Annotated in this window: 59 protein-coding genes (2 of these 59 cut by a window edge); 27 read left to right on the plus strand and 32 right to left on the minus strand. The window is 65.9% G+C overall.

What is annotated here, in order from left to right; translation table 11 throughout:
• Nucleotides 1-611, plus strand: partial view of a D-glycerate dehydrogenase gene (locus tag L8G49_RS02375; RefSeq protein WP_242182230.1) — the 3' portion only. It extends 388 nt beyond the left edge of the window; 611 of the gene's 999 nt are visible here — the last part of the coding sequence; its start codon lies off the left edge, out of view; it ends in the stop codon at nt 609-611.
• A gap of 19 nt (nt 612-630) precedes the next feature.
• Here the strand turns inward: L8G49_RS02375 and L8G49_RS02380 are convergent, their stop codons facing one another.
• The 3 genes from L8G49_RS02380 to uvrC form a co-directional block, all read right to left on the minus strand.
• Nucleotides 631-1,590, minus strand: a complete 960-nt coding sequence (locus L8G49_RS02380; protein WP_242182232.1) for a hypothetical protein — start codon at nt 1,588-1,590, stop codon at nt 631-633.
• Nucleotides 1,591-1,759: 169 nt separating this feature from the next.
• Complete coding sequence (locus L8G49_RS02385; protein WP_242182233.1) at nt 1,760-3,475, minus strand: hypothetical protein; 1,716 nt, start codon at nt 3,473-3,475, stop codon at nt 1,760-1,762.
• Between the two features lie 63 nt (nt 3,476-3,538).
• Nucleotides 3,539-5,461, minus strand: coding sequence for an excinuclease ABC subunit UvrC (gene uvrC, locus L8G49_RS02390; protein WP_242182235.1), 1,923 nt, complete (start codon nt 5,459-5,461; stop codon nt 3,539-3,541).
• Nucleotides 5,462-5,592: 131 nt separating this feature from the next.
• Between uvrC and L8G49_RS02395 the strand changes: the two genes are divergently transcribed.
• Nucleotides 5,593-5,922, plus strand: coding sequence for a hypothetical protein (locus tag L8G49_RS02395; RefSeq protein ID WP_242182237.1), 330 nt, complete (start codon nt 5,593-5,595; stop codon nt 5,920-5,922).
• Between the two features lie 240 nt (nt 5,923-6,162).
• Here the strand turns inward: L8G49_RS02395 and L8G49_RS02400 are convergent, their stop codons facing one another.
• From L8G49_RS02400 to L8G49_RS02425, 6 genes are all read right to left on the minus strand, one after another.
• Nucleotides 6,163-6,486: a hypothetical protein gene (locus L8G49_RS02400; RefSeq protein ID WP_242137445.1), complete on the minus strand. Its 324-nt coding sequence runs from the start codon at nt 6,484-6,486 to the stop codon at nt 6,163-6,165.
• Nucleotides 6,487-6,599: 113 nt separating this feature from the next.
• Entirely contained in the window at nt 6,600-7,154 is a 555-nt protein-coding gene (locus tag L8G49_RS02405; RefSeq protein ID WP_242182239.1) for a hypothetical protein, read from the minus strand.
• Nucleotides 7,147-7,641 carry an ATPase gene (locus L8G49_RS02410; RefSeq protein ID WP_242137447.1) on the minus strand — a complete coding sequence of 165 codons (495 nt, stop codon included), beginning with the start codon at nt 7,639-7,641 and terminating at the stop codon, nt 7,147-7,149. Before L8G49_RS02410 ends, L8G49_RS02405 begins: the two co-directional genes overlap by 8 nt.
• Before the next feature lie 19 nt (nt 7,642-7,660).
• Nucleotides 7,661-7,873 (minus strand): F0F1 ATP synthase subunit C, encoded by a 213-nt coding sequence (locus tag L8G49_RS02415; protein ID WP_010164404.1) that lies wholly within the window; start codon nt 7,871-7,873, stop codon nt 7,661-7,663.
• Nucleotides 7,874-7,932: 59 nt separating this feature from the next.
• On the minus strand, nt 7,933-8,691 hold the full coding sequence (locus L8G49_RS02420; RefSeq protein WP_051116738.1) for a F0F1 ATP synthase subunit A: 759 nt from the start codon (nt 8,689-8,691) through the stop codon (nt 7,933-7,935).
• Nucleotides 8,692-8,711: 20 nt separating this feature from the next.
• Nucleotides 8,712-9,005 (minus strand): AtpZ/AtpI family protein, encoded by a 294-nt coding sequence (locus L8G49_RS02425; protein WP_242137885.1) that lies wholly within the window; start codon nt 9,003-9,005, stop codon nt 8,712-8,714.
• A gap of 223 nt (nt 9,006-9,228) precedes the next feature.
• Between L8G49_RS02425 and radC the strand changes: the two genes are divergently transcribed.
• Complete coding sequence (gene radC / locus L8G49_RS02430) at nt 9,229-9,897, plus strand: DNA repair protein RadC (RefSeq protein ID WP_242182241.1); 669 nt, start codon at nt 9,229-9,231, stop codon at nt 9,895-9,897.
• A gap of 88 nt (nt 9,898-9,985) precedes the next feature.
• Here radC and L8G49_RS02435 read toward each other — a convergent pair whose 3' ends face one another.
• Complete coding sequence (locus L8G49_RS02435) at nt 9,986-11,296, minus strand: glycosyltransferase (protein ID WP_242182243.1); 1,311 nt, start codon at nt 11,294-11,296, stop codon at nt 9,986-9,988.
• A 31-nt stretch (nt 11,297-11,327) separates the two neighbouring features.
• Between L8G49_RS02435 and L8G49_RS02440 the strand changes: the two genes are divergently transcribed.
• From L8G49_RS02440 to L8G49_RS02450, 3 genes are all read left to right on the plus strand, one after another.
• Nucleotides 11,328-12,554 (plus strand): threonine synthase, encoded by a 1,227-nt coding sequence (locus L8G49_RS02440; protein ID WP_242182245.1) that lies wholly within the window; start codon nt 11,328-11,330, stop codon nt 12,552-12,554.
• A gap of 96 nt (nt 12,555-12,650) precedes the next feature.
• The gene (locus L8G49_RS02445) at nt 12,651-12,986 is read left to right on the plus strand and encodes a metalloregulator ArsR/SmtB family transcription factor (protein ID WP_242182247.1); all 336 of its coding nucleotides are present in this window, start codon (nt 12,651-12,653) and stop codon (nt 12,984-12,986) included.
• Between the two features lie 263 nt (nt 12,987-13,249).
• A complete protein-coding gene (locus L8G49_RS02450; protein ID WP_242182249.1) occupies nt 13,250-13,915 on the plus strand; it encodes a hypothetical protein in 666 nt (221 codons plus the stop codon).
• A gap of 106 nt (nt 13,916-14,021) precedes the next feature.
• Here the strand turns inward: L8G49_RS02450 and L8G49_RS02455 are convergent, their stop codons facing one another.
• The gene (locus tag L8G49_RS02455) at nt 14,022-14,468 is read right to left on the minus strand and encodes an EF-hand domain-containing protein (protein WP_242182251.1); all 447 of its coding nucleotides are present in this window, start codon (nt 14,466-14,468) and stop codon (nt 14,022-14,024) included.
• A gap of 246 nt (nt 14,469-14,714) precedes the next feature.
• On the opposite strand from L8G49_RS02455, the gene purB reads away from it, so the two are divergent.
• Nucleotides 14,715-16,034 carry an adenylosuccinate lyase gene (gene purB, locus L8G49_RS02460; RefSeq protein WP_242137453.1) on the plus strand — a complete coding sequence of 440 codons (1,320 nt, stop codon included), beginning with the start codon at nt 14,715-14,717 and terminating at the stop codon, nt 16,032-16,034.
• A gap of 478 nt (nt 16,035-16,512) precedes the next feature.
• Here the strand turns inward: purB and dnaJ are convergent, their stop codons facing one another.
• Nucleotides 16,513-17,646 carry a molecular chaperone DnaJ gene (gene dnaJ, locus L8G49_RS02465; RefSeq protein WP_242182253.1) on the minus strand — a complete coding sequence of 378 codons (1,134 nt, stop codon included), beginning with the start codon at nt 17,644-17,646 and terminating at the stop codon, nt 16,513-16,515.
• A 123-nt stretch (nt 17,647-17,769) separates the two neighbouring features.
• Nucleotides 17,770-19,671: a molecular chaperone DnaK gene (dnaK, locus tag L8G49_RS02470; RefSeq protein WP_242182255.1), complete on the minus strand. Its 1,902-nt coding sequence runs from the start codon at nt 19,669-19,671 to the stop codon at nt 17,770-17,772.
• 168 nt (nt 19,672-19,839) lie between these two features.
• Between dnaK and L8G49_RS02475 the strand changes: the two genes are divergently transcribed.
• Entirely contained in the window at nt 19,840-20,280 is a 441-nt protein-coding gene (locus L8G49_RS02475; RefSeq protein ID WP_242182825.1) for a copper chaperone PCu(A)C, read from the plus strand.
• Nucleotides 20,281-20,289: 9 nt separating this feature from the next.
• Nucleotides 20,290-20,757 carry a vgr related protein gene (locus L8G49_RS02480; protein ID WP_242137457.1) on the plus strand — a complete coding sequence of 156 codons (468 nt, stop codon included), beginning with the start codon at nt 20,290-20,292 and terminating at the stop codon, nt 20,755-20,757.
• 10 nt (nt 20,758-20,767) lie between these two features.
• Here L8G49_RS02480 and L8G49_RS02485 read toward each other — a convergent pair whose 3' ends face one another.
• From L8G49_RS02485 to glmU, 7 genes are all read right to left on the minus strand, one after another.
• Nucleotides 20,768-22,573, minus strand: coding sequence for an ATP-binding protein (locus L8G49_RS02485; RefSeq protein ID WP_242182256.1), 1,806 nt, complete (start codon nt 22,571-22,573; stop codon nt 20,768-20,770).
• The gene (locus tag L8G49_RS02490) at nt 22,570-24,489 is read right to left on the minus strand and encodes a GGDEF and EAL domain-containing protein (protein ID WP_242182258.1); all 1,920 of its coding nucleotides are present in this window, start codon (nt 24,487-24,489) and stop codon (nt 22,570-22,572) included. The genes L8G49_RS02485 and L8G49_RS02490 overlap by 4 nt, the downstream gene beginning before the upstream one ends.
• Before the next feature lie 62 nt (nt 24,490-24,551).
• On the minus strand, nt 24,552-25,460 hold the full coding sequence (locus L8G49_RS02495; protein WP_242137460.1) for an ROK family protein: 909 nt from the start codon (nt 25,458-25,460) through the stop codon (nt 24,552-24,554).
• Nucleotides 25,457-27,280, minus strand: coding sequence for a glutamine--fructose-6-phosphate transaminase (isomerizing) (glmS, locus tag L8G49_RS02500; RefSeq protein WP_242182260.1), 1,824 nt, complete (start codon nt 27,278-27,280; stop codon nt 25,457-25,459). The genes L8G49_RS02495 and glmS overlap by 4 nt, the downstream gene beginning before the upstream one ends.
• Before the next feature lie 14 nt (nt 27,281-27,294).
• Nucleotides 27,295-27,651, minus strand: coding sequence for a type II toxin-antitoxin system VapC family toxin (locus L8G49_RS02505; RefSeq protein ID WP_277923016.1), 357 nt, complete (start codon nt 27,649-27,651; stop codon nt 27,295-27,297).
• 5 nt (nt 27,652-27,656) lie between these two features.
• Complete coding sequence (locus tag L8G49_RS02510; RefSeq protein WP_242137463.1) at nt 27,657-28,040, minus strand: ribbon-helix-helix domain-containing protein; 384 nt, start codon at nt 28,038-28,040, stop codon at nt 27,657-27,659.
• A 22-nt stretch (nt 28,041-28,062) separates the two neighbouring features.
• Nucleotides 28,063-29,412 (minus strand): bifunctional UDP-N-acetylglucosamine diphosphorylase/glucosamine-1-phosphate N-acetyltransferase GlmU, encoded by a 1,350-nt coding sequence (glmU, locus tag L8G49_RS02515; RefSeq protein WP_242182265.1) that lies wholly within the window; start codon nt 29,410-29,412, stop codon nt 28,063-28,065.
• A gap of 61 nt (nt 29,413-29,473) precedes the next feature.
• Here glmU and L8G49_RS02520 point away from each other — a divergent pair, with 61 nt between their 5' ends.
• Nucleotides 29,474-30,148: an HAD-IA family hydrolase gene (locus tag L8G49_RS02520; RefSeq protein ID WP_242182267.1), complete on the plus strand. Its 675-nt coding sequence runs from the start codon at nt 29,474-29,476 to the stop codon at nt 30,146-30,148.
• On the opposite strand, the gene L8G49_RS02525 is transcribed toward L8G49_RS02520, so the two are convergent.
• From L8G49_RS02525 to L8G49_RS02540, 4 genes are read right to left on the minus strand one after another with little or no spacing between them, the layout of a single operon-like run.
• Entirely contained in the window at nt 30,140-31,150 is a 1,011-nt protein-coding gene (locus L8G49_RS02525) for a nucleotidyltransferase family protein (RefSeq protein WP_242182269.1), read from the minus strand. The genes L8G49_RS02520 and L8G49_RS02525 overlap by 9 nt on opposite strands.
• Entirely contained in the window at nt 31,135-31,995 is an 861-nt protein-coding gene (locus L8G49_RS02530; protein ID WP_242182271.1) for an HprK-related kinase A, read from the minus strand. The genes L8G49_RS02525 and L8G49_RS02530 overlap by 16 nt, the downstream gene beginning before the upstream one ends.
• A gap of 2 nt (nt 31,996-31,997) precedes the next feature.
• Nucleotides 31,998-32,294, minus strand: coding sequence for an HPr-rel-A system PqqD family peptide chaperone (locus tag L8G49_RS02535; protein ID WP_242182273.1), 297 nt, complete (start codon nt 32,292-32,294; stop codon nt 31,998-32,000).
• A 5-nt stretch (nt 32,295-32,299) separates the two neighbouring features.
• Nucleotides 32,300-32,692, minus strand: coding sequence for a hypothetical protein (locus L8G49_RS02540; RefSeq protein WP_242137468.1), 393 nt, complete (start codon nt 32,690-32,692; stop codon nt 32,300-32,302).
• 125 nt (nt 32,693-32,817) lie between these two features.
• Here L8G49_RS02540 and L8G49_RS02545 point away from each other — a divergent pair, with 125 nt between their 5' ends.
• The 9 genes from L8G49_RS02545 to L8G49_RS02585 all read left to right on the plus strand — a co-directional run bounded on the left by L8G49_RS02545 (nt 32,818) and on the right by L8G49_RS02585 (nt 41,681).
• Nucleotides 32,818-34,086 carry an ATP-binding protein gene (locus L8G49_RS02545; RefSeq protein ID WP_242182275.1) on the plus strand — a complete coding sequence of 423 codons (1,269 nt, stop codon included), beginning with the start codon at nt 32,818-32,820 and terminating at the stop codon, nt 34,084-34,086.
• 93 nt (nt 34,087-34,179) lie between these two features.
• A complete protein-coding gene (locus L8G49_RS02550; protein WP_242182277.1) occupies nt 34,180-35,256 on the plus strand; it encodes a substrate-binding domain-containing protein in 1,077 nt (358 codons plus the stop codon).
• 34 nt (nt 35,257-35,290) lie between these two features.
• The gene (gene pstC / locus L8G49_RS02555) at nt 35,291-36,667 is read left to right on the plus strand and encodes a phosphate ABC transporter permease subunit PstC (protein WP_242182279.1); all 1,377 of its coding nucleotides are present in this window, start codon (nt 35,291-35,293) and stop codon (nt 36,665-36,667) included.
• Nucleotides 36,660-37,958: a phosphate ABC transporter permease PstA gene (gene pstA / locus L8G49_RS02560; RefSeq protein WP_242137472.1), complete on the plus strand. Its 1,299-nt coding sequence runs from the start codon at nt 36,660-36,662 to the stop codon at nt 37,956-37,958. The genes pstC and pstA overlap by 8 nt, the downstream gene beginning before the upstream one ends.
• A complete protein-coding gene (pstB, locus tag L8G49_RS02565; RefSeq protein ID WP_242137473.1) occupies nt 37,955-38,725 on the plus strand; it encodes a phosphate ABC transporter ATP-binding protein PstB in 771 nt (256 codons plus the stop codon). The genes pstA and pstB overlap by 4 nt, the downstream gene beginning before the upstream one ends.
• Nucleotides 38,726-38,736: 11 nt before the next feature.
• Nucleotides 38,737-39,441 (plus strand): phosphate signaling complex protein PhoU, encoded by a 705-nt coding sequence (phoU, locus tag L8G49_RS02570; protein ID WP_242137474.1) that lies wholly within the window; start codon nt 38,737-38,739, stop codon nt 39,439-39,441.
• A gap of 13 nt (nt 39,442-39,454) precedes the next feature.
• Complete coding sequence (gene phoB, locus L8G49_RS02575; protein ID WP_010164457.1) at nt 39,455-40,147, plus strand: phosphate regulon transcriptional regulator PhoB; 693 nt, start codon at nt 39,455-39,457, stop codon at nt 40,145-40,147.
• An 81-nt stretch (nt 40,148-40,228) separates the two neighbouring features.
• A complete protein-coding gene (locus L8G49_RS02580) occupies nt 40,229-40,594 on the plus strand; it encodes a hypothetical protein (RefSeq protein WP_242137475.1) in 366 nt (121 codons plus the stop codon).
• A 187-nt stretch (nt 40,595-40,781) separates the two neighbouring features.
• Complete coding sequence (locus L8G49_RS02585; RefSeq protein ID WP_242137476.1) at nt 40,782-41,681, plus strand: SDR family NAD(P)-dependent oxidoreductase; 900 nt, start codon at nt 40,782-40,784, stop codon at nt 41,679-41,681.
• 129 nt (nt 41,682-41,810) lie between these two features.
• On the opposite strand, the gene L8G49_RS02590 is transcribed toward L8G49_RS02585, so the two are convergent.
• Both L8G49_RS02590 and epsC read right to left on the minus strand, forming a co-directional pair.
• The gene (locus L8G49_RS02590; protein WP_242137477.1) at nt 41,811-42,155 is read right to left on the minus strand and encodes a DUF2794 domain-containing protein; all 345 of its coding nucleotides are present in this window, start codon (nt 42,153-42,155) and stop codon (nt 41,811-41,813) included.
• The gene (epsC, locus tag L8G49_RS02595; RefSeq protein WP_242137478.1) at nt 42,155-42,832 is read right to left on the minus strand and encodes a serine O-acetyltransferase EpsC; all 678 of its coding nucleotides are present in this window, start codon (nt 42,830-42,832) and stop codon (nt 42,155-42,157) included. Before epsC ends, L8G49_RS02590 begins: the two co-directional genes overlap by 1 nt.
• 158 nt (nt 42,833-42,990) lie before the next feature.
• Here epsC and L8G49_RS02600 point away from each other — a divergent pair, with 158 nt between their 5' ends.
• On the plus strand, nt 42,991-43,770 hold the full coding sequence (locus tag L8G49_RS02600; protein WP_242137479.1) for a sulfite exporter TauE/SafE family protein: 780 nt from the start codon (nt 42,991-42,993) through the stop codon (nt 43,768-43,770).
• A 208-nt stretch (nt 43,771-43,978) separates the two neighbouring features.
• Here the strand turns inward: L8G49_RS02600 and L8G49_RS02605 are convergent, their stop codons facing one another.
• Both L8G49_RS02605 and L8G49_RS02610 read right to left on the minus strand, forming a co-directional pair.
• On the minus strand, nt 43,979-44,500 hold the full coding sequence (locus tag L8G49_RS02605) for a carboxymuconolactone decarboxylase family protein (RefSeq protein WP_242182281.1): 522 nt from the start codon (nt 44,498-44,500) through the stop codon (nt 43,979-43,981).
• Nucleotides 44,501-44,653: 153 nt separating this feature from the next.
• Nucleotides 44,654-45,196, minus strand: a complete 543-nt coding sequence (locus L8G49_RS02610) for a peroxiredoxin (RefSeq protein ID WP_242137481.1) — start codon at nt 45,194-45,196, stop codon at nt 44,654-44,656.
• 151 nt (nt 45,197-45,347) lie between these two features.
• Here L8G49_RS02610 and L8G49_RS02615 point away from each other — a divergent pair, with 151 nt between their 5' ends.
• Together L8G49_RS02615 and L8G49_RS02620 are read left to right on the plus strand one after the other, a co-directional pair.
• Nucleotides 45,348-46,247, plus strand: coding sequence for a hydrogen peroxide-inducible genes activator (locus L8G49_RS02615; RefSeq protein WP_242137482.1), 900 nt, complete (start codon nt 45,348-45,350; stop codon nt 46,245-46,247).
• A 76-nt stretch (nt 46,248-46,323) separates the two neighbouring features.
• Nucleotides 46,324-46,950 (plus strand): fasciclin domain-containing protein, encoded by a 627-nt coding sequence (locus L8G49_RS02620; protein WP_242137483.1) that lies wholly within the window; start codon nt 46,324-46,326, stop codon nt 46,948-46,950.
• Here the strand turns inward: L8G49_RS02620 and L8G49_RS02625 are convergent.
• The 3 genes from L8G49_RS02625 to pgsA are packed head-to-tail and all read right to left on the minus strand — an operon-like array spanning nt 46,947 to nt 48,211.
• Nucleotides 46,947-47,387, minus strand: a complete 441-nt coding sequence (locus tag L8G49_RS02625) for a molybdenum cofactor biosynthesis protein MoaE (protein ID WP_242182283.1) — start codon at nt 47,385-47,387, stop codon at nt 46,947-46,949. The two genes, L8G49_RS02620 and L8G49_RS02625, sit on opposite strands and share 4 nt — an antisense overlap.
• Nucleotides 47,384-47,641 (minus strand): molybdopterin converting factor subunit 1, encoded by a 258-nt coding sequence (moaD, locus tag L8G49_RS02630; protein ID WP_242182285.1) that lies wholly within the window; start codon nt 47,639-47,641, stop codon nt 47,384-47,386. Before moaD ends, L8G49_RS02625 begins: the two co-directional genes overlap by 4 nt.
• A gap of 3 nt (nt 47,642-47,644) precedes the next feature.
• Complete coding sequence (pgsA, locus tag L8G49_RS02635; RefSeq protein WP_242137486.1) at nt 47,645-48,211, minus strand: CDP-diacylglycerol--glycerol-3-phosphate 3-phosphatidyltransferase; 567 nt, start codon at nt 48,209-48,211, stop codon at nt 47,645-47,647.
• Between the two features lie 151 nt (nt 48,212-48,362).
• On the opposite strand from pgsA, the gene L8G49_RS02640 reads away from it, so the two are divergent.
• On the plus strand, nt 48,363-49,652 hold the full coding sequence (locus tag L8G49_RS02640) for an MFS transporter (protein ID WP_242182287.1): 1,290 nt from the start codon (nt 48,363-48,365) through the stop codon (nt 49,650-49,652).
• Nucleotides 49,653-49,685: 33 nt separating this feature from the next.
• Here L8G49_RS02640 and L8G49_RS02645 read toward each other — a convergent pair whose 3' ends face one another.
• Complete coding sequence (locus tag L8G49_RS02645; RefSeq protein WP_242137488.1) at nt 49,686-49,853, minus strand: hypothetical protein; 168 nt, start codon at nt 49,851-49,853, stop codon at nt 49,686-49,688.
• Between the two features lie 188 nt (nt 49,854-50,041).
• Between L8G49_RS02645 and L8G49_RS02650 the strand changes: the two genes are divergently transcribed.
• From L8G49_RS02650 to L8G49_RS02665, 4 genes are all read left to right on the plus strand, one after another.
• Nucleotides 50,042-51,832 carry a sensor domain-containing diguanylate cyclase gene (locus L8G49_RS02650; RefSeq protein WP_242182289.1) on the plus strand — a complete coding sequence of 597 codons (1,791 nt, stop codon included), beginning with the start codon at nt 50,042-50,044 and terminating at the stop codon, nt 51,830-51,832.
• Nucleotides 51,833-51,993: 161 nt separating this feature from the next.
• Nucleotides 51,994-53,601 (plus strand): M28 family metallopeptidase, encoded by a 1,608-nt coding sequence (locus L8G49_RS02655; protein WP_242182291.1) that lies wholly within the window; start codon nt 51,994-51,996, stop codon nt 53,599-53,601.
• A 100-nt stretch (nt 53,602-53,701) separates the two neighbouring features.
• A complete protein-coding gene (locus L8G49_RS02660) occupies nt 53,702-54,724 on the plus strand; it encodes an alpha/beta hydrolase (RefSeq protein WP_242182293.1) in 1,023 nt (340 codons plus the stop codon).
• A gap of 201 nt (nt 54,725-54,925) precedes the next feature.
• A protein-coding gene (locus L8G49_RS02665; protein WP_242182295.1) for a zinc-binding alcohol dehydrogenase family protein crosses the window boundary here: on the plus strand, nt 54,926-55,214 show its 5' end (the start). Its footprint extends 722 nt past the window's final position; 289 of the gene's 1,011 nt are visible here — the first part of the coding sequence; its start codon is at nt 54,926-54,928; the stop codon falls past the right edge of the window.

Genomic DNA, 55,214 nt, shown 5'->3' on the forward strand with positions numbered 1-55,214 from the left:
GCGAGAAACTGGTTCGCTCCGGTGCGTGGCAGGGCTGGACCCCGGGTGGCATGCTCGGCCACCGGATCGGCGGCAAGGCGCTCGGCATCCTCGGCATGGGGCGAATCGGCCAGGCGGTCGCGCGGCGCGCGCGGGCTTTCGGCCTGTCGATCCACTACCACAACCGCCACCGCCTGCCCAAGGTGGTCGAGGCGGAACTGCAGGCGCAATGGCATCCCCATCTCGACGAGATGCTGGGGGCGATCGACCTGCTGACGATCCACACCCCGCGCAACGCCGACAGCGAGGGGCTGATCGACGCGGGCCGGATCGCGCTGCTGCGGCCGCACGTCTATGTCATCAACACCTCGCGCGGCGGGATCGTCGACGAGGACGCGCTGGTCGAGGCGCTCGAGAACGGGCGCCTCGCCGGGGCCGGGCTGGACGTGTGGAAGCACGAGCCGGAGATCGACCCGCGCCTGCTCGCACTCCCCAACGTGGTGATGACCCCGCACATGGGCTCCGCGACGTTCGAGGGTCGGCTGGCGACGGGCGAGAAGGTCATCGCCAACATCCGCATGTGGGCGGACGGCCACCGCCCGCCCGACCAGGTGCTCGAGGGCTGGGCCTGACAGGATCGGGCCTGCGGCGTCAGACCGCTGACGGCGGGATGAGCCGCCACGGCAAGGGCAACGTCTGCCGCCACAGGGCCGCGGCGCGCTGTCGCGGGGACAGGTCGTCGGTCATCGACGCGATCTGGCGATAGGACAGGCCCGAGCGATAACAGAAGAACGGCCGCTCCGGAATCCGCGCGAAGTAGCTGAAGAACAGTGCCGCCCGGTCGTTGCCAGTCGCGGGCTTGCCGCGGTGGAAGAACCGCGCCGTATCCGCGAACACGGCGGTACCCGCCGGGCCTTCGCAACTGATCGGACGGGTGCCCAGCACGCATCCGTCCTGCTCGACCTCGTCGGCCTCCCGCAGGTAGAACATGTCGCGTGGTCCCGTCTCGTAGGACGCGGGATCGAGGATCGGCAACAGCTGGAACGGCCCGCCCGCCGCGTCGACGTCGGTCAGGTAGATCGCCAGCTTGACCATGCGCCGGTCCTCGCGATCGCGATGCCATTTGCGGGTCGAGACGGGGCGTCCGTCGGCGACCGTATATTGCAGGGTCACGCCGTCATAGGCGACCGGCAGCCCGATATACGCCTCGACCAGATCGAGCAGCCCGGCGTCCAGCCCGAACCGATAGATCTCCGGGTGCCGGGCGATTTCGTCGGCCGGAACGTACAGGAAGTCGATCCCCTCGCGCCCCCGCGCGCGCAGCCGGTCGGCCCACGCCTGCGCCAGATCGGCCGCGCTCCGGAGCATCGCGCCCGACCCGGGAATGCCGAGCGTGGCGACGTCCCGCTGGCTGACCCCGCGCTGATCGACCTCGGCGAGGATCGCGTCCTGCGCCGGGGTCAGGCGGGGCAATGCCGGGCGATGGAGCGCGACCGAGGCGTCATAGCGTCGCGTCCGGAGCGTGTGGACCATCGGGCGTTGCGCAAGATCGCTGGCGATCCGCCACGGCACCGACTGCGCCCGCCGCTTCAACCCACCGACCAGGTCCATACCCGTGCCTTACGCTGCAGTCCGGCATCACGACGCCCGGCCTGTCACGACGATCCAGCAATACCGCCGGGCCAAGAATACTCCCGAAACGGCCCTTGCACCATCGCAGCGGCCCCATCTTTTAGCAGTACGCAGGTCTTGCGTTGCTGCGGATCGTTCGTGCCGTCCGTCAGGGCAGGACATGCAGCGGTGCATAGCCGCGATCCACCTCGGTCCAGGGTTGCGGCCGCGCCATGTCGAGGCGGCACAGGTGTTCGATCGCATGTCGTGCCGCATAGTTGGCGACGCGGAGATCGTAGTCCGGGTCGCGGGGGTTCGCGAAATCCCAGTCCGGTGGATTGATGCTCGAAAAGCCGTTGATCGTCGGCAGCGTCCACCGCGCCGCCAGGTACATCGCATCGACATTGTGCGGATAGAGCGCGGTGTGCGCCGCATCGCCATACGGTGGATCGCCGCGCCGGGCGCTGACGACGTAGAAGGTGCGGCAGGGCGCAGGAGGGGCGGGCGCGGCCGCCAGCACGGCGCCGTCCCGGGTGCGGCTGAGCTGTACCGGGACATCGCTGCCGAATTCCTCTGCCACGAGCAGAGTCAGGACCGCCGCGAGGATCACCGGTCGTCGTCGCCACGCACGGCGCGCCACCTGCCGAAACACCGCGGTGACGATCAGCAGCAGCGGCAGGACGAGAAACAGCTGATAGCGTGACACGACGCGCAATCCCCGCGCGCCCGGGACGAGATCGGACACCATCGCCCACCCCGAGACCGTCCCCACCCGTATCGTCATCAGCCAGCTGACGGTGACGGCCAGCGCAGCCGCGCGCCACAGCGGGGGTGCGAAGCCCTGTCCGGGACCCGACGGGGCCGCGATCGAACGCCACAGCGCCGCCACCGCCAGCAGGAACAGGAACGGCGCAATACCGGTACTGTGCTCCCCGCCGGGCGAAGCCCCGAACAGCCATCCCCACACATAGTTGGACGGACCCACATTGAGCACATCCCCCGGCAGTACGAGATAGGGAAATGCCGCAGGATATGCCCTGCCCCCGCTTTCCCGCATCTTGGGCAGGTACAGCGCCAGAAACGGAATGAGCGCGACCGCAAAGCTAGCCAAGCCAACGGCCAGGACCCCGTAATATGGCGCGGCCACCCGCCGGAGCGTTGACGGTCGCCAATTTCCGGAAGTCATCATCCAGCACAGGGCGAAAAGAGTCGCGAAGACCAGCGTGAACCACGCCATGTAATAAGCGGTGAGCAGCCACGCCGCCATCAGCAGCGCCAACGCCATCGCCCACAGGCCGCCGCGGATCGGCCGGCGCCCCCGGGCTTCCCGTGCCGCCAGGAACGCCAGGATCATGGCCACCGGCAACAGCGCGACGGTCTGAACCTGCGCATGACCTGCCTGCACCATCAACCCGTTCGCGTTGGTGAACACCATCGCCACCATCAGCCCGGCAAGCCGTTCCCATCCCAGCACGCGGACGACGAGCCGATAGGCTGCGAAAAAGCCGATCGTCTTGAACGTCGCGATAGTGAGCGTGTCGGCCAGCAGCGGGTCGGCGAACAATCGCCAGAAACTATAGACGACACCGTACAGCAAATAGCCGTCGTTATACCCCAACGTATCGGGATATGGCGCGAAATAGCCGGTGACGTTCCAGTTTGCCGCGCCGGCGAACACCGCGCGCCAATGCTCCAAGATGCTGATTTCGATCAGGCCGTCCGCCCGATCGCTGAAGCCGAGATCGAAGCCGCTCAGGATCTGGCCGCGGAAGAACAGCGCCATGGCGATCAGATAGACGATCGCCACGACCAGCCAGCGTCCGCGGCGCGCTAACCGTCGTGCTTCACCGACCGAGACATTCAGGGGGGCACGCACGTCGGTCATGGCGAAGCTGCATGACGCCGGACCGAACCACCGTCAATTCGCCGACCGCGGCACCATCCCCCCTCACCGCGTATGGAAGAAGTCGTACAGTTGCTGCGCCACCGCCGCGCTCACGCCGGGGGCGCGCTGCAGATCATCGAGGCTCGCGTTGCGGACCGCGCGCGCGGTGCCGAAGTGCATCAGCAACGCCTTCTTCCGCGCCGGACCGATCCCCGGCACATCATCGAGCGGCGACGCGCCGATCGCCTTCGCGCGCTTCGCCCGATGCGCGCCGATTGCGAAACGGTGGACCTCGTCGCGCAGCCGCTGGAGGTAGAACAGCACCGGCGCATTGACCGGCAGCTGGAACTCGCGCCCGTCGAGCATGTGGAACACCTCGCGGCCGTCACGCCCGTGATGCGGCCCCTTGGCAATCCCGACCAGGACGACGTCCTCGATCCCGAGTTCCTGGAGCACGCCCTTCACCGCATTGAGCTGCCCGCGCCCGCCGTCGATCAGCACCAGATCGGGCCAGTCGCCCGAATCGCGGTCGGGGTCCTCGTTCTGCGCGCGCGCGAAGCGGCGGCCGAACACTTCGCGCATCATCCCGAAGTCGTCGCCCGGAATGGTGTCGGGGTTCTTGATGTTGAACTTGCGATACTGGCCCTTGCGGAACCCCTCCGGCCCCGCGACGACCATCGCGCCGAGCGCGTTGGTGCCCTGGATATGGCTGTTGTCGTACACCTCGATCCGGTCGGGCGGTTCGGGCAGGTCGAACAGCTCCGCGACCTCGCGCAGCAGCTTCGCCTGCGTGGTGCTTTCGGCGAGGCGGCGGTCGAGCGCTTCCTCGGCGTTGCGCTTGGCCTGTTCGAGCAGTTTGCGGCGCGTGCCCCGCTGCGGCATCGACAGCGCGACCTTGAACCCCGCCTGCGCGCCGAGCGCCTCACCGAGCAATTCGGCTTCGGTCAACTCGCGGTCGAGCAGGATCGTGCGCGGGGGCGGCACTTCCTCATAGAATTGCGCGAGGAAGCCGGTGAAGATCTCGTCCTCGGGCACGTCGGCGGTGTGCGCGGGAAAGAAGCTGCGGTGCCCCCAGTTCTGCCCGCCGCGGATGAAGAACGCCTGGATCCCGATCACGCCGTTCTTGCACGCCATCGCAAAGATGTCGGCATCGCCCAGCCCCTCGGCGTTGATCGCCTGGCTGCCCTGGATGAACGTCAGCGCGCGAAGCCGATCGCGGATGATCGCGGCGAGCTCAAAGTCCATGTTCTCCGCCGCAACCTGCATCTGCGCGCCGAGCTTGGCCTGCACCTCGGTCGACTTGCCCGCGAGGAACGCCTTGGCGTCCGCGACGAGCTCGGCATAGCCATCGGTGTCGATCCGCCCGACGCACGGCGCGGAGCAGCGCTTGATCTGGTACAGCAGGCACGGCCGGTCCCGGTTCTTGAAGAAGCCGTCGGTGCAACTCCGCAGCAGGAACAGCTTCTGCAACGCGTTGAGCGTGTTGTTGACCGACCCCGCACTCGCGAACGGGCCGTAGTAATTGCCCTTGGCGCGCCGTGCGCCGCGGTGCTTCTGGATGCGGGGGAAATCATGGTCGGCACGGAGCAGGATGAACGGGAAGCTTTTGTCGTCGCGCAGCAGCACGTTGTAGGCGGGGCGATAGCGCTTGATCAGCTGCGCCTCGAGCAGCAGCGCCTCGGCCTCGTTGTTGGTCGTGACGATCATCATCGAGCGCGTCTGCGCGACCATCCGCTGGAGCCGCTTGGTCAGCCGGTCGACCTGCGTGTAGTTGGTCACGCGGTTCTTGAGCGCGCGCGCCTTGCCGACGTAGAGCACCTCCCCGCGTGCATCGAGCATGCGATAGACACCCGGCCGTATCGGCAGCGTTGCGAGCACGTTGCGGATCGCCGCGACGCCCGCCTCGATGTCGGGCGCGTCGCTGCCGCGGACGGTGAAGGTGGCCTTGTCTTCGTTGAAGCGGGTCGGGGCATTGGGATCGGACATTGACGACGATCTAGGCATTCGCGCGGGCGGATGCCACGGTTTCGTTGGTTATCGTGCACCCGCTAGCGCAGCACCCCGGTCGCGCGCAGATGACGCTAGGTGCCCCTTCCCGTATCGGTTAGACTTCCCGCATGTATGTCTCGATCACCGGTCTTCGCCTCAAGGGCCCGCTCAGCTTCCCGCGCTTTGCCTGGCACGCGGTGGGGTCGATGCGCCAGGCGCAAACCGCGCCCGGAAACCTGCGCGCCCAGGCACGGCGGATCGACGGGGTGCATCACACGCTGACCGTGTGGACCGACCGCGCCGAGATGCTGGCGTATCTGCGCAGCGGCGCGCATCTGCGAGCGATGAAGGCGTTCAAGGCAATAGCGACCGGGGCTGTGCTTGGGTATGAGGCGGACGCAGCGCCCGATTGGAGCGAGATCCCCACGATCTGGCGGGAGCGTGGTCGCGCGGTTTGACTGGGGGCGCAAGCTTTGCGTCAGCCCGGCGAAGGCCAGGGCCGCCACGCACGTCACCGCTCGCCGCCAATCACGGCCCCCCAGTTTGCTGTTTTCCCGCGAAGGCGGGAATCCAGAGCAAAGCAAAACAACGCCTTACAACTCTCGCGACTCCTGGGCTCCCGCTTTCGCGGGAGAACAAAAACGGTTTCGCCGAGGTGTCGCCTTCGTCGCGGTAATGGGGGCCCGGCTGAACCGCGCCTACTTCAGCGCCGCCAGATCCGCCTTCACCCTGGCCAGCGCCGCATCGCTCAGCGCGCCCTGCGACAACGGCTGGACCTGCGACAGCGACATGCTCTTGAACTGATCGTACATCGGATGCGCGGTGATGTTGTTGAGGTCGGTGTCGAGCACCTTCTTTGCCGAGGGGTCGGACGCGATCGTCTCGATCGGCGTGTCGAGCGTGAACTTGGCAACGGGGGTCGCCGCCGCTGCGGGCGCGGCCGGCGGGACTGGCGCGGTCGACTGCGCAGCCAGCGGCGCCGCGGTCAGGGCAATGATCGCGGCGAGAACGGCAGATTTCATGGCAGGGCCTCATTGCAGGAATACGGCGCGAATCGCCGTCATCCTGACCCTAACCCGATCGCGTGACAATTTGAATGAGGCGTCCGGACGACGCCACGCACGCGGTCAGGGGTTCAGTTGAGGCGACCGAGCCCGGCGATCGTCCGGTCGACAAGCGCCTTGTCGGCGTCGGCACCGTGACGCTCGGCGATGATCGAAGACGCGGCGCGGGCCGCGGCATCCGCCGCATGAGCGCGAACCTCTGCGATCGCACCGCGCTGGGCGGCTGCAATCTGGTCCTGTGCCATCGTCTGGCGACGGGCAACGAGTTCGGTGAGATCGGCTTCGGCCTTGACCAGCATCGCTGCGGCCTCGGCCTCGGCATGCTTGACGATCGCCGCGGCATCGCCGGCACTGGCAGCATCCCGCTGCTTGGCGGCGGTGAGCATCGCTTCCGCCTCGGCGCGCAAGCGCGACGCCTCGTCGAGTTGCGAGCGGATTTTGTCGATCTGCCCGTCGAGCATCTTTGCCACCATGCCCGGCACCTTCTGCCAAAGCATGATGCCGAAGACGACGAGCATCGACAGCGCAACCCAGCCCGCGGCGTTGATGCCAAATGCGGTCGGTTCATGATGGAGCTCGGCGACGCCCGTCGATGCCACCGTGTGTACGGTCGAACCCTCAGCCATGCGCCAATTCCGTCTTCACGCGAGCCTCGATCGTCGAACGATCCACCGCCACGCCCGAGAGCTTGGCGACGATCGCCTCGACCGCATCGGTCGTTGCAGTTTCAATCTCGGCGACGGCCTGCGTCTTGGACGCTTCGACCTGCGCGGTTGCGGCGACCAGCTGGTCGTGCAGCGCCGCGTCGCTTGCCTTGAGCCGGGCCTCAGTGTTCGCGGTCGCCCGCGCCTTGGCCTCGCCCAGCGCCGTTGCGGCCTTCGACCGGGCGCTTTCGAGCCCGGTCTGATAGGCTGCCTCGACGGCATGTGCCTGCGCACGCGCAGCCTCTGCCGCGGCGAGGTCGCCCTCGATCCGGCCGTTACGATCGTCGATCGTCGCCTCGATCTTGGGGACCATCGCCTTGCCGATCCCGAAATAGATCAGCGCGAATACGATCGCCAGCCAGAAGAGCTGGGAGGCGTAGATCTCACCGATCTGGGAAAGCTGCGGCATCGGATGCGCTCGCTCTGGCTTACTTGACGACGAAGAGGATGAGGATCGCGACGACGAACGCGATCAGGCCGAGCAGCTCCGATGCCGCGAAGCCGATGAACAGGCGGCCCTGCTGGCCGTCTGCTGCGCCCGGGTTGCGGAGTGCGCCCTCGAGGAACGAACCGAACACGTTGCCGACGCCGAGTGCCGCGAGGCCGACACCGATCGCTGCCAGGCCGGCACCGATGTACATTGCACCAAGATCAGTCATGTTAAGCTCCTTAGAATACCGTCAGATGGATGTTGAAACGATTAGTGCAGATGCACCGCGTCGTGCAGGTACAGCGACGTGAGCAGCGCAAAGACATAAGCCTGGATCGCGCAGACCAGCAGCTCGAGCGCGCTGACGCCAACGATCATGACGAAGCTGAGCACGCTGACGACCGGGCCGAGCGCCCCGCCCGCGTTGATCCCCTGGACGACGAAGCTGCCGAACACTTCGAGCAGGATGTGCCCGGCGGTCATCGCGACGAACAGTCGCAGCGCGAGGCTGAACGGGCGGACCATGAACGACACGAACTCGACCGGGATGATGACGGGCATCAGCCAACCGGGCGCACCGTGCGGCACGAACAGCGAGAAGAACTTGAAGCCGTGCTTCGCAAAGCCGACGACCAGCACGATCGCGAACGACAGGAACGCCAGGATCGCGGTGACCGTGATGTGGCTGGTCACCGCGAAGGTGTGCAGCCCCGGCAGGATCGCGAGCGGCAGGACGCCGATCAGGTTGGCGAACAGGATGAAAAAGAACAGCGAGAAGATGTACGGCGCGAACTTCTTGCCGCCCGAACCGATGTTCACGGTGACCATCGAATCGATGAAGCTCACCGCATTCTCGGCCATCACCTGCCAACGGCCAGGGATGAGCTGGCGCTTGAGACCGCCCGCCATGAACACCGCGAGCACCACGAACACGACGACCATGAACAGCGCCGAGTTGGTGAAGGAGACGTCGTAGCCGAACAGCGAGAGATGGCGCCCGAGGACGGGCTCCACCATGAACTGTTCCATCGGATCGATTTTGCCGGCGCTCACTCCGCGCGCTCCTTCGAAATCTTGATGATGTTCATGAACGCCCCGATGACGGCCAGCGCCAGCACGATGAGCAATGCCCACGGGCTGGTGCCGAACCACGAATCGAGCGCCCAGCCCAGGATTCCACCGCCGAGCAGCGCGCCGAGCAATAGCGCAAGAACACGCGTGCCCTGGCCATAGCCCTTCGCCTGCGGCACCGCGCCACGGCCACGCGACTGCGATGCCGCGCGTGCCGAAGCGATGCGGGCGTCGAGGTCGTCGGTCGGGCGGTTGTCGGCCAAGGGGCGCATGTCCTGATAAGAAAACGCCGCCGTGCTGTCTGGCACCGCGACGGTATGTTCGGAAAACAGGAGGAAGCCTCCCGTGTGACGGATCGTTTAGGAAGCTGGCCGGGGGGTGTCAACCATTGGTCGCGGTCCGGCCCTTCCCCCCGCGCGGCGGGGGCTGGCGCGTTGCTTCGTCGCAAGCGTAACGATATGCCGTGCCATGATGAAGCCGCCCGTCACTGCCCCCATGGATCAAGCGGGACACCGGATGCGGTTGCGCCAACGCCTGCTGCAGAACGGCGGAGAGGCGTTGCTCGACCATGAACTCGTCGAATATCTTCTGGCGCTGGCAATCCCGCGACGCGATACGAAGCCGCTCGCCAAGGCGCTGATCGCCGAATTCGGTGGGCTCGGCGCGGTGTTCACCGCAGAACCCGAGGCCTTGCTACGGATATCGGGGATGGGCGACACGTCCGTCGCCGCGATCAAGATCGTCCAGGCCGCCGCCTTGCGGCTGCTCCGGATCGAGGCGAGCACCCGCCCCGTCCTGGCGAGCTGGCAGGCGCTGATCGACTATCTCCACGCCGACATGGCGCACCGCACCAACGAACGCGTCCGCGTGCTGCACCTCAATGCGCGCAACATCCTGCTGCGCGACGAAGTGATGAGCGACGGGTCGATCGACGAGGCGGCGGTATACGTCCGCGAGGTCATCCGGCGCGCGATCGACCTGGGCTCCGCGGCGATCATCCTCGTGCACAATCACCCGAGCGGCGACCCGGCGCCGAGCCGCGCCGACATCGATATCACCCGCCGCGTTGCGGAAGCGGGCAAGCGCATGGGAATCGCGCTGCACGACCATATCATCATCGCCGGATCCGAGCATGCGAGCCTGCGCGCCATGGGCCTGCTGTAGACACGTCGACCGGACCGCCCGGCCATCCGCTGGTCTCTGCCCCTCTTCTGGAACGCCCCCGACGGGACGAACCGGAAGCGGCCGGTGCTCAGGTATACGCCTTCATCAGGTCGGCCCGGTGCCGGAACACGTCCTCATCGGTGAAGGGATAGCCATCCATGGCAGCCGCGGCGAACAACGCCTGCAACTGCGGCCGATCGGCATCCAGGCTCGACACTGCGGCCGCCAGCGCGACCGGATTGCGCGGGGTCAGCACGCCGCCGGCGTGTTTCGAAATGAGATCGGCAGGATAGGAACTGTCATATCCGACAATGGGCGTACCCGACAACAATGCCTCGATCAGGCAGCGCGGCGATTCGCTGGTCATGTGACAGAAGAGGAAGACGTCCGCCCCGCGCACCTCGGCGAGGAGTGCCTCCCGGTCCGCATGATGACCCGCGAACTCGATCGACGCTTGCAACCCCAGCTCGTCGACATAGGCGCGGGCATATTCCAGTTCGGGCCCCTCGCCGAGCCAACGCGCCTGGAAGGCCGTCCCGTTGCGCCGCAACTGGTGCAGCGTGTCGATCCAGTCCCGGACACCTTTGTCGGCATGGACACGGCCGGTGTAGACAATCTTCAACGAGCGCGGTGCTAGCGCACTCACAGCCTTGGCCTGAAGTTCGCTCGGCTGGATCCGGGACGCCGGGCTCAGGTGGATGTTATGCACGAGCATCGGACGCGCGCTGTATCGCGCATAGGCTTCATAGCAGTCTGCGCCGTGCAACAGGCTCAACGTGCTGCGTCTAATCACGAAGCGCTCGAAATGCTTCATCGCCTTGGACAAGGCCAGGCGGTACACTCGCCGCAGACCATGCACCTGCTGCGCTTGAAAGTGCGTGACCTGCGACTCGACCCGATCGGTCCACACTGCCGCGCGCCGTTGCTTGACCCGGGCAAGCAACGCACCGACGGCAGCCCAATCCCCCGCAAGTCCACCGATTGCGAAATGCAGATGGCTCGAGCGGTCGATCTGGGTCTGCAGCAGTCGCAGGACAGACGGGAGCGCAATCAAAAAGCCGACGAACTTCCGCTTGTCGGGAAGCGGAACGAGCTGACAGTCTTCGTCCCGGGCGGCCGCGTCCCATGGCGACGTTCCGCCCGGAGGCGTAGCAACGTCGATTTGCGGCACGCAAAGGATTAACCTATTGAAGTTTCTCAGCCACATCCGTAGCCCATTCTGGGCCTGCGTATCCAGATAAAGCGCGCCGTCGCACCGCCACACCGGAAGCGGCAGCACAAGTAACAAAGTCGTGCCGGATACGGGAGCTTTCATGGAAGGAGTCTCTTGGCTGCATATGTAATACTCGTCACACGCGGCCCAGAACACCGACCCACCAAGCAATGACAGCACGTCCACGATTATATCGCAACAAAAATATGGTGGCTAAATGCTTAACAACATGACGATAAAGCGACCTACCTTTGTTACATATCTCGAATGTTCCCTGACGGGCGAGCGGTATGCGGCAGATACGCTGCACGGATTATCCCGCGCAGGGCGTCCTTTATTGGTACGCTATGACCTGCCCGCCGTCGCAACTGCCGTTTCGCGCGACGACCTGGCGGCGCGGCCGACGGACATGTGGCGTTGGCGGGAGCTTCTGCCGGTCCGCCGAACCGAGAATATCGTGAGCCTTGGCGAGATCGAGACGCCGCTCATCCCGATCCCGCGCAGCGCCGGCAGCCCGAATGTGCTGGTCAAGGACGAAGGGCGATTGCCGACGGGCTCGTTCAAGGCGCGCGGGCTGGTGATGGCGGTCGCGATGGCGCGCGAGCTGGGCGTGACCCGCATCGCCATGCCGACCAATGGCAACGCCGGGGCGGCGCTGGCCGCCTACGCGACCCGCTGCGGGATCGAGACGATCGTCTTCTGTCCCGAGGATACGCCCGAGATCAACGTCCGTGAAATCGCGCTGCAGGGCGCGCGGGTCTACCGTGTCAACGGACTGATCGACGATTGCGGGGCGATCGTCGGCAAGGGCGCCGCCGAAGGCCGCTGGTTCGACTTCTCGACGCTGAAGGAGCCGTATCGGATCGAGGGCAAGAAGACGATGGGCCTGGAACTGGCCGCGCAGTTCGGGTGGAAGCTGCCCGATGCGATCTTCTATCCGACCGGGGGCGGCACTGGACTGATCGGGATGTGGAAAGCGTTCGACGAGCTCGAGCAGCTCGGCTGGATCGGGTCGGAGCGTCCGCGGATGTATGCCGTCCAGGCCAGCGGGTGCGCCCCGATCGTGCGGGCGTTCGAGGCGGGGCAAGACCATGCCGAACGCTGGGAAGATGCCGCGACCGTGGCCGCCGGGATCCGCGTCCCCAAGGCCGTCGGCGACTTTCTGATTCTGCGCGCCGTACGCGAGAGCGGGGGCAAGGCCCTGGGGGTCGGAGATCCCGCGATTCTGCAGGCAGTCGACGATTGCGCGAAGAAGGACGGGCTGTTGCTGTGCCCGGAGGGAGGCGCGACGCTGGCCGCCTACCGCGAGGCGCTACGGACGGGCGAGGTCGACGAAGAGGAGCAGGTTGTCCTGTTCAACTGCGCGACCGGGCTGAAATATCCGATGCCTGCGGCCGACGCGGCGATCGACCGGTTCGCACCGATCGACTTCGACCGGCTTTGAGCGGTCGAAGGCCGGTCCCCTTGTACACGGGGGCCGGCCCGACCGGGCAAAAGCAATACGTATTGCGATCGGATCAATATCCTATAGTCCGGATATATGGAATCAGCATTAGCGATAGCGGCCCTGGGCTCGCTTGCTCAGGGCACCAGGCTCGACACCTTCCGGCTCCTGGCCAGAAACGGTCCCGACGGGCTTCCGGCGGGAGAGGTCGCGCGCCAGCTCAATGTTCCCCAGAACACCATGTCCGCACATCTGGCGATCCTGACCCGTGCCGGGCTGGTCCGTTTCGAACGCAGCGGCCGCACGATCTTCTATCGCGCCGATCTCGATTCGGTGCGCGGATTGATGCGGTTTCTGGCGCACGATTGCTGCGCGGGCAATGCCGCCATGTGCAGCGCACTGGTCGACGATCTCGTGTCAAACCGAAGATGAGGGTGCGAAAGACGGTCGTCGTCGCGTCATGAACGCTGGCATGCGACCTGTCGCCTGACACCGCGCCTCGTCCCGCTGTACCGGGCCGACCTTGATCCGTTGTATTCGTGTCGTCCGCGTCGTTCGTCACGGTGACACCCGGATTTCGACCTTCAACGTGCGACCTACTACCTTCCCTCGATACTGAGCAGTTGACACCGCGCTCGGCAGCGTGGCCTTTACCGTCGTGGCTTGGGGGCAAGCCATACAGGGGGGGACTTATCATGAAGGTACGACTCTGCGCGATCGTCTTGATCGCGCTGCCGACGATTGCGAGCGCCGCCATAGCGCCACAGGCAATGATCGTCGGCGATGCAGCAACGCCGACACTGCGAATCGGAACGCAAATTCCGGTTCAACTCCGCACCGAGCTTACCACGCAGAACAAGGTGCTTCGCGTCGGGCAGCGGTTCGAGGTCGAGACGACCGAACCCGTCATGCTCAACGGCCAGATCGTCATCCCGGTCGGCACACCGGGGACTGGCGAAATAACCAGGGTCACCAACAAGGGAATGTGGGGCAAGTCGGGTCATTTCGAGATCCGTTTGCTATATCTCAGGGTCGGGGACCGGGAGATACGCCTGTCGGGTACGCTCGACGACAAGGGCAAGGCCGGCGGTCTCGGCGCCGCGGCGGTATCCGCCATCGTTTTCCTGCCGGCCGGTTTCTTCATGACGGGGACGAGCGCCCGCATGCCAGCCGGCACCATCATCAAGGGATCGCTGGGCGAAGACGTTCCGGTTGCCTTCGCCAACATCGCACCGGCGCGCCCGCTTCAGGTGGCGGGGTCGGCTGCCGGCGCGAGCGGCGCGCCAGGGACCACGGCGGCGCCGGTTTCGTCGCCCGCCATCGCAACGACGACCCTGTCGAGCGTCGCCGTGCCGAAATAAGCTGCCATTGCCACCGTGTGCCGGACACGGTGGCGATAGGCATCCCGGGCACCGCGATGCGGGATCGAGCGCCAGCGGGTCGCCGGCCTTGTCGTGCAGCGGCCGCTTATGCCGCAGCGGACAGGAACGTGGTGAGTTCGCCCTTCGACACCTTTTTGTTCTTGTCGGTATCGGCCTGAGCAAACGCCTGCGCGATCCAGCTTTTGGTGGCCGGCGCCGTAGCCTTGGTGGACGGATCGCTCGCGGTCTTGAGGGCAACCATCCACGCGCCAAATTCTCTCGCACTCAGCGCACCGTCGTGATCCTTGTCGTAGGTCGGAAATTCGGTGCCGACGACATCGGCAACTTGCGTACCCGTCGCAGGCTGCGCCGCAGCGGCCTGACCCGATTCGGGCGGGACGGAAGATTGCGGGCCGGAAGCCGGCTGTGACGGATCAATACTCGCTGCGCCCTGCTGCGCACCGGCAGGTACGGAGGTCGACGGTTGCGCGACCTGACCAAATACTGGCGTAGCAACCAGAGCGACCGATGCAATACAGATGGACTTCAACATTACGGGTCTCCTTTGTCGTAGTCGGCTGGGAGGACGGCCCAACGGACTCGATGACCCTTCATGCTGCAGATGGCCCTTATATGCTATGCCTGTAGCCCTGGTTCGCCCGATTTGAAGCCTCGCCCCGTCCCTGCTACCCCCCCGCTCATCCGGTTGCGTGCCGAATCCACGATGGTCCGATCCGGCCCCTCCGCAGGACCCCGCCCGCGCCCGTTCCGTTTGACGCAAGTTCACGAAGGATTCCCGATGGTCCCCCGCTACTCCCGCCCCGCAATGACCGCGATCTGGACGCCCGAAGCGCGCTTCCGCATCTGGTTCGAGATCGAAGCGCACGCGACCGAGGCGCTCGCAGACCTCGGCGTCGTCCCGCGCAAGGCGGCGGACGCGCTCTGGGCGTGGTGGGCGACCAAGCCTGCGATCGACGTCGCCGCGATCGACGCGATCGAAGCGGTCACCAAGCATGACGTGATCGCGTTCCTCACCTGGGTGGCGGAACAGGTCGGCGACGAAGCGCGCTTCATGCACCAGGGGATGACCTCGTCCGACGTGCTCGACACCTGTCTTGCGGTGCAGCTGGCGCAGGCGGCGGATCTGCTGATCGCGGATATCGATGCCTTGCTCGCCGCGCTGTCGGTGCGGGCGCACGAGCACAAGATGACCCCGACGATCGGGCGAAGCCACGGAATCCATGCGGAACCGGTGACATTCGGCCTCAAGCTGGCGCAGGCCTATGCCGAGTTCGCGCGCAACCGCGAGCGTCTGGTCGCGGCGCGCGCCGATATCGCGACCTGCGCGATCTCGGGGGCGGTCGGCACCTTCGCCAACATCGACCCGCGCGTCGAGGAACATGTCGCCGCCAAGCTCGGGCTGACGGTCGAGCCGGTCTCGACCCAGGTCATCCCGCGCGATCGCCATGCGATGTTCTTCGCGACCCTGGGCGTAATCGCCTCGTCGATCGAGCGGCTCGCGACCGAAGTGCGCCATTTGCAGCGCACCGAAGTGCTGGAAGCGGAAGAGTATTTCTCGCCAGGCCAGAAGGGCTCGTCGGCGATGCCGCACAAGCGCAACCCGGTGCTGACCGAGAACCTCACCGGCCTCGCGCGAATGGTACGCGGTTATGTCACGCCCGCGCTCGAGAATGTCGCCTTGTGGCACGAGCGCGACATCAGCCATTCGTCGGTCGAGCGGTACATCGGCCCGGATGCGACGATCACGCTCGACTTCGCGCTCGGGCGGATGACCGGCGTGATCGAGAAGCTGCTCGTCTATCCGGTGCGAATGGAGAAGAATCTCAACAAGATGGGCGGTCTCGTCCATTCGCAGCGCGTGCTGCTCGCGCTGACGCAGGCCGGGGTGAGCCGCGAGGATTCGTATCGCCTCGTCCAGCGCAACGCGATGAAGGTGTGGGAATCGGATGGCGAACTGTCGCTGCTCGAACTGCTCAAGGCCGACCCGGAAGTGACCGCGGCGTTGTCGGTCGCGGAGATCGAGGACAAGTTCGATCTCGGCTATCATCTGAAGCACGTCGACACGATCTTCGCGCGGGTGTTCGGGGCGACGGGCTAACCGTTCGTCGATGAAATAAGGCATTCCGACGTGCAAATGCTGCACCTGCGAATGCGCGTAACAATGTTGCTTGAATAAGCAACAATCTCCAGATGTCTTCGTGCCGGGATGATCCGGCACGGAGACCCACGATGCGCATTTTGCAAACCCTGGCCAGCGGCCTTATTGCCGTGGCCGGCGTCGCGCTGGTGGCGGAAGTCCTGATCTTCTGACCACCGACCGCTCGACCGCCCCTTGTGACAAGGGGCGGGAGAAGCGCTTGTTTCCTATCCTGATATTTGGCGCGAGCCTGTTCCCTACCACCCACTTCCCCGGCGAAGGCCGGGGCCCAGTCGAGATGGCCAGGGTAACGAAGCGCAGCGCTTGAGGCTCTTCTGTCTCACTACTGGGCCCCGGCCTTCGCCGGGGAAGTAGCAGATGAGGGGGAAGCGCTTCCTGGCGCCCGCTTACGCCACCCCCGTTGAGCATTACCCCCGCCTCACACCCAGGCGCTCTTCACCTTCTTGAAGAACCCGCTCGTCTGCGGGCATTCCTTACCCGTCTCGGTCGCGCGGAACTCTTCGAGCAACTCGCGCTGGCGCGCGGTGAGGCTCGTCGGCGTCTCGACCTCGACGCGGATCACCAGATCGCCGCGACCACGCCCCTGCAACACCGGCATCCCCGCGCCGCGTTGGCGCAATTCGCGGCCGCTTTGCGTCCCCGCCGGGATCTTGATCGTGTGATTGACCCCGTCCGGCCCCGGGATCGTAACTTCGCCGCCGAGCGCCGCGGTCGTGAAGCTGATCGGCGTGCGCGCGAACAGCGTGGTGCCCTCGCGCTCGAACAGCGGATGCCGCGCGACGTGGAGGAAAATGTAGAGATCGCCCGCCGGAGCGCCGCGCAGACCCGCCTCGCCTTCGCCGGTCAGGCGAACGCGCGTGCCTTCGTCGACCCCTGCGGGGATGTTGACGGTGCGCGTCTTGGTCTGGTCGATCCGACCCTCGCCGTGGCATGCGCCGCACGGATCCGCGATCGTCTGCCCCGCGCCATGGCAGCTCGGGCACGTCCGCTCGACCACGAAGAAGCCCTGCTGCGCCCGCACCTTGCCGTGGCCGTGGCACGTCGCGCAGGTCTTGGCGGACGTGCCGCGCGTCGCGCCGCTGCCGTCGCACACGTCGCATGGCGCGGACACGTCGATCGTGATGTCGGTCGACTTGCCGTGGAACGCGTCCTCGAGCGTGATTTCCATGTCGTAGCGCAAGTCCGCGCCACGCCGCGGTCCCTGCGCGCCACCGCCACCGCGCTGGCCGCCCATGAACTCGCCGAAGATGTTCTCGAAAATATCGGAGAAAGCGCCGAAGTCCTGCGCGCCGCCGCCCCCGCGACCGCCAGCGCCGCCGCCCTGACGGAACGCCTCATGGCCGAAGCGATCATAGGCCGCGCGCTTCTGCGGATCCTTGAGGCAATCATACGCCTCGCTGATCGCCTTGAAATGCGCCTCGGAATCCTTGCAACCGGGGTTGCGGTCCGGGTGATATTTCATCGCCAGCTTGCGATAGGACGTTTTGATCGTCCCGTCGTCGGCGGTGCGCTCGCATTCGAGCAGTTCGTAGAAATCGACTTCGGTGCTCATGTCAGGCCCTCAGACCGGGAGACGGTGGCGGGTGGAACAGCGACCGGATCAACCGCCCTGCCCCAAACCGCCACCGCCGCGCCCGGCGGCCCTCCCCCGCCAAGCGAGAGAGGGCGTTTGTGCTTATGCCTTGGTGTCGTCGACTTCGGAGAATTCCGCGTCGACCACGTCGTCCTTCGGTGCCGCTGCACCGTCGGCGGCGGGCGAAGCGTCGGCCTGCGCCTGCTTCTCGTAGATCGCCTGGCCAAGCTTCATCGCAACCTGGCCGAGCGCCTCGGCCTTGGCCTTCATCGCCTCGGGATCGCCGCCTTCGACCGCGGTCTTGGCTTCGGCGATCGCCGCTTCGATCTCGCCCTTGAGCGACGCGTCGACCTTGTCGGCATTGTCGGCAAGCTGGCGCTCCGTCGTGTGGATCAGGCTCTCGGCGTTGTTCTTCGCTTCGGCCGATGCACGGCGCTTCTTGTCGTCCTCGGCGAACTGCTCGGCGTCGCGGACCATCTGCTCGATGTCGCGATCCGACAGGCCACCCGATGCCTGGATGCGGATCTGCTGCTCCTTGCCGGTGCCCTTGTCCTTCGCCGACACGTTGACGAGGCCGTTGGCATCGATGTCGAACGTGACCTCGATCTGCGGCACGCCGCGCGGTGCGGGCGGGATTCCGACCAGGTCGAACTGGCCGAGGATCTTGTTGTCCGCCGCCATTTCGCGCTCGCCCTGGAAGACGCGGATGGTGACCGCACCCTGGTTGTCGTCCGCGGTCGAATAGGTCTGCGACTTCTTGGTCGGGATCGTCGTGTTGCGGTCGATCATCCGGGTGAACACGCCACCCAGCGTCTCGATGCCGAGCGACAGCGGCGTCACGTCGAGCAGCAGCACGTCCTTGACGTCGCCCTGCAGCACGCCGGCCTGGATCGCCGCGCCCATCGCGACGACCTCATCCGGGTTGACGCCCGAATGCGGCTCCTTGCCGAAGAAGTCCTTCACGACCTGACGGACCTTGGGCATGCGCGTCATGCCGCCGACGAGGACGACTTCGCTGATGTCCGACGACTTGACGCCCGCATCCGCCATTGCCTTCTTGCACGGCTCGAGCGTACGCTGGATCAGGTCCTCGACCAGACGCTCGAGATCCGAGCGCGTGATCGCCTTGACGAGATGCTTCGGACCGGTCGCGTCCGCGGTGATGAACGGCAGGTTGACTTCGGTCGTGGCTGCCGACGACAGCTCGATCTTCGCCTTCTCGGCCGCTTCCTTCAGACGCTGGAGCGCCAGCTTGTCCTTGGTGAGGTCGATCCCTTCGGCCTTCTTGAAGTCGTCCGACAGGAAGTTGAGCAGCTTGTTATCGAAATCCTCGCCGCCGAGGAAGGTATCGCCGTTGGTCGCCTTCACTTCGAACACGCCGTCGCCGATCTCGAGGATCGAGATGTCGAAGGTGCCGCCGCCGAGGTCATAGACCGCAATCGTCTTGTTGGTGTCCTTGTCGAGACCGTAGGCGAGCGCCGCCGCCGTCGGCTCGTTGATGATGCGGAGCACTTCGAGACCGGCGATCTGCCCGGCGTCCTTGGTCGCCTGGCGCTGCGCGTCGTTGAAGTAGGCTGGCACGGTGATGACCGCCTGCGTGACCGTCTCGCCGAGATAGGCTTCCGCGGTTTCCTTCATCTTCTGGAGCGTGAAGGCCGAGATCTGCGACGGGCTGTATTCCTTGCCGCCCGCGCCGACCCATGCGTCGCCATTGTTGCCGCGCACGATGTGGTACGGGACCAGCTCGGTGTCCTTCTTGGTGATCGGGTCGTCGAAACGACGGCCGATCAGGCGCTTCACCGCGAAGATCGTGTTCTCGGGGTTGGTCACTGCCTGGCGCTTGGCCGGCTGGCCGACCAGTCGCTCGCCATCCTTGGCGAACGCGACGATCGACGGCGTGGTCCGCGCGCCCTCTGCGTTTTCGATAACCTTCGGCTTGCCGCCTTCCATGACGGATACGCAGCTGTTGGTCGTGCCGAGATCGATTCCGATTACTTTTGCCATTGGTCCTCTTGGGCCCCCGTCAGTCAAAAAATGGACGTTCAGCCGTGCCCTCGAACTGAGCGACACGACCCGTTACTCCAGCGATATAGGGGGGCTTTCGCTTGTCGCAAGATTTTCGCACGCCTAGAGACGCAGTTGGGTTCCCAATGCGGGAGATAAGATTTGAACGTGCGGTTTTTGACGGTTTTGGCCGGGCTGTCGGTTGCCGGCTGCCAGTCGCCCCCCGAACTCAACGTCGATCACGGCTACGTCCGGCTGGGCACGCTGCCGAGCCGCCCGTCGGCGGGCTATTTCACGATCCACGGCGGGCCGACCGCGACGACGCTGATCGCGGTCAACAGCCCGGTCGCGGTCAAGAGCGAACTGCATGAATCGATGACCGCCGGGGGCATGGCGACGATGAAGCCGCTCGGCGACCTGCCGATCCCGGCCAAGTCGACGACCGCGTTCAAACCGGGCGGCAAGCATCTGATGCTGTTCGACATGAACCCCGGGATCAAGCCGGGCCGACCGATCACGCTGACCTTCACCTTCTCGGATGGTCGGCGGATCGATGCGCTCGTCCCGACGATCGCACCCGGCGCGCCTGCGCCGACCGTCAAGGACTGAGCGCGGCGCGTGGCACGTGGCGAGAAAAGGACGCTGACCGAGGGCGAGATCACGCTCGCGAAAGGCGTGTTCGGCGATGCGATCGATTATGCCAAGGTCCGCCTCGCACAGCGCAAATGGGCGTTCTTCCAGCCGCGCGAGACCGTGATGGCGCCGACCGGGTGCATCTGTTTCCATCCCAAGGGATCGCTGTACCGCGACGATTTCGCATGCGAAAATCTCGATGCGCAGGGGCTGCTGATCCACGAGATGACGCATATCTGGCAGACCCAGCGGGGGGTGTTCCTCCCCCTCGTGCGGCACCCGTTCTGCCGGTACGATTACGCGATCCGGCCCGGCCTGCCACTCAAGCGCTACGGGATCGAGCAGCAGGCGGAGATCGTGCGGCATACCTTCGTGCTGCGGCGCGGCGGGTTCATTCGCGGCGCGCTGCCGCTTGCGACTTACGAGAGTATCCTGCCATTCCGTCCGGAATGAGCGTTGACCGCTAGGTCGCGAGATGCAGGGTCAGCGTCGCGACCGCCCCCTGCTCGGGGCCGGCGCTGTCGAGCCGCAATTGTCCCTGCATCGCCAGCATCGCATTGGCGCACCAGTGCAACCCAAGGCCACCGACCTTGTGACGCCGGGTCGAAAAGCCGCGCTGGAACAGGCTTGGGGCCGCGCCGACGACGAACCCCTCGCCGTCGTCCCGGATCGCGATCCGCGCCATGTCGCCGGCGCGCTCGATCGTGACGATGATACTGCCGCTGCCTGTCCCGTGCGCCGCAATCGCGTCCGCCGCATTGGCGAAGAGGTTGCCGATCACCTGGCTCAGAATGACCCGGTTCGCGAGCACCAGGCACGGCTGTGCCGGGAAACTGACCGCGATCGATACGCTGCCGGCGTACCGCGCGATCGTGGCGTTGCGCGCCAGGATCTCGGTCACGTCGCACGCTTCCACCTCGGGCCGCTCGTGCACGGCGCGCTGCTGCTGACCGATGATCTCCAGCACATGCGCCATTGCATCCCGCGCGACCTGCAGCTCGCGCTGGCGCTCGCTCCGGTCCGCCGTCTCCGCGGCGACCGCTGCGGCAACGAAGGCGCTCAACTTGGACCGGCGATCCGGCGCGATGTCGGCAGTCGCGAGCTCGGCAACCGCGCGCTCAACCAGCGTCTGGTCCACTGGCGCCGTCAGAACGATGGCGCGGCTGAGGATGGTGCTGACGGGCGTCAGCGCGTTGCGGACGTTGTGGAGCATGGCGATGGCGCTTTCGCTCTTGCCCAGCGCGAAGTTCTGGATTTCCAACTGCTGCCGCAAATCGTGCTGCTGTCGCAGCATACCGTTGAAGCTCGCGACGAGCGATCCGATCTCGTCGTCACGCGGCGTATCGGACAGCAGATCGAGCGCCCCCGAGCTCTGTACGGCCTGCATGTGGCGCTCGACCCGCGCGAGCGGGCGCAGCACCAGCGTGGTGATCATCCGCCGTAGCGCCAGCAAGACTAGGAGCAGCAGAATGATCGATCCCGCCACCGCCAGCAGCAGGACGCGCTGTCCCAACACGGAGAAATCGCGGCGCACGTTGATCACGGCGCTGGCGACCGGACGCCCGTCGATCCCGCGGATCGGCACCGCGATCCGCAGCGTGGTGCGCGTGCTATCCATGCGGACACGGCCGGACGTCCCTGCAGGATCCAACCTTACCGGCAGATGCGATGCCTCCGACACCATCGGGCCTGACAGACGACTGGCGAGCGCGAAAAAGCGCGGCGGATCGTCCTCCCGCATACCCGCGACCCGCACGACGCCTACGGCGGCCAGGACGTCACCCATCTTCACATAGAAATGCGCCGACCGAGCCGAGCCGATTGCCCGGTCGATCGCCGCGCGGGGCAGCGCCTTGGCAAACGCCTGCTCCAGGGCTTTGCCATCAGCGGCGCGCCAATGGACGGTGTCGCGATCGGCCTGACCGTCGATCCACGATACGCCATCGACCTGGCGCTCGCCGAGCAACCGTTGCGTATGGGCCGGGGTCGGCCTGCGGGCCGTATCCTCCGCATAATCGCGGGCCTTCAGCTCGACCTGACGCGCGATCGTCTCCAGCGCAGACCGGGTCCGCTCCACCTCGACCTGGGTCGAGCGCGCTTCGAGATCGTTGAAGCTCGGCACGATCACGCTGGCGAGCACCGCGATCAGCGCCACGGCGCCGACCAAACCCACGCCGGTCAGGATCACGACGAGCTTGGCGGCGAGCGCACGGGACCGGAGCGCGTGACCGATGCGGTGCCGCACCCGTCGGACCGCGCGTCGTCTCATGCGGAATCGGCGTTGCCGACCTGGATCGGAATGCCCGAATATTCCGGCAGCATGGGTTGGCCATCATCGGCATCGACCATGAATCGCGTTACCGCAATCTGCCGTGCGAACGCCTTGGTCACCGGGCGCGAGAACAGGAACCCCTGCATATGCGAGCACCCCGCCACGCGGAGCGACTGCAGCTGCGCCTCGCTTTCCACGCCCTCCGCGATCACGCCGAGGCCCAGGGCGCGGCCGAGGTGGATGATCGACTGGACGATCGCGGCACTCTCGCGCTCGCGGCCCATGCCCTCGATGAAGCTGCGATCGATCTTGAGGCAATCGAGTGCGAATTTGCGGATATTGTACAGGCTCGAATAGCCCGTTCCGAAATCGTCGAGCGCAATGCGGAAGCCCATCTGGCGCAATTTATACAGGGTGTCGGCGGCGCGATCCGCATCGTCGAAGATTGCCGTCTCGGTGATCTCGATCTGCACGCGGGTCGGATCCACCCCGGCGCGCTGCACGTCTTCGACCAGACGCGCGACGAAATTGTGGCGTCGGAATTGCCGCGGCGAGAAATTGACCGAGACATATTGGGTCGGCCATTCGGCGAGGACCTTCAGGGATTCCCGAAGCACCCAGTCGCCGATCTCGTGGATCAGGTTCGATTCCTCGGCGATCGGGATGAAGACGTCGGGGCTGATCGGGCCGTGCGCGTCGGTGTTCCAGCGCAACAGCGCCTCGAAGCCGACGATCTCGAGCCGCTCGCGTCCGACAATCGGTTGATAGGCAAGGCTCAGTTCGTTGCGCGCGATCGCACCCGAAAGCCCGGTCTCGATCGCGCGCCGCATCCGGATCGTTTCGTCCATGCCGTCGTCGAACACGCGAACGATCCCACGCCCGTCGCGCTTGGCATCGTTGAGCGCAAGGTCGGCCCGGCGCATCAAGTCGACCGGATCGCGCGTTTCACCCGGTTCGGTCGCGATCAACCCGATCGAGGCGCCACCCTGGACCGAATGGCCGAGCACCTTGAAGGTCGATGCGCAGGCCTTGGCGATCCGCGCGCAATCGGCCTCGGCGGCTTCGCTGCCGGGTGTGTCGAACAGCAGGCCGAATTCGTCCCCGCCCAGTCGGGCGACCATGCCGCCCGGCGGGACGGACCGCTGGAGTACGCCGCACATTGCGCGGATCAGTTCGTCCCCCGCCAGATGGCCGAGCGTATCGTTGACCAGCTTGAACCGATCGAGATCGACCATCGCTACCGCAAATTGCGCACCCGACTTGGCGCGTTCGCTCAGCGCCCGGCGAAAGGCGAGGCGGTTGGGCGCTTCCGTGAGGGAATCGTGATTGGCCAGATGCATCGCGCGGCTTTCGTTCGCGGCGAGTTCGTGCCCCTGTTCCTGCAGCTGGACGACCTGCTCGGCCAGGGTGCGGCGCGCGGCGGTCAATTCGCGATCGCCTTCCCAGCGATGCACCAGCGCGGTCGCCATCTGCTGGACCTCGGCGACTTCGAACGGCTTCGCGATGTAGAAGATCTTGTCCGCAGGTCCGGCGACCCGCGCGATCTCGATCGGCGCGAAGTCGGAATAGCCGGTCACGATGACGATATGGATCGCGGGGTCGAGCGCACGGATCCGCGCCGCGGTTTCGCGGCCGTCGATCCCGGGGGGCATGCGCACGTCGATGAAGGCGACCGCGAACGGTGCGTCATCCCGCAACGCATTGGCCACGGCGGCCACCCCGTCCAGCCCCTGCAGTCGATGCGTCAGGTCGAAGATGCGCTGCGGTTCTGCTGACGGTACGGGAAATTCGGTCCCGAACAGCTCAGCGGCCATCGCGCCCAACGCCGACCCCACGGCATCGCCCACCGGCGCAAAACTGCGTCGGTAGCTGTCGTGCATGGCCGGTTCGTCGTCGACGATCAGAATTCGCATTTGGCACCACCGTTATGGGCACAGGGCGCGATGCGCCCTTTCCACAAGGTATGCAAACTAGGTTAACAACATCTAAAGGATGAGCCTTTGCTCAGCGCGCGCACGCCAAGTTCGATCGCGCCGAGCGGTCCCGCCATCCCGCCGAGTTCGGCCGGGACGACGAATGCCTCGATCGGCAGCAGGCCGCGCGCGCTGACATAGCCCGCCAGGCTCTCGACCAATCGCTCGCGGATCATTCCGAACAGGTGCGGCACCCCGACCATCACCCCGCCCCCCATCACGATCCGGCGGGGGATCCCGGTCAGCACGAGCATGTGGCAGAGTTGCGCCAGGGCATGGGCGACGCCCTCCCAGGCCGGGTCACCGATAGCAAGGTCGGAAGCCGGTCGCCCGGTCCGCGCACGGATCGCGGTACCCGACGCCAAGCCCTCGAGGCAGTCGCCGTGGAACGGACAGGATCCCGCCCAGGAATCCCCCGCCAGCCGTACCGGCCGGATGTGACCCAGCTCGGAATGGGTCAGACCGGTCACCGGAGTTCCGCCAAGCACCAGCCCAACCCCAAGTCCGGTACCGACGGTGACATAGGCGTGGTCGGCAACGGTCCGCGACGCGCCCCAGCGTCCCTCTCCGAGCGCGGCGCCAGCGACGTCGCTGTCAAACCCTGTCGGAACGCCGGTCGCGCGCGCCAGCCGCGCGCCGACATCGGTGTGCGACCAGCCCGGCTTTGGCGTCGCGGTGATGAAACCATGGGTCGGGTCCGCTGGATCGAGCGAAACCGGCCCGAAGCTCGCGATGCCGAGCGCTTCGTAACCCGACCAGCCTGCCAGGACCGCTTCCACCGCGCGCAGCGTTTCCTCGGGCGTGGTGGTCGGGATCGTCACCGTATCGCGCACGTCGTCGGGCCCGCTGGCGAGCACGCAGATGACCTTCGTCCCGCCCAGCTCGACCCCTGCGATCAACGGCGTGCTCATTCCACCGTCACCGACTTGGCAAGGTTGCGCGGCTGGTCGACATCGGTGCCCTTGATCACTGCGACATGGTACGCGAGCAACTGCACCGGCACCGCATAGACCAGCGGCGCGATCAGCGGGTGGACCTTTGGCATGGTGATCGTCGCGAGACAGCCGTCGCCAGCCGCCTGGATCCCGTCGTAATCCGAGATCAGCACCACCTTGCCGCCGCGCGCCTGGACTTCCTGCATGTTGCTCACGGTCTTGTCGAACAGCGGCCCCGACGGCGCGATGACGATCACGGGCACGTTTTCGTCGATCAGCGCGATCGGCCCGTGCTTCATCTCGCCCGCGGCATACCCTTCCGCGTGGATGTAGCTGATTTCCTTGAGTTTCAGCGCGCCTTCGAGAGCGAGCGGATAGTCGGTGCCGCGCCCCAGATAGAGCACGTCGCGTGCGACCGCGACATGATGCGCCATCGCCTCGATCGCCTCGTCATAGGCGAGTGCGCCGTTGAGCGCGGCGGGGGCTTCGGCGAGATGCTTGACGATCATCTTCTCCTCGGCCGGGCTGAGCTTGCCCTTCGCCCGCGCGAGGTTGGCGGCAAGTGCGGCGAGTACCGCGAGTTGGCAGGTGAACGCCTTGGTCGAGGCCACGCCGATCTCGGGGCCTGCGTGGGTCGGGAGCAGGATGTCCGCCTCGCGCGCCATCGAGCTGGTCGGCACGTTGACGACGACCGCGATCGTCTGGCCCTCGGCCTTGGCGTGGCGCAGCGCCGCGAGCGTGTCGGCGGTCTCGCCCGACTGGCTGATGAAGAGCGCGAGACCGCCCTCCTCCATCACCGGCGCGCGGTAGCGGAATTCGGACGCGACATCGAGGTCGACCGGCACGCGCGCGAACTGCTCGAACCAGTATTTGGCGACCATGCCCGCGTAGAAGCTGGTGCCGCACGCGACGATCGTCACGCGCTTGATCGTCGACAGGTCGAACTCTGGGATCGGCAGCGTGACGCGCTCCTCCATCCGCTGGAGATACGAGCGCAGCGTCTGTGCAACGACGATCGGCTGCTCGTAAATCTCCTTGAGCATGTAATGCTTGTGGTTGCCTTTGGAGACGAGATCGCCGGTCACGCCCGAGATCGTGATCGCGCGTTCGACCGGCGTGTTGTCGCGGTCATAGACCTGCGCGCCGTCGCGCGTCAGCACGACCCAGTCGCCCTCGTCGAGATAGGCGATCCGTTGCGTCAGCGGCGCGAGCGCGAGCGCGTCCGATCCGAGGTACATCTCGCCCTCGCCATGCCCGACAACGAGCGGCGAGCCGAGCCGCGCGCCGATCAGCAGATCGGGATGCTGACGAAACAGGATCGCGAGCGCGAACGCACCGTGCAGCCGCGGCAGGATCTCGCGTACCGCCTCGATCGGGCCGAGCCCGGCCTCGACCTTCTCGCTGATCAGATGCGCGACGACTTCGGTGTCGGTCTCGCTGGTAAAGGTGCGCCCGCGCGCGATCAGTTCGTCGCGGAGCGGCTTGAAGTTCTCGATGATTCCGTTGTGGACGACCGCGACTTCGCCGGTCGCATGCGGATGCGCGTTGTTGGTGGTCGGCCCGCCATGCGTTGCCCAGCGGGTGTGCGCGATCCCGGTCTTGCCAGGCAGCGGATGCGCGGCGAGTTCGTTCGCGAGATTGATCAGCTTGCCCGAAGCGCGCCGCCGCTCGATCGCGCCGTCGAAGTCGGTCGCGATGCCGGCGGAATCATACCCGCGATATTCGAGCCGCTTGAGCCCGTCGAGCAGACGATCCGCGACGTCTTCGGTGCTCAGGATGCCAACGATGCCACACATGTAATTGTCTCGATCTAGAGGGTGTAGGGGATGCGGATGCCCGGCATGTTGGCCGGGAAGTCCTTGGTGTTGCGGGTCACTAAAATGCGTCCGTGAACCTGCGCCGACGCGAGGATGACCGAGTCGGCAAGCTTCAGCTGGCGCTCGTTGCGCAGTTCTGCCGCGCGTGTCGCAACGGGAATATCGAGCTCATCGATCAGGAACCCCTCCAGCAGCGATTTCGTCCGCGGCATCGCGATCGGGTCAACGCGGGACATGACCTCGATCCACGTCAGCCGACTGATCCACCGATCGTCGACCGATTCGAGCTCGCGCTGCGCGGACCCGTTGCCGTTGAGGGCATCGATCAGGATATTGCTGTCGAACGACATGGCGCTCACGATTTTGGCGACGGCTGCACGCCCCGAAGCTGATCGCGATAGATCGCGCGCTGACGATCATCTTCCGCGTCGAAGAGATCGGGAAACTCGGCTTTGACGCCTTCGTAATCGTCGTCCCACGGACGGGTCCAGCTCGCGCGTTCGCGCCGCTGCCATTCAACGGCGTCACCAATGTCGGTGCGATCCTTCCAGGCCCCGAAGCCGGCGCGCAACGCCGTCCGTCGGCGTTGCCGATCCCCCTCTTCCGCGTCGCTCGCGATCAGCCGATCGACCGCGTCACGGATCACCGCCGCGCGCGACCGACCGAGCTCTGCCGCGATTTGATCGAGCCGCGCAATGCGATCGTCGCCGAGCGAAACCAGGGTCCTGCTTGCCATCATCGATAGATATCATCGCGTGATATCACTTGCCAGCTTTCTTCGCCGTCATCACGTCGCGAAAGCGCTTGGCCCATCCGGACTTGGAGACTTGCTGCGGCCGCACCAGTGCGAGCGCATCCGCCTCGACATCGGCGGTGATCACCGACCCGGCGCCGACGATCGCGCCCGCGCCGATCGTCACCGGGGCGACCAGCGCCGAATTCGACCCGATGAACGCGCCCGCGCCGATCACCGTCTTGTACTTGAAGAAGCCGTCGTAATTGCAGGTGATCGTGCCCGCGCCGATGTTCGCGCCTTCGCCGACCTCGGCATCGCCGAGATAGGTCAGATGGCTCGCCTTCGCGCCCGCGCCGAGCACAGCCTTTTTCATCTCGACGAAATTGCCGATCTTGGACTTCTCCCCCATCACCGCGCCGGGGCGAAGCCTGGCGAACGGACCAACCTCGGCTTTCGCGCCGATCGTCGCGCCCTCGATGTGGCTGAAGGCATGGATCATGACCCCGTCCGCCACCGTCACGCCCGGGCCGAACACCACGTTGGGCTCGATCACGACGTCACGACCGATCCGCGTATCGTGCGCGAACCAGACGGTTTCGGGCGCGATCAGCGTTGCGCCGTCCGCCATCGCGCGGAGGCGACGCTGCCTCTGCCAATCCGCCTCGACGGCGGCGAGTTCGGCGCGGCTGTTGACGCCCGCCACTTCACCCGCGCTGGTCTCGATCACCGCGGAGGCGCGGCCATCGGCCGCGGCCAGCATGACGATATCGGGCAGGTAATATTCCCCCGCCGCATTGTCGTTCCCGACGCGCGCGAGCAACGCGAACAGGTCGGCGCTGCGTACCGCCATCAATCCCGAGTTGCACAGGTCGACCGCGCGCTCCGCCGCGGTTGCGTCCTTATACTCGACCATCTTCTCGATCACGCCGTCGTGTGCGATGATCCGGCCATAGGCACCGGCATCGGCCGGCCGGAAACCCAGCACGACCGTCGCGGGTGCGTCCGCGGCGTTGAGCCGATCGAGCATCGCGCGCATCGTCGCGGTCGAAACCAGCGGCACGTCGCCATACAGGATCAGCACATCGCCCTCGAACCCGGCCAGCGCCGCCTCGGCCTGCGCCACCGCATGGCCGGTACCGAGCTGCTCGGCCTGCAAAGCGGTCGCGATTCCCAGCGGTGTGACCGCAGACTCGACCTGTTCGCGGCCCGCACCCGTGACGACGACGGTCCTGGCGGGATTGAGTGCCGCGATACTGTCGACGAGATGGAGCAGCATCGACCGCCCGGCGATCGGGTGGAGGACCTTGTGCAGGTCGCTTTTCATGCGGGTGCCCTTGCCGGCGGCAAGGACGATTGCGGCTACGGGACGGTTCATGCCGCGTGCCCTGCCACGAGACTCTTGCCATTTCCAGAACAACCCTGTCAGTCACACCGACATGAGCAAGAATTCATTCGATATCGTGGGTTTCGACCTTGATGGAACGCTGGTCGACAGCAGCGGCGACCTGACCGCCGCGGTCAACGACACGCTCGCCTCGGTCGGTCGCGCGCCCCTCAGCGTGGCGCAAGTCAAGACGATGGTCGGCGGCGGCGCCAAGCACATGCTGACGCAGGGGCTGGAAGCCACCGGTGGCATCGAGGCCGAGGCGTTCCGCCCACTCTACAAGCGGATGCTCGATTACTATGGCGAGCATCTGTCGGTCCATACGCGGCCCTTTCCGGGGGCAGTCGAGGCGCTGGACGCCTTGGCGGCGCGCGGGATCACGGTCGCGGTTTGCACCAACAAGTTCGAATCCTTCGCCACGCGGCTGCTGACCGACCTGGGCCTGATCGATCGCTTCGCCTGCATCATCGGCGGCGATACGCTGGGCCCCGGTCTCTCCAAGCCCAACCGCGCGCCGATCGACGCGATGATCGTGCGTTCCGGAGGGGGACGCGCGGCGTTCGTCGGCGATTCGATCTACGACATCATGGCCGCGCAAAATGCCGAAATTCCGGGTATCGCCGTCAGCTTCGGCTTTCTGCTGGAACCGGTCGAGCAAATGGGCGCGGACGCGGTAATCGACTCCTTCGACAAATTGATCCCGACGCTGGAGCAGCTCTCAGCCTGACCCCGGCCCGGCGCCGCCCTTGCGCCATTTAGTCCACAGATGGCGCGCGAGCAGGCCGGGCGGCATCCGCAGCCAGTGCGACCGGACATAGAACGCCATGCGGGTCACCGGACGGCCGGGGCGGCCCCAACCGTCCCGCGCGGTGATGCGGAACAGATACAGCCGGTCGATCAGGGTCACCCGCTTGGCATCGCCATACAAGGCTTCGGCCAGTCGCAACGCCCGCGCGACTTCGCGGCCAAGCCCATGGTGGGACGCTCTGGCCGCCAACCCATGTGTGCCGAACTGGCCCACCAGGCACTGCACGTCCCAGAGATTGCGCATCCCACCCGCCAAATCCCCGTCGGCAAACAGATGCGCCGCCGCATGGACGAGCATGTCGTTGGGACACAAACCAGAGATGCCCGGAGCTAGCTCGACCGCATCCGCAAGCAATGCCGCCGGATCCGGTTTGATCCGTGCCGTCGTAGGGAGGATCGTGTGGTGCACGTCGATCATTCGATCGCGCTCGCGGTGGATCAGGGGCGGCAACTCGTGCATCCACTGCCGATAATAGGCATCGTCATAGGGGTCCGGCTTGACCCATTCCCATCCGGCCTCGAGCAAGGCCGCCTCGACCACGGCGATGCGATCGCGCGGCACCAATATGTCCAGATCGCCAATCGACCGTCCGATCCCGGCGCGCATCCCGGCAGCCGCGAAGGCCGTACCCTTGAGCAGCACCAGCCGCTCCCCGACCAGCGCCAGCACCCGCCGTGCCGCTTCGGCTTCCCACAGGGCGACGATCTGCCCCTGGACGGCGGACATCCGCGCATCGTCGAGGATTCGCGCGACCTGGGCCGGAACGGCGACCCCTTCCAATCGAAACGACAGCGTACCGATCATCTGTTCGGCGCGCGCGATCGCGATTACCGCGTTCCAGTCCTCTGCGTCGAAGCGCGCGACACAGTCGGGGTCCCGCAGGACGCGCGCGAGCAGCCAGCCGTTCACAGCGCGGCCCACGCCGCCTCCACCTGTTCGACGGCGCACTCGGTGTGGGGGTAATCGATGGCACGCGCGGGCAACGCCTTGACCAGCGCGGTAAGGGCATCGAACCCGCGCTCTCCCAGCGCGACATAGTTGGTCGAGGCCTGGGTCAACCGGACGAACACTTCGCTTGGCGCCACGTCCCGCTCCGCGCGTGAAAAGCCGAAGCTCGGGAAGAAGATGGCGACCGGGCGCGCGGGTCGGTCCATCGCGGCGATGGTCGCCGCGTCAGCAACCAGATGGCGGATCGAGCCCTTCGGCGTATTGGTCAGCAACGGCCCGAGCCGCCGCGCCGGAACTTCGGCGGAAAGCGCGGCGATCCCGGCGTTCTTCAGGCTGATCGGCCGGGGAAACGCATGGACCAGCCCGGTCGCGGGATCGATCAGCGCAAACTCGTCCGCCATCAGTCGCCACCCTCGCAGCGACAGCAGCGCCGCAAGCGTCGACTTTCCGGATCCCGAAACCCCCGTCAGCAGGATCGCGCGCCCCTCGCGCTCGACGACCGCGGCATGAAGCAGCAGATACCGCCGTTGCCCGAGCGCCATCTGGAGGTTCATCCCCATCTCCGCCGCCAGCAGGCCTTGCGCCAGGGGCAGCGGCGCTGCTTCCGGCAGGACGTAGTCCCCGCCGATCATCACGGCCGGGCGCAGGAAACGCCGCCACGGCCGGGCCGCGAACAGCCGAACCGAAAAGTCGACCACGCCGCCGTGCGGGGCGGGATAGCCGGCATAGATATGCTCGAGCTGAGCGATCGGCGCACGCCAGTCGGACCCGATGCGAAACCCGACGGGCCCGACGCGGACGGAAAGGACGTGGCGCATGCTCAGCGCGTCGGTTCGCAGGCGACCAGCCCGCAGGCGACCAGTTCGGCGAGCCGCGCCGCCAGCGCGTCCGCATCCTCCTCCGCCAGCGCATATTGCCCCTGCAACTTGGCATGCAATCCGGACACGGTAAGCCCGGCCTCGCCCAGCGCGGCGAGGAGTTCGGGCGCGGGTGAGGTGAGCAGGTGCGTGATGCCCGACGTACAGTGATAGACCGCAGCAAAACTATCCAGCTGGACGATGCGAAGCGCCTCGGGCCGCGCCATACGATACAGGAGATGCTCGGCTGGTTCCTTCACGCGGCTCAGCCGCGCGGCATCTGCAACGACGCAAAGCAGGTAAAGCCGCTCGTCCCCGATTGCAGACGCCGGATATAGTTGGTGTAGGCGCGACTCTGGCTGGAATTGGTGCCTGGCAACTGCCCCCCGGCAAGCGCCGTGCGAACGTCCTCTCCCTTGAACGGGCGGCCCGGTGGCGCGAATGCCCCCTGCGTTCCGGCCGGTACGGTGCTGCCGTCGGCCGCGATATAGCTTCCAGCCCGCCCGGCGTCCGGCACCGGAATCTCGCAGGTCGAGATCGACGCCACCGTTGCGGCGAGCGCGGGGCGGATCGAAACCACTGCCGCCGCTGACACCGCACCGAGCATCAGCGCGCGCCGCCGCGTGGCCGCCGGGACATCGGGGGTATCGTCGTTCATGATCATCGCCCTTTCACATTCGCGATTCACTGGCAAGCGCAGGGTCCGCATCAAGCGGCATTCGCGTCTCGTCCCGGCACAGTGTCGGCTTCCGCGCGTCGCGAACACCGGCTAAGGCGGCGACCATGTTGCAAGGGTTCGGATCTCGCACGGTCATCGCCATCGGGCTCGTCGTCATTGCGGCGATCGCGGTCTTCTTGCTCGAATGGAACCTCCAGGCCGCGATCATCGCGCTGGTCGGGGGGGTCGCGGCCGCGCTCACCGCAACCGGAACCGGCGATCAGCCGATCGAGACGCCGCGCCCGGTCGAAGTGGCTGCCCCTGCCCCCGTACCAAATCTGCAGGAGGTGATCGAAGCCATCGTCGGTCCCGTGCTGATCGTCTCTGAAGGCCGGGTGGCCCACGCCAATACGGCGGCGCTCGGCCTGCTCGGCAAGCATATCGTCGGCGAAGACGTGCGGATCGCGATCCGACATCCCGGCGCCGCCGAACGTCTCGCCAGCCCGATCGCGGGCATGCCGCAAGGCCCGACAAACCTGGTCGGGCTCGGGGCACTGGATCAGCATTGGGAAATGCATGTCAGCAGTACGGCGAGCGGCCAACGCGTCGTTCACCTGATCGACCGCACCGGCAATCATGCGGCCGAGCGGATGCGGGTCGACTTCGTCGCCAACGCCAGCCACGAATTGCGTACCCCGCTTGCGTCGATCCTCGGCTATATCGAGACGCTCGGCGACGACAAGGCGGGCGAAGATGCTCAGGTCCGCGGCCGTTTTCTGAAAATCATGTTCGACGAGGCGCGGCGGATGCAGCGGCTGGTCGAGGACCTGATTTCGCTCAGCCGGATCGAAGCGGAAAAGTATCGTCTTCCCGACCGCGCGGTCGATCTCAGCGAACTGGTGGGCGAGGTGCGCTCGGAATTGCTGGACGCCCAGAACGTCCGCAGCAACGATATCGTCACCGATCTCGACCTCGGCGTTCCTACGGTCGCGGGGGATCGCGCCCAGCTCAGCCAGGTGCTGCACAACCTCATCGGCAATGCGATGAAATATGGCCGGGTCGGCACGCCGGTGACGGTCAAGCTCTGGCGCGATCGCGTGGGTATGGTGCGGATCAGCGTGGCCGACGAGGGCGAGGGTATCGCCCCCGAGCATATCCCCCGCCTGACCGAGCGCTTCTACCGCGTAGACCCGGGCCGCAGCCGCGCGGCAGGCGGAACCGGCCTCGGTCTGGCGATCGTCAAACACATCGTCGAACGCCATCGTGGCCGCTTCGACGTCGCCAGTACGGTGGGCAAGGGTACCACCGTCACGCTGATGCTGCCGCCGCACGACAAGGCCACCCCGCCCTTGTCCTCACGCGCGATTTCCCCGGACAATGTCATCAAACGGTAACGACAACGTCACAGAGGCACGTGGGTGAGGATGGTAAGCGACTCCGGGGGCCACAGCTTTGACATCCGAGTCCACGGCCCGAGGGGAGATTCCATGAACCGGAAAAACGCGAAAGTCGTCAAGGCCTTGGGCACGCTGGTTGCCGCATCTGCGGCCGTCACATTGGCGGCATGCCAGGATCAGGCCAATGGCGGTGGCGCCGGGTCGCGCGACCATATCACCGTGGTTGGCTCCTCTACCGTATTTCCCTTTACCACGATGGTGGCCGAGCAGCTCGTCAACAGCACGCCGGGCACCAAGGCCCCGGCGATCGAATCGACCGGCACCGGCGGCGGGATGAAGCTGTTCTGTGCAGGCATCGGCGCCGCGCACCCCGACATCGAAGACGCCTCGCGCCGGATCAAGGCGAGCGAGTACAAGACATGCGTCGACAACGGCGTTTCCCGGATCATCGAGGTCCAGATCGGGCTCGATGGCATTGCCTTCGCCGAATCCAAGAACGGCCCTAAACTGCAGCTGACCGCCGTCGACCTGTACCGCGCACTCGCCGCGACGCCGAATGGCCAGCCCAACACCGCCAAGACATGGAAAGACGTCAATCCGGCGCTGCCGGCGGTGCCGATCCAGGTCTATGGCCCGCCGTCGACCAGCGGCACCCGTGATGCACTGGCCGAGCTGATCCTCGCGCGCGGTTGCGATGCGATCAACCCCAAGATGGCCGACATCAAGGACAAGGATCACGCCGCCTACGCCAAGGGCTGCACTGCGATCCGCGAGGACGGCGCCTATGTCGATGCGGGCGAGAACGACAATCTGATCGTCCAGAAGCTGCAGTCCAACCCGAATGCGGTCGGCATCTTTGGCTATTCCTATCTCGAGCAGAACAAGGACAAGCTGAACGGCGTGCCGATCAACGGCGTCGAGCCGACCTATGAGACGATCGCGCGCGGGGCCTATCCGGGATCGCGGCCGCTGTTCCTTTACGTGAAGGCTGCGCACCTGACCGCGATCAAGGGCCTGCGCGAATTCCTCGCGCTCTACGTCAAATCGTGGGATCCGAACGGCCCGCTCGTCGCCAAGGGGCTGATCGCAGCACCGGAGGACGTGCGCAAGCGGAGCGCGGAGATCGTCAAGAACGAGACGCTGCTCAATCCGTCGAAGCTGCTCTGACCCGTTCCTCCTGCCTTAAAACGAGCCTGACCTAGTGTCCTTCTTTGCGCTTTTCCTGGTGATTGCCGGGCTTGGGCTGATCGGCTGGCTGACGGCGCGGATGCGCGCCGTCGCCTTCCGGCGTGGCAGCACCGCGCGGTTCAGTTCCCTGCCCTCGCACTTCGGCGGTTATGTCGCGCTGTGCACGATCGTGCCCGCGGCATTGTTTCTGGCTGTGTGGGCGGCAACCTCGCCCGCGCTCGTCACCAACAGCGTGCTCCACGACCCTGCCGCGGTGCAATTGCCGGCGCCCGGGTTCGACCGGGCAGCGATCCTGTCGGAGGCGCGCAGCCTTGCCGCGGGCCGCAGCTTCGGCGCGTTCAATCCATTGTCGCAGAAGCTCGCGCCTGCCTATGCGACTGCGCAGACGCGGATCGACTGGATCGGCACCGCGGTCGCCCTGCTGCTCGCCTTTGCCACCGGCGGCTTCGCCTTCACTCGCGTCCGCCCCGATTTCCGGGCGCGGACCAAGATCGAGTTCGTCGTGATGGGCGCGCTGTTATGCGCATCGCTAATCGCGATCCTGACGACCATGGGGATCGTCGCGTCCTTGCTGTTCGAATCGTGGCGCTTCTTCGAAGTCGTGCCGATCACCGATTTCCTGTTCGGCACGCATTGGAGCCCGCAGGTAATCGACCCGGCCGACCCGGGCGCGACGCTCGGCGCGGTCCCGCTGTTCTGGGGGACGTTCCTGATCGGCGCGGTCATCGCGATGGTCGTGGCGATCCCGTTCGGCCTGATGAGCGCGGTCTATCTCACGCAATATGCGTCTGCCTCGGCGCGTCGCTGGATGAAACCGATCCTCGAGGTGCTCGCCGGCGTGCCGACCGTCGTCTACGGGTATTTCGCCGCGCTCACGGTGGCGCCGGCGGTCCGCGACTTCGCGGTGTCGATCGGGATTACCTGGGCGAGTTCCGAAAGCGCGCTCGCTGCGGGACTGGTGATGGGGGTGATGATCATCCCGTTCGTCTCGTCGATGGCAGACGATTCGCTCGCCGCGGTCCCGGGAGCGATGCGCGACGGCAGCCTTGCAATGGGCGCGACCTCCTCCGAGACGATCCGCCGCGTGTTGCTGCCCGCAGCCCTTCCGGGCGTCGTCGGCGGCGTGCTGCTCGCGGTGTCGCGCGCGATCGGCGAGACGATGATCGTGGTCATGGCCGCCTCGGGCGTGGCCACGCTGACGCTCAACCCGTTCGCCAGCGCGACCACCGTCACCAAGCAGATCGTCGACCTGCTGACCGGCGAGGCCGAGTTCGATAGCCCGAAGACGCTGGCCGCCTTCGCGCTCGGGCTAACGCTGTTCGTCATCACCCTGTTGCTCAACATTGTCGCCCTGACGGTCGTCAAACGGTACCGTGAAGCTTATGAGTGAAACCCTCGTCGCCCAGGTACCGGTCGGCCCCGCCGAGCCACCGGAGCGCGCGCCCACCGACTGGCGGACGCAATCGATGCAGCGCCGGATCCGCCAGCGCTACGCCGCCGAGCGCCGCTTCCGGTTGCTGGGGCTTGCCGCGGTCGTGCTGTCGGCGGGGTTCCTTGCGGTGCTGCTCGTGACCATGGTCTATAACGGTGCGAGCGGGTTCCTGCAGACGCAGATTGCCTTGCCGATCGACTTCCCACAGGCTGGCCTCGCGCTTGATCCGGCGCATCTGAAGGGCCCAGGCGCCGATCTCGCGCTTGCCAGCGCCGGGGTCGAGGGTGTCACCGCCGCCGCCGCGACCGCTGCGTTCGGCAAGGACGGGCCCAAGATGTTGTCGGACGGCGCATGGCTGTCGGTGCGCGCCGCGATCAAGCGTGATCCGGCGATACTCGGGGGCCGCAGCATCGTCTGGGTCCCTGCAAGCGACCCGATCGACATCGCCGCCAAACGCGAAGGCGCGCCCGCCGACGAGGCGACCGTTGCCCATCTCAAGGCGCAGCACGCGATCTCGACCGGGTTCAACCTTCCCTTCCTGACCGCTTCGGATTCGAACGACCCGACCCGCGCCGGGATCTGGGGCGCGCTCAAGGGGTCCATCTTCACGATGATCGTGACGCTGCTGATCGCCTTCCCGGTCGGTGTCCTTTCCGCGCTGTATCTCGAGGAATATGCGCCGCGGAACCGCTGGACCGACCTGATCGAGGTCTCGATCAACAATCTCGCGGCGGTGCCCTCGATCATCTTCGGGCTGCTCGGTCTCGCGGTGTTCCTCGGCACGTTCGGCCTGCCGCGCTCGGCGACGATCGTCGGCGGTCTGACGCTCGCGCTGATGACGATGCCCGTCATCGTCATCGCCGGGCGCAATGCGATCAAGGGCGTGCCCCCGTCGATCCGCGATGCCGCGTTCGGCGTCGGCGCGAGCCCGGTGCAGGTCGTGTTCCACCACGTGCTGCCGCTCGCGCTGCCCGGCATCCTGACCGGCACGATCATCGGCATGGCGCGCGCGCTCGGCGAGACCGCGCCGTTGCTGATGATCGGGATGCGCGCGTTCATCTCCGCGCCGCCCGCCCGGCTGACCGATCCGTCGACCGTGCTGCCGGTCCAGATCTTCCTGTGGTCCGACCAGATCGACCGTGGCTTCGTCGAGAAGACCAGCGCGGCGATCATCGTGCTGCTCGTCTTCCTGCTCGCGATGAACGGCTTCGCCATCTACCTCCGCAACAAATTCGAGACCCGCTGGTGAGCATTCCAAACCAACACAAGATCTGCGCAAAACGGGTCAGCGTCTATTACGGAGCCAAGAAAGCGATCGACGATGTGTCGCTCAATTTCGACCAGCGCTACGTCACGTCGCTGATCGGTCCGTCCGGCTGCGGCAAATCGACCTTCCTGCGCACGCTCAACCGGATGAACGACACGATCCCCAGCGCGCGGGTCGAGGGCGACATCACGCTGGATGGCGAGGACATCTATGACCCCGCGATGGACGTGGTACAGCTGCGCGCGCGGGTCGGCATGGTCTTCCAGAAACCGAATCCTTTTCCGAAGACGATTTTCGAGAACGTCGCTTATGGCCCGCGCATCCACGGCCTCGCTGCCAACAAGGCCCAATTGGCGGAGATCGTCGAACAATCGCTCCGTCGGGCCGGCCTGTGGGACGAGGTCAAGGATCGGCTGAGCGACAGCGGCACCGCCTTGTCGGGCGGCCAGCAGCAGCGGTTGTGCATCGCGCGCGCGATCGCGGTCGACCCCGAGGTGATCCTGATGGACGAGCCGTGCTCCGCGCTCGACCCGATCGCGACCGCCAAGATCGAGGAGTTGATCCATGAACTCAACGGCCGCTACGCGATCGTGATCGTCACGCACAACATGCAGCAGGCCGCGCGCGTGTCGCAGCGGACCGCGTTCTTCCATCTCGGGACGCTCGTCGAATATGGCGCGACCTCGGACATCTTCACCAATCCGCGGCAGGAACGCACCAAGGATTACATCACCGGCCGCTACGGCTGAGACAGGACGCCATGCCCACCAACGAACATACGATCAAAGCCTTCGACGCTGAAATCGGCCAGTTGCGCGGCCTGATCGCGCAGATGGGCGGCCTTGCCGAACAGGCGATCGGCGCCGCGATGGAAGCGCTGCGCCTGCACGACCTGGAAGGCGCGCGCGCGATCATCGACGGCGACAAGCGCATCGACGCGCTCGAGATCGAGGTCGAGCAGCTCGCGGTGCGGATCATCGCGCTGCGCGCGCCGCTCGCGGACGATCTGCGCGAAGTCGTCGCCGCGCTCAAGATCGCGGGCGTGGTCGAGCGGATCGGCGATTATGCCAAGAACATCGCCAAGCGGGTTCCCACGATCGAAAGCCACGGCGAGATCGAGCCACTGTCGGTCCTCCCCGCCATGTCCGTGCTCGCGGTGCAGATGGTCCACGACGCGCTCGACGCCTTCGCCGCGCGCGATGCCGCCGCCGCGGTCGAGGTCTGCGCGCGTGACCGGCAGGTCGACGATTTCTACAACAGCCTGTTCCGCGTGCTCGTCACGCACATGATGGAAAACCCCAAGACGATCGGTCAGGTCGCGCAATTGCTGTTCATTGCCAAGAACCTCGAACGGGTCGGCGATCACGCGACGAACGTTGCCGAAATGGTGTATTTTGCGGCGACCGGCACGCACATGGTCGAACGCGACCGTGGACCAATGTCCCATTTAACGCCGACCGCTTGAAGGAGTGATCGCCATGGCTCGTGCTAAAATGTTGCTGGTGGAAGACGACGCGGCATTGGCCGAGTTGCTGGTGTGGCACTTCAAGCGCGAGGATTTCGAGATCGCGCAGACGCCCGATGGCGAGGAAGCCTTGCTGCTCGCCAAGGAGAATACGCCCGACATCGTCCTGCTCGACTGGATGGTCGAGGGCCTGTCGGGGATCGAGGTATGCCGCCGCCTGCGCCGCATGCCGGAGACCGCGAACGTCCCCATCATCATGCTCACCGCGCGCGGCGAGGAGGAGGATCGCGTGCGCGGGCTCGAGACCGGCGCGGACGATTACGTCACCAAGCCCTTCTCGCCGCGCGAACTCGTCGCGCGGGTCGGCGCGGTGCTGCGGCGCGTGCGCCCCGCGCTGGCGGGCGAGCAGCTGACCTATTCGGACATCGAGATGGATACGGTCGGCCACAAGGTCCGGCGTTCGGGCGAAGTCATCCCGCTCGGGCCGACGGAGTTCCGCCTACTCAAGCACTTCCTCGAGCATCCCGGCTGGGTCTTCTCGCGCGAGCGGCTGCTGGATGCGGTTTGGGGGCATGACAGCGACATCGAAAGCCGCACGGTCGACGTCCATATCCGCCGGCTGCGCAAGGCGATCAACCGCGGCGATCGTCCTGATATCATTCGCACCGTTCGCTCGGCGGGCTACGCACTCGATTCGGGAGCGTAAGAATTTTGGGAGCCATGCCGCTACACGCGCGTTCATCCGCCCGTGCAGCACACAATGCTGCCCGTTCGTAGGAGATCCTATATGAAGATCATGATGTTCGCGGCACTCGCCGCTGCAGTTTCCATGCCTGCCCTCGCGCAGACCGCTCCCGCAACCCCCGACACGTCGATGCAGCAGCCGGCCCCGGCACAGCCCGCCGGCGACCCGGCGATGCAGCAGCCCGCGCCCGCAGCGCCGGCAGCCGATCCGGCGATGGGCGCCCCAGCCGGTGGCCCGGCCATGGCACCCGCCGGTGGCCAGCCGCCGATGGCAGCTCCCGCCGCCGCAGCACCGATGCCGGCAACCGCAGACTATCCGGCCTGCTCGAGCACCGTGAAGGACCAGTGCATCGACAAGCGCGGTAACGGCGGCGCGCGCAAGCACACGATGCGTCGCAAGCACAAATAATAGCGTCGGCGGCGCGTTGGCGCCGCCGCCTCTAGCTAACAAAGGCCGACGTAGCGGAAAGTCGCTACGTCGGCATTTTTGTGGACGCGGGTCCGGCCGCATCGACCGGAACCGGGACGCTTCGTGCTCTTGCACGCCCCGTGCAAACGCCTAGGACGCGCTCGAACCACAGTAGAGGAGCTCCCCCATGTCCATCCGTTTCGATGATAAGATCGCGATCGTCACCGGCGCCGGCGGCGGCCTGGGTCGCGCCTATGCGCTCGAACTCGCGAAGCGGGGCGCGAAGGTCGTGGTCAATGATCTCGGTGGCTCGCGCGACGGCACCGGCCACAGCGACGCCGCGCTGAAGGTCGTCGAAGAGATCGAGGCTGCCGGCGGTACCGCGATGTCGAACGGCGGCAGCGTTACGGAATATGAGCAGATGGTCGAGATGGTCGCCAAGGCCAAGGAAGCCTGGGGCGGCGTCCATATCGTCATCAACAATGCGGGCGTCCTGCGCGACAAGAGCTTCGCCAAGATGGAGCCCGCCGATTTCAAGTTCGTGATCGACGTCCACCTCAACGGTTCGGCCAACGTCACCAAGGCGGTGTGGGACACGATGCGCGCGCAGAATTACGGGCGCCTCCTGATGACCGCGTCGTCGACCGGGCTGTACGGCAATTTCGGCCAGGCGAATTACGGCGCGGCCAAGCTCGGGCTCGCGGGGCTGACCAAGACGCTCGCGATCGAGGGCGCGAAGAACAACATCAAGGTCAACACGATCGCGCCGACCGCGGGCACGCGGATGACCGAGGACCTGTTCCCCGCCGAGGCGTTCGCCGCCTTCGCACCCGAGAAGGTCGCACCCGCCGCGTTGTATCTCGTGTCGGAAGAGGCGCCGACCAACATGATCGTCGGCGCTGGCGCGGGTGTGTTCCAGGCGGCGTACGTGACGCTTACGCAGGGCAAGCTGCTGACCGGGGACGACCTTTCGCCTGAAGGCATCGCGGCGCATTGGGCCGAGATCACCGACCGGACCGGCGAACTGACGCCGCAGAACGGCGCGGAACAGTCGATGAGCATTCTGAAGAAGTTGCAGGGCGGCTGATTCGCCTTGGGGTCGAAGCTGGCGTCAGGCGCCGGCTTCGACTTCGCTCGGTCCGAACGGAATGTGGTGGTAGGCAGCCCCTCCCCCGTTCGCCCTGAGCGAAGTCGAAGGGCTTACACAACGCCCGCGTCAGTCCTCGACCACCTTCATCAACCGCCGCTCGACCGGTGCCAGCACCGGACCAAGCTCATGTCCGCGCTTGAGCACGACGCCCTGTTCGTTGACGAGCGCCCACATTCCCTGCCGGTTGCGCAGCTCCGGGCGCTTCTCGATCCGCACCTCTGGCCGCTCGGCCGAGCGCCGGAACGCGGCGAACACCGCGACGTCCTGTCCGAACTCCACCGCATAATCGCGCCAGATCCCCGCCGCGACCATCCGCCCGTACAGGTCGAGGATGCGGTTGAGTTCGAGCCGTTCGAACCCGACTTGAGTCGGCTTGCCACGAACGACCGGAAAAGGCGTAACCGTCCCCATCAGGCGCGGTCGCGGATGTCCTGATCGGCAAGCAGCGCGTCGAGCCGCTTGCGCATCGTTTCCAGTTCACAGCGCAGCAATTCGACCTTCTGCGTCTGCGGGTCGAACGCATCTGTGCATGGCGTGCCGTAGGCGAGGAACTGCGCGGGTTGCTTGCCGCCCTCGACCATCGTCGCCCGCGCCGGAATGCCGACCATCGTGGCGCCCTGCGGCACGTCGCGCGTCACCACCGCATTCGCGCCGACGCGCGCGCCCTGCCCGACCGTGATCGGCCCGAGCACCTGCGCGCCCGATCCGACGATCACGCCGTCGAGCAGCGTGGGATGCCGCTTGCCGGGAACCCCATTATCCGGGTTGGTCCCGCCGAGCGTGACGCACTGGTAGATCGTGACGTTGTCGCCGATCTCGGCCGTCTCGCCGATCACGACGAAGCCATGGTCGATGAAGAAATTGCGCCCGATCTTGGCGCCCGGATGGATGTCGATCGCGGTCAGGAAGCGGCTCATGTGGTTGACCGCGCGCGCCAGGAAGAACAGCCGCGCCCCGAACAGACGGTGCGCGATGCGATGATAGGCGAGCGCCCATACGCCTGGATAGGTGAGGATCTCCCACCGCGAACGGGGCGACGGGTCGCGCGCCTTGATCGAATCCAGATAGGCGACCAGCCGTCCCATCATCTGCGTATTCCCCTTATATCGTCGCGCTATCTAGGCGTTCACACGGGGAAATTAAAGGACCGCCGCCGAACGAGCCGGGGATATGCATACCCTAGCAAGCTTGTAGGATATTGAGTTTCCCGCGATAACGTTAGGATATTGCCGGAGAAGACACGCTTATGCCCGATCTTGCCGCGCTCGACTGGAGCACGATCTTTTGGACGATCCTCCCGTTCATCGCAGTGGGTTTCGCCGCGCAGATGATCGACGGCGCGCTCGGCATGGCGTTCGGCGTGATCACCAATACCGCGCTGGTCGTGTTCCTTGGCATGCCACCGCGGCTGGCGTCCGCGACCGTCCACGCGGTCGAAAGTTTCACCACCGCCGCGTCCGGGATCAGCCATGTCCTGCAGCGCAATGTCGACTGGAAACTGTTCGGCCGGCTGGTCATTCCCGGCATGATCGGGGGCGTGCTGGGGGCGTATGTGTTAAGCACCCTCGATGCCGATGTCGCCAAGCCGTTCGTCATGGCGTATCTCGCCGCGATCGGGCTGTACCTGCTGTACCGCGCCTGGCGCGGGACGGTCGAACCGCGCGAGCCGCGGATCGTCGAACCGCTGGGGCTGATCGGCGGGTTTCTCGATGCGGCGGGCGGCGGTGGCTGGGGACCGGTGGTGACGTCGAACCTGCTGGTCCAGGGTGCGCAGCCACGCAAGACGATCGGGACCGTCAATACCTCGGAATTCTTCCTGACGACGACGATCTCCGCGACGTTCCTGGTCACGATCGGCTTTTCGGCCTTCACGCTGCAAGCGATCGGGATCCTGATCGGGGGAGTCGCGGCGGCGCCGTTCGGCGCGGTGCTGGCCAAGCGCGTCCCCGCGCGGCCGCTGATGGGACTGATCGGCGGGTTGCTGACCGCGACGAGCGCCTATTCGGTGTGGGCGGCGCTCGCCTGACGGCCGTCATGCTGAACTTGTTTCAGCATCCACCGAGCAACACGCATAATCCGGATGCGCAAGGGGCCCGATCCTGAAACGAGTTCCGGATGACGGGTGGTTTTGCAGAACGCCCGCGAAAGCGGGGATCCATTGTCTGGCCGGTCGACTAGAGGCGGTGACGGCAGCCAGTATGGATCCCCGCTTGCGAGGCGATGACGAAAAGGGCTCAGTTGATCGCGGCGTGGACCGTGGCGACCGCCTTCATCACCGCGCCGATCCGGACCGCGGTCTGGATCGCCTCGGCGGTGGCGCCGGCCTTCTTGAGGATCTGCTCGTGCGAATCGATGCACATGCCGCAGCCGTTGATCGCGCTGACCGCGAGGCTGAACAGCTCGAAATCGACCTTGTCGATCCCCGGCTGGCCGATCACGTTCATCCGCAGCTTGGCGGGCATGTTCTGATATTCGGCATTCCCGGCAAGATGCGTGAAGCGATAATAGACGTTGTTCATCGCCATCACCGCCGCCGCCGCGCGCGCTGCCGTCGCCGCTTCCGGGGTGAGCTTCGCTGCAACTTCGGCTTCGGCGGCATCGACCAGCGGCTTGTAGCCCGTCGCGTGCGCGCACGACAGGAACAGGCCGAACTTCTGCTGGTCGGGCAGATGCGCCTCGTTGAGGAGCGAGCCGACGTTGAGGCGGATATCCTTGGCAAAATCCGGGAGCGTCCCGGCGAATTCCTTGAGGGACATGGGGTTTCCTTTTCAGAGACACGTCACCCCGGCGCCGGGCGGAGCCGTCAGCTTGTGTTTCGCAACAGCCGTTACGCGACCAACCTGACGGCCCCGGCCTTCGCCGGGGTGACGGGAGAATGGGCGCGACCGTTCGGCCGCGCCCGTCAGGGATTATGCCGCGAGCTGGAGGACGTCGTCGCCCTTGTTCCAGTTGCACGGGCACAGCTCGTCGGTCTGCAGCGCGTCGAGCACGCGGAGCGTCTCGGCGGGGTTGCGGCCGACGTTCAGGCCGTTGACCTGGACCGCCTGGATGACGTTGTCCGGATCGATGATAAAGGTCGCGCGGAACGCGACATGCTCGTTCTTGTCGAGAATGCCGAGCTGCGATGCGAGCACGCCGCCGTTATCCGCAAGCCACGGGAAGTCCGCCGCCGCCAGATCGGGGTCCGACTTGCGCCAGGCGAGGTGGACGTGCGCGGTGTCGGTCGACGCGCCGATCAGGACCGCGTCGCGATCCTCGAAGTCGCCCTTCAGGCCGGCATAGCCGACGATCTCGGTCGGGCACACGAAGGTGAAGTCCTTTGGCCAGTAGAACAGGACCTTCCACTTGCCCGGGAACGCATCCTGGCTGAGCGTCTCGCCGGCCGGAAGCGCGCTGGTGCCCTGCTGGACGGGAACGGTGAAGTCGGGGAGCTTGTCGCCGATGGTCAACATGATGGTGGCCTCCTGGTTGGAATGGGGGCCTCTCGTCGACATCCTCGTTTCGCGGCGCTTGGGGCGCCGTCTCGTTGGAAAGGCCCATATAGGCCCTAGTCTTATCGATCCAAGTAGTTATTTACCGTCGCGTGATCGATTGGAGCAATGAGTGGCGACGTACCTTCCGACTTTGAAGCAATTGCAATACCTTGTGGCGCTGCAAGACCATGGTCACTTCGGCCGTGCCGCCGAGTCGTGTTTCGTCACGCAGTCCACCCTGTCTGCCGGCCTGCGCGAGCTGGAAACGCTGATCGGTGTAACGCTGGTCGAACGCACACGTCGCGTCGTCCGTTTCACCCCGCTCGGGGAACGGATCGCCGAAAAGGCGCGCCGCGTCCTGCGAGAAGCCGACGAGCTCGGTGACATGGCGCGCGCGGCGGGCCGGCCTCTCTCGGGCGAGATGCGGATGAGTGTCATCCCGACGATCGCACCATTCATGCTGCCGCGTATCCTTCCCCGGTTGCGTCGCGACTATCCGGACCTGAAGCTGTTCCTGCGCGAGGAACCGAGCGGGGCGGCTTGCGAAGGACTGCATCACGGACGGGCGGATTGCGTCCTGCTGGCGCTCCCCTTCGCCTGCGGCGAAGTCGACTCGCAGGTGCTGTTCGAGGACCGCCTGTTCGTCGCGGGGGCTCCTGACGAGATGGGGGACGCGACCCTGGCGATGCCAGCCGGCGAAATTGACGAGACGCGCCTGCTGTTGCTCGAGGACGGGCATTGTCTGAAGGACCACGCCTTGTCGGCTTGCGCCCGACCGGAGCTCCGCGCCGAGGCGACGATGCTCGGGACCTCGCTCCACACCATCGTACAAATGATTGATAATGGGCTAGGTCTTACGATGTTGCCGGAAATGGCGCTCAAGGCCGGGATCCTGGAACACACCGGTCTCATCGCGCGACCGCTCGATGCGGCCAGTCCTTCGCGTCGGATAGCGCTGGTCTGGCGCCGCGGATCCCCGCGCGAGAAGGACTTCCAGTTGCTCGCGACTGCGCTCGCCGAGGCGGCGTGACGAAACCATTTCGGACCTCAACCGTAGTTAGGGGGCGCAGCCTTCCGAGGCCGCGACTGTTTCACTGGAGAGCCTCATGACTTTCAAGACCACGTTCACCATGGCTGCAATGGCCAGCACGCTCGCGATCGGCGCTGCCGCAACCGCGCAGACGGCGCCAGCCACGCCGGCGCAAACAGCACCGATGGCCGGTGCGCCTTCCGCCGCCGCGACGACCAATCCGACCGTCGGCGGGGCCGCCATGGATGCGACCAAGACGATTGCCGTCAACGCATCCGCAGCCCCCAACCTGAGCACGCTGGTTGCCGCCGTGAAGGCAGCGGGCCTTGCGACGACGCTGTCCGGCCCGGGCCCGTTCACCGTTTTCGCGCCGACGAATGATGCGTTCACGCGCCTCGCGCCCGGCACGGTCGACACGCTGATGAAGCCGGCGAACAAGGCGACCCTCGCCAAGGTCCTGACCTACCATGTCGTTCCCGGCACGATCACGCTGGCAGACCTGCAGCAGAAGGCGACCGCCGGTGGCGGCAAGGCTGTTCTGACGACGGTCGAGGGCGAGCCGCTGACGGTCGAGATTACCAATGGTGCGGTGCAGTTGACCGACGTCAACGGCAACAAGAGCTATGTCGAGACCCCTGACGTGCGCCAGTCGAACGGTGTGGTCCATGTCGTCAACGGCGTAGTGTTGCCGAAGCTGAACTAACCCTTCCACCGCGCGGCGGCGGCATCGTCGCTGTCGCGCGGTTCGACCCAGCTGGTCTCGTCGCCGCGCGTCTCCTTCTTCCAGAATGGCGCTTCGGTCTTCAGACGATCGATCAGGAATGCGCATGCTTCCAGCGCCGCACCGCGATGCCGCGCGGCCGTGCCCACGAAGACGACGATCTCCCCGGGTCGCATATCGCCCACGCGGTGCGTCACGCGCGCGCCGATCAGGTCCCACCGGGCGGCAGCTTGTTCGCAAAGCGTGACGAGCGCTGCCTCGGTAGCGCCCGGATAATGTTCCAGCGACAGGATCGCCACGCCATCGTCGCTGCGCACCAAGCCGACGAAGGTGGCAATGCCGCCAGCGCCGGTGGAGGCGATGGCCTCGAATTCGGCGCCCTGGTCGATCACCGCCGTACTGACCGTGACTGCGATCATCCGCCGGTCACCGGCGGGAAGATAGCGACCTCCCGGGCCGACCCGAGCGGCGCATCCAACGGGACGAACAGCTGATCAACAGCCGCGCGCAACCGATCGCGATTCTCGAAGGCGGCGGCGTGGACCGCGCTTTGCGCCGCGAGCCAATCGATCAGCGCTCTGACGGTCGTCACGTCGGTCGGCGGCGAAACCGTTTCCGCCGCCTGCCCGATCCGTTCGCGCACCCAGGCGAAATACAACATCTCGATCGTCACGACTCAGTCCATATGCTTGAGGCCGACGCGCAGGTAATCCCAGCCCGTCACCACGGTCAGCGCCGCCGCTGCCCAGAGCGTTACCAATCCGACCTGCCCGACCCACGGATACCCCGGCAACGCGCCGCCGAGGATGAGCGCGCCGAGCGAAACCAGCTGGAACGTCGTCTTCCACTTCGCCAGCTTCGATACCGGCACCGAAACCTGCAACTGCGCCAGAAATTCGCGCAATCCCGAGACGGCGATTTCGCGCAGGAGGATCACCAGCGCCGCAACCTGATGGATGCCCGAAATGATCGCGGGTTCTGGCCCCCGCGTGCCGACCAGCAACAGGATGACCGCCGCGACCATGATCTTGTCGGCGATCGGATCGAGGAAAACGCCGAGCTTCGACACCGTTCCTTGCGCCCGTGCGAGATAGCCGTCGAAATAATCGGTGATCCCCATCAGGCAGTATAGGACAAACCCGGCGGCATAGCCGTCGATCCAGCCGGGCCACCACAGGAACCAGGCCAGCAAGGGTATCGCGACGATGCGCGACAGGGTGAGAAGGTTGGGGAGCGTCAGCACGGACCCGCTGTAGCCGCGCGTCGACGCCTGGGAAAGCCCGCGCGATAATTCGCGTAGGTCAAAGGGTTTACCGAATGGCGGGTTGCCGCTTGCGGCAAGCCTGGGCTATGGCAGGTCCTTATTCCTGCCATATCGAGGCCACGATCCCATCATGCTCAACGCGCTCGGCTTGCTGAAGGAGCGCCGTTTTCTGCCGTTGTTCGTCACCCAGTTCCTTGGCGCGTTCAACGACAACCTGTTCAAGACGGTCATGGTGCAATTCGCGATCTACAAGATCTTCGCGGATCCCAAGCTGGAACAGAATTTTACGGCATTGGCGACAGCCCTCGGCATCATCCCGTTCTTTCTGTTCTCCGCACTGGCGGGGCAGCTGGCGGACACGAACGACAAGGCTAAGATCATCCGCATCGTAAAGACCGCGGAGATCCTGATCATGATCGTCGGGGCGGGCGGACTGATGCTAGCCTGGACCGGTTTCTCGACCGTCGGCCTGGTGCTGATGCTGTTCGCGGTGCTGTGCCTTGGCGTTCACTCCGCATTCTTCGGGCCGATCAAATATGCGATCCTGCCGCAGCATCTGCATGAGGATGAGGTTCTGGGCGGTACCGGGCTGGTCGAGTCCGCGACGTATCTCGCAATCCTCCTGGGCACGATCCTGGGCGGGTTCATGGCCGTGCAGCATGCCGCCATCGCGGTCCTCGCGGTTGCCGTGCTCGGCTGGCTCGCCTCGTTCAAGGTGCCGCCGGCGCGGCGCGAGGGCAAGGAACTGGTCGTCAACTACAATCCGTTCACGTCATCGTGGCGGCTGATCTCGGGTACCATGCACATCCGCCGGCTGTTCCTGGCGATCTGCGCCATCAGCTTCTTCTGGACCATGGGGTCGATCCTGATCATCGTGTTCCTGCCGCTCGCGAAGAACGTGCTGACCGCGGACAAGCACGTCTTCACGCTGATGACTGCGCTATTCTCGATCGGCGTCGCGGTCGGATCGGTGCTGATCAACGCGCTGCTGAAGGGCCACACCTCCGCAAAATATGCGCCGGCGTCGGTCCTTGCGATGGGCGGATTCGTCGTAGTGTTCTCGCTGCTGGTGCGCGGCTGGCCGGAAGCACCCGTCGGTACGCTGTACGACCTGATGAGCTTCATCGCCCTGCCCCGGGCGATCCTGCTCGTGCTGGTATTGATGGGGATTGCGGTGACCGGCGGGATGTTCGTGGTGCCGCTCTACGCGTTCCTCACCACCACCGTCAGCAAGGACGAAACCGCGCGGACCGTCGCAGCCAACAATGTCGTCAACGCCGGGGCGATGACGATCGGCGCGATCGGCGTTCAGGGGCTGACCCTGCTGGGGGTAACGCCGGACAACCTGCTGCTGGTCGTGGCTGCCATGTGCCCTGTGTCGGCGTGGATCGCCTGGAAGCTCCACGTCGCCTGCGACTGAGCCAGAGGCCCCGGCCGAGCCGGGATCGGGGCGTCAGCAGATGAACGTGTAGAAGCACACGAAGAATGCCGAGAAGCTCAGCACGAACAGCCTGACGTCCGAATCGTCCCGCGCCCGGGTGCGGGCGACCCGCTGCGCCACGACGGCCTGGCGGAACGGATGGCGGCTGCCGGACAAGGGGAGCGAGAGGTGGCGTTGCATGGCCGGATGTTAACGCTTTGTTTACGATGTCCGCCAGCGCTCGTTGCGGTTAACCGACGTGCAGAAATGGGACGCCAGACGCGTAAGCGGCCTGTGCCATTCTCCGCCGATTGCGCCGGCAGGCAAAAGTTTGTCGACGGGCGCTGCCGTTAAGACAGTTTTGACCAGATCTCCTGTTAACCAGACACATGACGAGTTGGCGTACCCCCTCCGAACCCAAGGCCGCGTTCCTCCTTGGAATCGTATTCTTCCTGGCCGCTGCGGCGTCGGTCAGTTTCGCCCGGTTTGATGGCGGCGTCGCCTATGTCTGGGGCGCGGCCGGACTCTTGCTGGCGCGGCTGGCGACGTTGCCCGTGCGACGCTGGGCCTTGCCGCTGTTCTGGTGCGGGATCGCCTGCGTCCTGGAGATCGGCGCCGTCGGCATCGGTTGGCGCGCCATCCCCGCGCTCACCCCGGTCCTGCTGCTGGAACCCGTCGTCGCGGCGCTGCTGCTGCGGCGCGTGCTCGGGCGCGGTCTCGATATTGAAACCGTGCGCGGGATGATCTGGTTCATCGGCCTCGCGGGTATCGTCGCGCCGTTCGTATCCGGGATCTTCGCTGCCGCGGTCGTATCGATCTTCGTGGGCGCGCCGTACTGGTCCAACTTCGTCCATTGGTTCGTCGCCCACGGATTGGGCGCGGTCCTGGTGACCCCGGTCGCGGCCGCCGTGATCAATCCGGACTGGCTGCAGCGCCTGAGCCGGTGGAAGCGCAAGGACCTGGTCGCCAACGGTTCGTTGATGCTGGCGGTGACGGCCACCGCCTTTTTCGTCTTCTATCAGAAACCCGCGCCAATCCTGTTCCTCCCCTTGTTGCCGATGGTGCTTGCGACGGTTCGCGGCGGGCGACTGGCGGCGATCGCCAGTACGGTCATCGTCGGGTCCATTGGCGCCATCCTTACCGCGCACGGGCGCGGACCGATCAATCTCATGCCCGGCTCGATCGGTGAAAAGTCGCTGCTCCTGCAGGGTTTCATCGCCTGCTCGGTGCTGCTGGTGCTGCCGGTCGCATCCCTGCTGACGCAACGGCGGATCATCGCCGAACGGTGGCGCGAGAGCGATGCGCGCTATCGCACGATCGCCGACAGCCTGAGCGACGCGATCATTGACGTCGGCCCTGACGGAACGGTCCGCTACGCATCGTCCGCGATCGCCGGCATGACCGGCCTGTCGTCGGGCGCCGTCATGGGGAGCAATGCCCGCGACTTCGTCTTCGCGGAGGATCAGCCGTTGCTAGCCCTCGCCTATCGCCAGGCGCTAGAGGCGCCGGGCCAGGCCGTGATCGTCCAATATCGCGGTGCGCGCGACACCGGGGTCGGGCGTCGCTGGTTCGAGGCATCGATCCGCGCCGTTACCGCCGACGGCGAGTCTCTCGGCGTCGTCGGCTCGATCCGCGACATTTCGGACCGCAAGAACCTCGAGCTTTCGCTGACCCGCGAAGCACGGCTCGACCCGCTCACCGGGTTGGCCAACCGTCGTGCATTCGTCGAGCATCTCGAGCGACTGTGCATGGCCAACGGGGCCGCTCTGCCGAATGGCCGGCACGGAAGCCTTGCGATCCTCGACCTGGACCATTTTAAGGCGATCAACGACCGCTACGGCCACCCTGTCGGCGACCAGGTGCTGCAGGCGATCGCCGCGGAAGCGATGCGCTTCTGTCGCGCGCACGATCTCGTCGCGCGGATCGGGGGGGAGGAGTTTTGCGTCATCTTCGGCGGGGCAACCATGGCCGACGCGGAAGCGGCGGGGAACCGTTTGCGCAGGGCGATCCGTTCCCTGCGGATACCGCTCGATAACGGATTGTCGATCTCGGTTACCGCCAGCATCGGACTGGCGGAGATCGTTCCCGCAATGCCCGCGCTGGAAATCCTGAAGCACGCCGATGCCGCCCTCTACGAAGCGAAGCGCCAAGGCCGCGATCGACTGCGGATCGCAGCCTGAGCGACCGGCTGGGCTCGCGTACGCTGGCGCACGGACTACCCGTCCAAGCCGTTGGCGCTGCGAGAAAGCTGTCGTAAGAACCCGTTATGAGCAGCGCCCCTACCCGTTTCCGCCTCCGATCCCCCTACCGAGTTGCGCTGCTGCTGGCGTTGACCGCATCGATGCCAGCGACGGCACAGGTTACGAGCGACCCCGTTCGCATCGAGCAGAGCGTCCGCACGCTTGCCTCCGATCTGTTCGAAGGCCGCGCGCCAGGCACGCGGGGCGAGGATCGGACGATCGGCTACCTCGTCGCGCGTTTCCAGGCGCTGGGACTGGAACCGGGCGGTCCGGCCGGCCAATGGGTGCAAAAGGTCCCGCTGGTCCACACGCGGCTCGGACGACCGCGCACCCTGCGGTTCGACGGGCCGGCAGGCGCGATGCCGGCCGAACAGGCGAAGGACATTTACGTCTCCACGATCCGTCCGGACGATTCGGCCAGGATCGCCGCTGCGCCTCTGGTCTTCGTCGGATATGGCGTGACGGCCCCCGAGCGTAAGTGGGACGACTTCAAGGGCGCCGATCTCAAGGGAAAGGTCGCGGTCTTTCTCGTCAACGATCCGGACTTCGCCGCCGCCAAGGGCGAGCCCGTTGCGGGCACGTTCGGTGGGCGTACGATGACCTATTATGGTCGCTGGACCTATAAGTTCGAGGAGGCGGCGCGACGCGGCGCGATCGGCGCGCTGATCATCCATGACACCGCCGGGGCGGGCTATGGCTGGAACGTCGTGGTCAGCAGCGGCGGTGAAAACTACGACATCGTGCGCGAGCCCTCCCGCCTCACCAGCCTCGCGCTGCAGGGGTGGGTTGCGGGCGATACGGCGGAGCAACTGTTCTCGGCGGCCGGGCTCGACCTGGCGAAGCTGCGGGTCGCAGCCCGTCAGCCGAGCTTTCGCCCGGTGACGCTCGACCGCCTCAGCTTCACCGCGGACGTTCCGGTCAGCCATGAGCAGGTCGACAGCTACAACGTTCTCGCTCGCATCCCCGGCACCGAACGTCCCGGGGAGGCCGTGATGTTCGGCGCGCATTGGGACGCATACGGCGCGGGTAAGCCCGATGCGGAAGGCCGGATCTATCGCGCCGGGGCGAACGACGATGCGCTGGGGATCGCCGCCCTTTTTGAAATCGCACGCAATCTGAAAGCGGCGCCGGCGCCTAAGCGAACGGTGATGTTCGCGGCCTGGACCGCGGAGGAGCGCGGACTGCTCGGATCCGAATATTATGCGACCCATCCGGTCGTGCCAATGGCCAAGACCGTCGCCAATCTCACGGTCGACATTCTCCAGACCGCTGGCCGGGCCAAGGACGTCGTACTCGTCGGCGCCGGACAGAACAGTCTCGAGGAGGACATGGCCCGGGTCGCGGCAGCCCAGCGACGCCGGATCACGCCCGAAAGCCTTCCAGAACGCGGGCTGTTCTATCGCGCGGATCACTTCTCCTTCGCAAAACAAGGCGTTCCGACACTGCTGTCGATGGGTATCGCCGGAGCGTCCGACCTCGAGCAAGGGGGCACTACGGCCGGCCAGGCATGGATCGATGCCTATACCGGTCACTGCTACCATCAGGCATGTGACGCGTGGAGCAGCGACTGGAACCTCGGCGGCGCGGTACAGGACATCAACCTGATCGGAACGATCGGCGCGGAACTCGCCAACTCCACCGTCTGGCCCGAGTGGAAAGCGGGCTCCGAATTCAAGGCGATCCGCGACAAAAACCGACCTGCTGGATAGGCACGCGGGCGTAGGATGCGAACGGGACCGTGGGAACGCTCAACCCGCGGCGCGCATTGAGCCGGTGTCGTGCAGCCCCGTGCGACGGAGGACCATCGACATGCGCCGTGCCCTGCCCCTGCTGCTGATTGCTACGGCGTGGACGTCGCCAGCGGATGCCGCCGACCCGGCGGCGACCGCTCCGATCGCGGTGAAGCCGCTCGGCGCAAATCTGGAGGCGTTCGCCTACCCCTTCCCGGTCCATTGGTACGGCGCCAGTTCGCAGGGTGCGCCGATCCGGATGGCCTATCTCGACGTACCGCCGAGCGCACGGGCGAATGGACGGACCGTTCTGCTCCTGCACGGCAAGAACTTCTGCGCCGCCACATGGCAGGGCACGGTCACGGCGCTGTCCAACGCCGGCTATCGGGTGATTGCCCCGGACCAGATCGGCTTCTGCAAATCCTCCAAGCCTGCGGGCTACCAGTACAGCTTCCAGAGCCTTGCGGCGCTGACGCGCGGGCTTCTGGACCAGGCCAGGGTTGGCAAGGTGCTGGTGGTTGGACATTCGACCGGCGGCATTCTGGCAGCCCGCTTCGCCCTGATGTATCCCGACCGCGTGGAGCGGATCGTTCTCGTCAACCCCCTGGGGCTGAACGACACGCTTGCTCAAGGCGTCCCCTATGCCGACCTCGGCACGCTGCGTCGCGAGGAGGCACGGACCGATGCCGCTTCGATCAAGGCATACCAGTTGCGCAATTACTATCATGGCCAATGGCGCCCGGCCTATGACCGATGGGTTGCGATGCTGGCAGGACAATATGCCAGCCCGGACGGCGATCTGGTCCGCGAAGCACAGGCGCGGCTTTCCGATATGATCGAAACGCAACCCGTCGCTGCGGATCTCGACCGGATCGTTGCTCCGGTATCGCTGATCATCGGCCAGAAGGACCTGACTGCCTTTCGCGCGAACACCGCCCCGGTCGCGGTGCGTTCTGCCGTCCAGACCGTGCCTCAGGCCGCCGAGGCGGTCGCCAGGCGCTTCTCCAAGATGCACTTGATCCGGATCGCCGACGCGGGCCATGCGCCGCAGGTGGAGGACCCTGCGCGGTTCAATGCCGTGTTGCTCGATGAACTTCGGTAGGATCACTTCGCATGGCCCCTCGCGGGGTTGCCTGTGCCCGACGATCGGCGGCCAGGTAGCGCGGCGCGGCGGATCCACCGCGTTCGTCCCGAAATGCGATCAGGACGCCCGATCGACAATCGCGCCAATGATCGTCAACTTGCATATATGGGATCACGCCTCTAGCGATGGGCCGGCTAGGCGTACGTAAAGGGATCCGAGATGAAAACCGTAGTGTGCCGGGAGCCCTTCTCGCTGGCCGTCGAGGACCGCCCGTCACCTTCTCCCAAGCCCGGCGAAGCGATCGTCCGGATCCGACGGATCGGCCTGTGCGGTACGGACTATCATATCTACGCTGGTCGGCACCCATTTCTCGCCTATCCACGCGTCATGGGCCATGAGCTGTCGGGCGAGATCGAGCACGTTCCCGAAGGCTCCGCGTTCCGCGTGGGTCAGGTCGTCGCGATCAACCCCTATCTCGCCTGCGGAACCTGTATCGCCTGCCGCAAGG

The organism is Sphingomonas sp. CARO-RG-8B-R24-01, assembly GCF_022662295.1.
Classification (GTDB): Bacteria; Pseudomonadota; Alphaproteobacteria; order Sphingomonadales; family Sphingomonadaceae; genus Sphingomonas.

Coding starts and splice junctions, on each gene's coding strand:
- L8G49_RS02520 (WP_242182267.1), top strand. CDS start 29,474: ATGAGCAAGAATTCATTCGATATCGTGGGTTTCGACCTTGATGGAACG.
- L8G49_RS02540 (WP_242137468.1), bottom strand. CDS start 32,692: ATGAACGACGATACCCCCGATGTCCCGGCGGCCACGCGGCGGCGCGCG.
- L8G49_RS02445 (WP_242182247.1), top strand. CDS start 12,651: ATGGAATCAGCATTAGCGATAGCGGCCCTGGGCTCGCTTGCTCAGGGC.
- L8G49_RS02385 (WP_242182233.1), bottom strand. CDS start 3,475: ATGACCGACGTGCGTGCCCCCCTGAATGTCTCGGTCGGTGAAGCACGA.
- dnaJ (WP_242182253.1), bottom strand. CDS start 17,646: ATGAGCACCGAAGTCGATTTCTACGAACTGCTCGAATGCGAGCGCACC.
- phoB (WP_010164457.1), top strand. CDS start 39,455: ATGGCTCGTGCTAAAATGTTGCTGGTGGAAGACGACGCGGCATTGGCC.
- L8G49_RS02395 (WP_242182237.1), top strand. CDS start 5,593: ATGTATGTCTCGATCACCGGTCTTCGCCTCAAGGGCCCGCTCAGCTTC.
- epsC (WP_242137478.1), bottom strand. CDS start 42,832: ATGATGGGACGGCTGGTCGCCTATCTGGATTCGATCAAGGCGCGCGAC.
- L8G49_RS02415 (WP_010164404.1), bottom strand. CDS start 7,873: ATGTACATCGGTGCCGGCCTGGCAGCGATCGGTGTCGGCCTCGCGGCA.
- L8G49_RS02505 (WP_277923016.1), bottom strand. CDS start 27,651: ATGTCGTTCGACAGCAATATCCTGATCGATGCCCTCAACGGCAACGGG.
- L8G49_RS02600 (WP_242137479.1), top strand. CDS start 42,991: ATGCCCGATCTTGCCGCGCTCGACTGGAGCACGATCTTTTGGACGATC.
- L8G49_RS02585 (WP_242137476.1), top strand. CDS start 40,782: ATGTCCATCCGTTTCGATGATAAGATCGCGATCGTCACCGGCGCCGGC.
- L8G49_RS02590 (WP_242137477.1), bottom strand. CDS start 42,155: ATGGGGACGGTTACGCCTTTTCCGGTCGTTCGTGGCAAGCCGACTCAA.
- pstA (WP_242137472.1), top strand. CDS start 36,660: ATGAGTGAAACCCTCGTCGCCCAGGTACCGGTCGGCCCCGCCGAGCCA.
- L8G49_RS02620 (WP_242137483.1), top strand. CDS start 46,324: ATGACTTTCAAGACCACGTTCACCATGGCTGCAATGGCCAGCACGCTC.
- L8G49_RS02640 (WP_242182287.1), top strand. CDS start 48,363: ATGCTCAACGCGCTCGGCTTGCTGAAGGAGCGCCGTTTTCTGCCGTTG.
- L8G49_RS02400 (WP_242137445.1), bottom strand. CDS start 6,486: ATGAAATCTGCCGTTCTCGCCGCGATCATTGCCCTGACCGCGGCGCCG.
- L8G49_RS02610 (WP_242137481.1), bottom strand. CDS start 45,196: ATGTTGACCATCGGCGACAAGCTCCCCGACTTCACCGTTCCCGTCCAG.
- L8G49_RS02660 (WP_242182293.1), top strand. CDS start 53,702: ATGCGCCGTGCCCTGCCCCTGCTGCTGATTGCTACGGCGTGGACGTCG.
- L8G49_RS02420 (WP_051116738.1), bottom strand. CDS start 8,691: ATGGAACAGTTCATGGTGGAGCCCGTCCTCGGGCGCCATCTCTCGCTG.
- L8G49_RS02545 (WP_242182275.1), top strand. CDS start 32,818: ATGTTGCAAGGGTTCGGATCTCGCACGGTCATCGCCATCGGGCTCGTC.
- L8G49_RS02650 (WP_242182289.1), top strand. CDS start 50,042: ATGACGAGTTGGCGTACCCCCTCCGAACCCAAGGCCGCGTTCCTCCTT.
- purB (WP_242137453.1), top strand. CDS start 14,715: ATGGTCCCCCGCTACTCCCGCCCCGCAATGACCGCGATCTGGACGCCC.
- L8G49_RS02495 (WP_242137460.1), bottom strand. CDS start 25,460: ATGAGCACGCCGTTGATCGCAGGGGTCGAGCTGGGCGGGACGAAGGTC.
- L8G49_RS02625 (WP_242182283.1), bottom strand. CDS start 47,387: ATGATCGCAGTCACGGTCAGTACGGCGGTGATCGACCAGGGCGCCGAA.
- L8G49_RS02550 (WP_242182277.1), top strand. CDS start 34,180: ATGAACCGGAAAAACGCGAAAGTCGTCAAGGCCTTGGGCACGCTGGTT.
- L8G49_RS02425 (WP_242137885.1), bottom strand. CDS start 9,005: ATGCGCCCCTTGGCCGACAACCGCCCGACCGACGACCTCGACGCCCGC.
- L8G49_RS02410 (WP_242137447.1), bottom strand. CDS start 7,641: ATGCCGCAGCTTTCCCAGATCGGTGAGATCTACGCCTCCCAGCTCTTC.
- L8G49_RS02510 (WP_242137463.1), bottom strand. CDS start 28,040: ATGATGGCAAGCAGGACCCTGGTTTCGCTCGGCGACGATCGCATTGCG.
- L8G49_RS02645 (WP_242137488.1), bottom strand. CDS start 49,853: ATGCAACGCCACCTCTCGCTCCCCTTGTCCGGCAGCCGCCATCCGTTC.
- L8G49_RS02450 (WP_242182249.1), top strand. CDS start 13,250: ATGAAGGTACGACTCTGCGCGATCGTCTTGATCGCGCTGCCGACGATT.
- L8G49_RS02405 (WP_242182239.1), bottom strand. CDS start 7,154: ATGGCTGAGGGTTCGACCGTACACACGGTGGCATCGACGGGCGTCGCC.
- phoU (WP_242137474.1), top strand. CDS start 38,737: ATGCCCACCAACGAACATACGATCAAAGCCTTCGACGCTGAAATCGGC.
- glmU (WP_242182265.1), bottom strand. CDS start 29,412: ATGAACCGTCCCGTAGCCGCAATCGTCCTTGCCGCCGGCAAGGGCACC.
- L8G49_RS02580 (WP_242137475.1), top strand. CDS start 40,229: ATGAAGATCATGATGTTCGCGGCACTCGCCGCTGCAGTTTCCATGCCT.
- glmS (WP_242182260.1), bottom strand. CDS start 27,280: ATGTGTGGCATCGTTGGCATCCTGAGCACCGAAGACGTCGCGGATCGT.
- L8G49_RS02490 (WP_242182258.1), bottom strand. CDS start 24,489: ATGCGAATTCTGATCGTCGACGACGAACCGGCCATGCACGACAGCTAC.
- L8G49_RS02530 (WP_242182271.1), bottom strand. CDS start 31,995: ATGCGCCACGTCCTTTCCGTCCGCGTCGGGCCCGTCGGGTTTCGCATC.
- L8G49_RS02605 (WP_242182281.1), bottom strand. CDS start 44,500: ATGTCCCTCAAGGAATTCGCCGGGACGCTCCCGGATTTTGCCAAGGAT.
- L8G49_RS02485 (WP_242182256.1), bottom strand. CDS start 22,573: ATGAGACGACGCGCGGTCCGACGGGTGCGGCACCGCATCGGTCACGCG.
- L8G49_RS02455 (WP_242182251.1), bottom strand. CDS start 14,468: ATGTTGAAGTCCATCTGTATTGCATCGGTCGCTCTGGTTGCTACGCCA.
- uvrC (WP_242182235.1), bottom strand. CDS start 5,461: ATGTCCGATCCCAATGCCCCGACCCGCTTCAACGAAGACAAGGCCACC.
- L8G49_RS02655 (WP_242182291.1), top strand. CDS start 51,994: ATGCCAGCGACGGCACAGGTTACGAGCGACCCCGTTCGCATCGAGCAG.
- L8G49_RS02440 (WP_242182245.1), top strand. CDS start 11,328: ATGCTTAACAACATGACGATAAAGCGACCTACCTTTGTTACATATCTC.
- radC (WP_242182241.1), top strand. CDS start 9,229: ATGGATCAAGCGGGACACCGGATGCGGTTGCGCCAACGCCTGCTGCAG.
- L8G49_RS02380 (WP_242182232.1), bottom strand. CDS start 1,590: ATGGACCTGGTCGGTGGGTTGAAGCGGCGGGCGCAGTCGGTGCCGTGG.
- dnaK (WP_242182255.1), bottom strand. CDS start 19,671: ATGGCAAAAGTAATCGGAATCGATCTCGGCACGACCAACAGCTGCGTA.